General features: G+C 44.7%; 43 protein-coding genes and 1 pseudogene (1 of these 44 cut by a window edge). 38 read left to right on the forward strand and 6 right to left on the reverse strand.

Going from position 1 to position 43,205, the window contains the following annotated elements:
* On the forward strand, positions 1-1,516 hold the 3' portion of the coding sequence (locus tag AR334_RS09165; RefSeq protein WP_066308531.1) for an ABC transporter ATP-binding protein. The gene continues 122 nt to the left of window position 1, outside the view; the window shows 1,516 of its 1,638 coding nt (coding positions 123-1,638); its start codon lies beyond the left edge, outside the window; the stop codon is at positions 1,514-1,516.
* Complete coding sequence (locus AR334_RS09170; protein ID WP_066308533.1) at positions 1,495-2,187, forward strand: ECF transporter S component; 693 nt, start codon at positions 1,495-1,497, stop codon at positions 2,185-2,187. Before AR334_RS09165 ends, AR334_RS09170 begins: the two co-directional genes overlap by 22 nt.
* A gap of 18 nt (positions 2,188-2,205) precedes the next feature.
* On the opposite strand, the gene AR334_RS09175 is transcribed toward AR334_RS09170, so the two are convergent.
* Positions 2,206-4,308 (reverse strand): transglycosylase domain-containing protein, encoded by a 2,103-nt coding sequence (locus tag AR334_RS09175; RefSeq protein ID WP_066308538.1) that lies wholly within the window; start codon positions 4,306-4,308, stop codon positions 2,206-2,208.
* Between the two features lie 208 nt (positions 4,309-4,516).
* Between AR334_RS09175 and AR334_RS09180 the strand changes: the two genes are divergently transcribed.
* The 3 genes from AR334_RS09180 to AR334_RS09190 all read left to right on the forward strand — a co-directional run bounded on the left by AR334_RS09180 (position 4,517) and on the right by AR334_RS09190 (position 6,422).
* Entirely contained in the window at positions 4,517-4,783 is a 267-nt protein-coding gene (locus AR334_RS09180; RefSeq protein WP_066308541.1) for a phage holin, read from the forward strand.
* Positions 4,784-4,902: 119 nt separating this feature from the next.
* Positions 4,903-6,120, forward strand: a complete 1,218-nt coding sequence (locus tag AR334_RS09185; protein WP_066308544.1) for an MFS transporter — start codon at positions 4,903-4,905, stop codon at positions 6,118-6,120.
* A gap of 119 nt (positions 6,121-6,239) precedes the next feature.
* Positions 6,240-6,422: a hypothetical protein gene (locus tag AR334_RS09190; RefSeq protein WP_066308546.1), complete on the forward strand. Its 183-nt coding sequence runs from the start codon at positions 6,240-6,242 to the stop codon at positions 6,420-6,422.
* Positions 6,423-6,438: 16 nt separating this feature from the next.
* On the opposite strand, the gene AR334_RS09195 is transcribed toward AR334_RS09190, so the two are convergent.
* Positions 6,439-6,681 carry a hypothetical protein gene (locus AR334_RS09195; RefSeq protein WP_172799189.1) on the reverse strand — a complete coding sequence of 81 codons (243 nt, stop codon included), beginning with the start codon at positions 6,679-6,681 and terminating at the stop codon, positions 6,439-6,441.
* A gap of 158 nt (positions 6,682-6,839) precedes the next feature.
* On the opposite strand from AR334_RS09195, the gene AR334_RS09200 reads away from it, so the two are divergent.
* From AR334_RS09200 to AR334_RS09210, 3 genes are read left to right on the forward strand one after another with little or no spacing between them, the layout of a single operon-like run.
* Positions 6,840-8,432 (forward strand): spore germination protein, encoded by a 1,593-nt coding sequence (locus tag AR334_RS09200; RefSeq protein WP_253701237.1) that lies wholly within the window; start codon positions 6,840-6,842, stop codon positions 8,430-8,432.
* A complete protein-coding gene (locus tag AR334_RS09205; RefSeq protein WP_066308558.1) occupies positions 8,429-9,640 on the forward strand; it encodes a Ger(x)C family spore germination protein in 1,212 nt (403 codons plus the stop codon). Before AR334_RS09200 ends, AR334_RS09205 begins: the two co-directional genes overlap by 4 nt.
* 16 nt (positions 9,641-9,656) lie before the next feature.
* Positions 9,657-10,802 (forward strand): GerAB/ArcD/ProY family transporter, encoded by a 1,146-nt coding sequence (locus tag AR334_RS09210; protein WP_066308561.1) that lies wholly within the window; start codon positions 9,657-9,659, stop codon positions 10,800-10,802.
* Between the two features lie 25 nt (positions 10,803-10,827).
* On the opposite strand, the gene AR334_RS09215 is transcribed toward AR334_RS09210, so the two are convergent.
* The 3 genes from AR334_RS09215 to AR334_RS28815 form a co-directional block, all read right to left on the reverse strand.
* Entirely contained in the window at positions 10,828-12,135 is a 1,308-nt protein-coding gene (locus tag AR334_RS09215) for an ATP-binding protein (RefSeq protein WP_066309363.1), read from the reverse strand.
* A 101-nt stretch (positions 12,136-12,236) separates the two neighbouring features.
* The gene (locus AR334_RS09220; RefSeq protein WP_172799190.1) at positions 12,237-12,740 is read right to left on the reverse strand and encodes a GNAT family N-acetyltransferase; all 504 of its coding nucleotides are present in this window, start codon (positions 12,738-12,740) and stop codon (positions 12,237-12,239) included.
* Between the two features lie 179 nt (positions 12,741-12,919).
* A complete protein-coding gene (locus tag AR334_RS28815) occupies positions 12,920-13,072 on the reverse strand; it encodes a YpzG family protein (RefSeq protein ID WP_082692864.1) in 153 nt (50 codons plus the stop codon).
* 250 nt (positions 13,073-13,322) lie between these two features.
* Here AR334_RS28815 and AR334_RS09225 point away from each other — a divergent pair, with 250 nt between their 5' ends.
* The 21 genes from AR334_RS09225 (at position 13,323) to AR334_RS09325 (ending at position 33,570) form a co-directional block, all read left to right on the forward strand.
* Positions 13,323-14,501: an acyl-CoA dehydrogenase family protein gene (locus AR334_RS09225; protein ID WP_066308564.1), complete on the forward strand. Its 1,179-nt coding sequence runs from the start codon at positions 13,323-13,325 to the stop codon at positions 14,499-14,501.
* A gap of 64 nt (positions 14,502-14,565) precedes the next feature.
* Entirely contained in the window at positions 14,566-15,330 is a 765-nt protein-coding gene (locus AR334_RS09230) for a beta-ketoacyl-ACP reductase (protein WP_066308567.1), read from the forward strand.
* 20 nt (positions 15,331-15,350) lie between these two features.
* The gene (locus AR334_RS09235) at positions 15,351-15,800 is read left to right on the forward strand and encodes a MaoC family dehydratase N-terminal domain-containing protein (RefSeq protein ID WP_066308575.1); all 450 of its coding nucleotides are present in this window, start codon (positions 15,351-15,353) and stop codon (positions 15,798-15,800) included.
* Complete coding sequence (locus tag AR334_RS09240; RefSeq protein WP_066308580.1) at positions 15,797-16,198, forward strand: MaoC/PaaZ C-terminal domain-containing protein; 402 nt, start codon at positions 15,797-15,799, stop codon at positions 16,196-16,198. The genes AR334_RS09235 and AR334_RS09240 overlap by 4 nt, the downstream gene beginning before the upstream one ends.
* A gap of 103 nt (positions 16,199-16,301) precedes the next feature.
* Positions 16,302-17,069: a class II aldolase/adducin family protein gene (locus tag AR334_RS09245; protein WP_066308583.1), complete on the forward strand. Its 768-nt coding sequence runs from the start codon at positions 16,302-16,304 to the stop codon at positions 17,067-17,069.
* Between the two features lie 67 nt (positions 17,070-17,136).
* The gene (locus AR334_RS09250; protein WP_066308590.1) at positions 17,137-18,042 is read left to right on the forward strand and encodes a ketopantoate reductase family protein; all 906 of its coding nucleotides are present in this window, start codon (positions 17,137-17,139) and stop codon (positions 18,040-18,042) included.
* Between the two features lie 10 nt (positions 18,043-18,052).
* Positions 18,053-19,660, forward strand: coding sequence for a long-chain fatty acid--CoA ligase (locus tag AR334_RS09255; protein ID WP_156431228.1), 1,608 nt, complete (start codon positions 18,053-18,055; stop codon positions 19,658-19,660).
* A 15-nt stretch (positions 19,661-19,675) separates the two neighbouring features.
* Entirely contained in the window at positions 19,676-20,824 is a 1,149-nt protein-coding gene (locus AR334_RS09260) for an acyl-CoA dehydrogenase family protein (RefSeq protein WP_066308596.1), read from the forward strand.
* Positions 20,825-20,839: 15 nt separating this feature from the next.
* Complete coding sequence (locus tag AR334_RS09265) at positions 20,840-22,030, forward strand: thiolase family protein (protein ID WP_066308602.1); 1,191 nt, start codon at positions 20,840-20,842, stop codon at positions 22,028-22,030.
* 14 nt (positions 22,031-22,044) lie between these two features.
* Complete coding sequence (locus tag AR334_RS09270) at positions 22,045-22,446, forward strand: PaaI family thioesterase (protein WP_066308606.1); 402 nt, start codon at positions 22,045-22,047, stop codon at positions 22,444-22,446.
* Entirely contained in the window at positions 22,440-22,838 is a 399-nt protein-coding gene (locus tag AR334_RS09275) for a PaaI family thioesterase (RefSeq protein WP_066308608.1), read from the forward strand. Before AR334_RS09270 ends, AR334_RS09275 begins: the two co-directional genes overlap by 7 nt.
* 268 nt (positions 22,839-23,106) lie before the next feature.
* Positions 23,107-24,312 (forward strand): acyl-CoA dehydrogenase, encoded by a 1,206-nt coding sequence (locus AR334_RS09280; protein WP_066308611.1) that lies wholly within the window; start codon positions 23,107-23,109, stop codon positions 24,310-24,312.
* A gap of 23 nt (positions 24,313-24,335) precedes the next feature.
* Positions 24,336-25,109, forward strand: coding sequence for an SDR family oxidoreductase (locus tag AR334_RS09285; RefSeq protein WP_066308614.1), 774 nt, complete (start codon positions 24,336-24,338; stop codon positions 25,107-25,109).
* A gap of 20 nt (positions 25,110-25,129) precedes the next feature.
* Positions 25,130-26,308 carry a thiolase family protein gene (locus AR334_RS09290; protein ID WP_066308617.1) on the forward strand — a complete coding sequence of 393 codons (1,179 nt, stop codon included), beginning with the start codon at positions 25,130-25,132 and terminating at the stop codon, positions 26,306-26,308.
* A 174-nt stretch (positions 26,309-26,482) separates the two neighbouring features.
* The gene (locus AR334_RS09295; RefSeq protein WP_066309370.1) at positions 26,483-27,082 is read left to right on the forward strand and encodes a TetR/AcrR family transcriptional regulator; all 600 of its coding nucleotides are present in this window, start codon (positions 26,483-26,485) and stop codon (positions 27,080-27,082) included.
* Between the two features lie 27 nt (positions 27,083-27,109).
* Positions 27,110-28,777 (forward strand): long-chain fatty acid--CoA ligase, encoded by a 1,668-nt coding sequence (locus AR334_RS09300; RefSeq protein WP_066308620.1) that lies wholly within the window; start codon positions 27,110-27,112, stop codon positions 28,775-28,777.
* Between the two features lie 92 nt (positions 28,778-28,869).
* Positions 28,870-29,736, forward strand: coding sequence for a branched-chain amino acid ABC transporter permease (locus AR334_RS09305; RefSeq protein ID WP_066308623.1), 867 nt, complete (start codon positions 28,870-28,872; stop codon positions 29,734-29,736).
* Positions 29,736-30,779, forward strand: coding sequence for a branched-chain amino acid ABC transporter permease (locus AR334_RS09310; protein WP_066308626.1), 1,044 nt, complete (start codon positions 29,736-29,738; stop codon positions 30,777-30,779). The genes AR334_RS09305 and AR334_RS09310 overlap by 1 nt, the downstream gene beginning before the upstream one ends.
* Before the next feature lie 5 nt (positions 30,780-30,784).
* A complete protein-coding gene (locus AR334_RS09315) occupies positions 30,785-31,549 on the forward strand; it encodes an ABC transporter ATP-binding protein (protein WP_066309372.1) in 765 nt (254 codons plus the stop codon).
* The gene (locus AR334_RS09320; RefSeq protein WP_066308629.1) at positions 31,542-32,249 is read left to right on the forward strand and encodes an ABC transporter ATP-binding protein; all 708 of its coding nucleotides are present in this window, start codon (positions 31,542-31,544) and stop codon (positions 32,247-32,249) included. The genes AR334_RS09315 and AR334_RS09320 overlap by 8 nt, the downstream gene beginning before the upstream one ends.
* A 100-nt stretch (positions 32,250-32,349) precedes the next feature.
* The gene (locus AR334_RS09325; protein ID WP_066308635.1) at positions 32,350-33,570 is read left to right on the forward strand and encodes an ABC transporter substrate-binding protein; all 1,221 of its coding nucleotides are present in this window, start codon (positions 32,350-32,352) and stop codon (positions 33,568-33,570) included.
* A 94-nt stretch (positions 33,571-33,664) separates the two neighbouring features.
* On the opposite strand, the gene AR334_RS09330 is transcribed toward AR334_RS09325, so the two are convergent.
* Positions 33,665-34,264, reverse strand: a complete 600-nt coding sequence (locus AR334_RS09330; protein ID WP_066308637.1) for a TetR/AcrR family transcriptional regulator — start codon at positions 34,262-34,264, stop codon at positions 33,665-33,667.
* Between the two features lie 187 nt (positions 34,265-34,451).
* Here AR334_RS09330 and AR334_RS09335 point away from each other — a divergent pair, with 187 nt between their 5' ends.
* The 9 genes and pseudogenes from AR334_RS09335 to AR334_RS30125 form a co-directional block, all read left to right on the forward strand.
* On the forward strand, positions 34,452-35,393 hold the full coding sequence (locus AR334_RS09335) for an MBL fold metallo-hydrolase (RefSeq protein ID WP_066308640.1): 942 nt from the start codon (positions 34,452-34,454) through the stop codon (positions 35,391-35,393).
* On the forward strand, positions 35,365-36,219 hold the full coding sequence (locus AR334_RS09340; protein WP_216638017.1) for a crotonase/enoyl-CoA hydratase family protein: 855 nt from the start codon (positions 35,365-35,367) through the stop codon (positions 36,217-36,219). Before AR334_RS09335 ends, AR334_RS09340 begins: the two co-directional genes overlap by 29 nt.
* Positions 36,220-36,246: 27 nt before the next feature.
* Positions 36,247-37,392 carry an acyl-CoA dehydrogenase family protein gene (locus tag AR334_RS09345; protein ID WP_066308643.1) on the forward strand — a complete coding sequence of 382 codons (1,146 nt, stop codon included), beginning with the start codon at positions 36,247-36,249 and terminating at the stop codon, positions 37,390-37,392.
* A gap of 84 nt (positions 37,393-37,476) precedes the next feature.
* Positions 37,477-39,006 carry a class I adenylate-forming enzyme family protein gene (locus tag AR334_RS09350; RefSeq protein ID WP_066308646.1) on the forward strand — a complete coding sequence of 510 codons (1,530 nt, stop codon included), beginning with the start codon at positions 37,477-37,479 and terminating at the stop codon, positions 39,004-39,006.
* A 206-nt stretch (positions 39,007-39,212) separates the two neighbouring features.
* A complete protein-coding gene (locus tag AR334_RS09355) occupies positions 39,213-40,361 on the forward strand; it encodes a CaiB/BaiF CoA-transferase family protein (RefSeq protein WP_066308650.1) in 1,149 nt (382 codons plus the stop codon).
* 41 nt (positions 40,362-40,402) lie between these two features.
* Positions 40,403-41,554, forward strand: a complete 1,152-nt coding sequence (locus AR334_RS09360) for a thiolase family protein (RefSeq protein ID WP_066308653.1) — start codon at positions 40,403-40,405, stop codon at positions 41,552-41,554.
* 21 nt (positions 41,555-41,575) lie between these two features.
* The gene (locus tag AR334_RS09365; protein WP_066308655.1) at positions 41,576-42,346 is read left to right on the forward strand and encodes a 3-hydroxyacyl-CoA dehydrogenase; all 771 of its coding nucleotides are present in this window, start codon (positions 41,576-41,578) and stop codon (positions 42,344-42,346) included.
* A gap of 80 nt (positions 42,347-42,426) precedes the next feature.
* Complete coding sequence (locus AR334_RS09370) at positions 42,427-42,828, forward strand: thioesterase family protein (RefSeq protein ID WP_066308657.1); 402 nt, start codon at positions 42,427-42,429, stop codon at positions 42,826-42,828.
* A 175-nt stretch (positions 42,829-43,003) separates the two neighbouring features.
* Positions 43,004-43,205, forward strand: a pseudogene (locus AR334_RS30125) (RNA-guided endonuclease TnpB family protein); the annotation flags it as partial.

Consider the following 43,205-nt stretch of genomic DNA (forward strand, 5'->3'; position numbering starts at 1 on the left):
TTCTGGAAAAAGCACCTTGTTAAAACTATTAAAAAATGAAATCCGCCCGCATGGGACATTAACAGGAAACATAGTGATAAACGGGAATTCAATTAAGGATTCTTCCGGTTTATCGCAGGAAATCGGCTTTGTTTTTCAAGACCCCGAGAATCAAATTGTCGCAGATGATGTGCTGCATGAATTGGTATTTGGACTTGAAAATATTGGGCTATCCACAAACGAAATGAGAAACCGGGTGGCCGAAATGGTACATTTCTTCGGGGCTGAAGAGCTGCTTCGGCGCAAATCCCATGAGCTTTCAGGCGGAAAAAAACAGCAGATTAATCTTGCATCTGCCCTGTTAATGCAGCCCAACATCTTGCTGCTTGACGAGCCAACCTCCCAACTCGACCCGGTAAGCACCCGCGAGTTATTGGATATGCTTAAGCGCTTGAATGAGGAATTTGGAATGACAATTGTTTTGGCGGAGCATCGGCTGGAAGAAGTGCTCACATTAGCGGATACCATTATCATGATGGAAAAAGGGGAAGTCCAAATCGCAGGCTCACCAAGGCAGGTGCTGCCCCGGATTTGGAATACCGAGAATCGGGCATATGTCCCCAGTATTCCGGCCTTATTTATGTATTCAAAGGGACAAGGTTTGCTCCCCATGACTGTAAAAGAGGGACGAAATTGGGTTGAGGACACCAAGCAGCCATTTTTCCCAGAAGACAAGGCAGAAACGGATCCGCCAGCTAAAAAGGTCATGGAGGCAAAGGACCTTGCGTTCCGTTATGAAAAAAAACGTGAATTGGTATTGGATGAGCTGGATTTTGCCTTGAATGAAGGAGAATTTTATGCGCTGTTGGGTGGAAACGGCTCCGGGAAATCAACCTTTTTAAAAGCGATGGCCGGGCTGATTAAAACTGAACAGGGGAAAATATGGCTCGATACCAAACCGCTGAAATCATACAAAAACGATGAGCTGCCCAAACGGATAGGATACCTGCCGCAAAATCCCAAGCTGTTCTTCCTCCAAGATACAGTGGAAAAGGAAATCCGCATTGCCATGACACGATGGGAATTGACAGACTGGCAGGAAATAGAGGCCCTATTGGACGAACTAGGAATTTTCCATTTAAAAGGAAGTCACCCATATGACTTAAGCGGGGGAGAACTGCAGAAGGCAGCTCTGGCCTGCCTGCTGCTGCGCAAGCCCAAAGTGCTGATGCTGGATGAGCCGACAAAAGGGCTGGATCCGATTTCGAAAAAAAACCTCGCGAATATTCTTCATTCTTTGAAGTCAAAAGGGGTATCGATTCTCATGTCAACCCATGATGTGGAGTTTGCAGCTCAATATGCGACGAAATGCGGAATGATGTTCCAGGGGAAAATTTCTTCTGAAGACAAACCAGAGAAGTTTTTTAATGGGAATTTTTTCTACACGACGATGATGCAGCGAATTTTCCGGGGGCAGGATATCATGCCGCTTACTCTTGAGGAGGCAGCTCGTTCATGCGATTCAACCGTATCCTGACTCCGGCTATCTTTCTGTTACTTGCTGCAGGCTTGTTGACCGTAAGTTATTGGTTTGAAGATTCATATCTATGGCTGAGCTTCGGCCTTGTTTTTCTTACCATTATCTATTTCTTGGTTCGGTTTGAAGGCAGAAAAGTTGAACCGAAGGAACTGGTATTATTGGCCGTACTTGCTGCGATCGCTGCTGTTGGGCGAATTCCTTTTGCAAGCATTCCCAGTGTGCAGCCGACAACGTTTGTCATCATGATGGCCGGGCTAGTTTTTGGAGCGGAAAGCGGATTTATGATTGGTGCCGTGGCAGCACTAGCCTCAAACATGATCATGGGCCAAGGCCCTTGGACACCTTGGCAAATGGCCGCATGGGGATTGGTAGGCCTGACGGCGGGATTCATGAAAGATTCCAGGTTAATGAACACAAAGGCGGGCAGGTTAATATTCGGAATTGTATGGGGTTTCCTATTCGGCTGGATTATGAATATTTGGGGGTTCCTTGGGTTTGTCCAGTCGGGAGGTCCGATTGATTTTAGGGCATTTCTCGTATACATTGCAGGCAGCGCCTTATTTGACACGATGCATGCCGTCTCCAATGTCGTCTTCTTGTTATTGTTCGGTGATATTTGGATAAAAATTTTAACAAGGTTTAAACGGAAATATGGATTATTGGAATGAGGCTGTCGCATGACAGCCTCATTCTTTCAGGTTCCGCAGCCTTTCGATAACCGAATCCACTGACTCACCAATGTTATAGATGACTTTATTTAGCTTCTCCTTCCACTCAGGTGCACGTTCTTTGATGGTTGCCCCAATCTTCTTAGCATTTTCGTTCAGTTCTTTGCCTATTTCCTTCGCCTGGTCCTGGATTCCCCTCCCAGGGTTGGCTTCGCCCGCAAGCCGGGCATTCACAGATACGACAGCAAAGGATGCTTCTGGCATATATTGCACGGATGTCCGCATGATTTCTTTAAAAATCGGCACGACATTCGAGGAGCTTGAGCTTGGCAGATAGTGCTCGCGATCGGTTTGGTCATAGCCCAGCCAGATGGCTCCGACAAGATTAGGAGTGTAACCGACCATCCATTGATCTTTCGTGCCGTTAACATCATTAAAGGGAAGCTGGGTGGATCCCGTTTTTCCTGCAAGCTGAACCCCAGGAATACGTGCTTTTTGCCCCGTACCTGTTTCTACTACGTTTAGTAACATGGAAGTAATTTCGTCCGCAACCTTCTCCGACGTTACTTTCGTCGTTTTCGCTTCATGCTCGGCAATGATATTTCCAGTCGGACCGACAATTTTAGTAATCAAATGACTGTCCTGCCGTTTGCCGCCATTTGGAAAGGCGGAAAACGCATTGGCCATTTGCAGCGGTGAGACCCCTTTGCTCATGCCCCCTAATGCTATGGCAAGGTGTTCATCCCCTTTTTCCAAAGGAATCCCAAAGCGTTTTAACGAATCCAGTCCCTTGTTCAAGCCAATCTGATCCAACAGCCAAACGGCCGGAACATTTAATGAATCCTCCAAGGCCTTATACATTGGTACTCGACCTTGGAAGGTTTTTGAGAAATTTTCCGGTTTATAGTTTCCAAATGAAACAGGTTCATCGACAAGTTCTGAATCATAAGTGTACCCTTCCTCAAGTGCGGGGGTATAGACGGCTAACGGCTTAATCGTTGAACCAGGCTGAACTCTCAGTTGTGTCGCCCGGTTAAAGCCCCGGAATACCTGCTCACCGCGGCCGCCAATAAGGGCTCGGACACCGCCTGAAGCAGGGTCCAATAATACTGAGCCGCTTTGAACAATCTTTTCGCCTTTGCCCCTTGGGAATAATGATTTATTGGCATAAACCTTCTCAAGTCCTGTTTGGAGGTTCTGGTCAAGTTCGGTATAAATTCGATAACCCCTTGTTAATATTTCCTCCTGAGTTAGCCCGTACCTGGAGATGGCTTCATTCAGTACGGCATCGACATAATAAGGGTAGTTTCGCTCCACGAAGGAACCGCCACCATCATACAGCCGGATTTTTTCTTTTTTTGCCTGTGCGTATTCCTCCTTGGAAATCATCCCGAGTTCCTTCATTTTCCCGAGGACGACATTCCTGCGCTCGATCGCTTTATCATAATGTCGGTAAGGATTGTAATAATTCGGCGACTGCAACAGACCAGCCAGCATCGCAGCCTCACTAATGGAAACATCCTTAATATCTTTATTAAAATATTTTTTTGAGGCGTTCCCGATGCCCCAGGCACTGTTCCCAAAGAAAACCTGATTCAGATACATTTGTAGAATTTCATCTTTTTTATACACTTTTTCAATTTTAACAGCTAGAAATAATTCTTCCGCTTTCCGCTTATAGGTTTGTTCGGGTGATAATAAAGCGTTTTTGGTGAGCTGCTGAGTCAATGTACTTCCGCCGCCTGTAATCCGGCCAGCAAATAAATTGCTGAAGAAGGCACGGGCAATCCCTTTGATATCAAAGCCATTATGCTCATAAAACCGCTCATCTTCAATAGCGACGACAGCATTAGGTACATGTTTTGGCAGCTCTTCAATTTTGACACCCTTTGTTCGATTGGTGGCAACATTCGTGGCCACTTTTTCAGTATGATCATATATGATGGTAGGCTGACTTAAGCCTTCTTTCAATGACTGGACATTTGCCCTAGAGGCAAGCCAGCCAAAATATGAAATCGTTGATAACACAACGACCAATCCGATTAATAACAAAATTTGTGTAAGATGTCTTCTTTTCCAGAAACGGACGATTATTTCCCAAAATGGGCGCAGCTTGTCCATAGTGATCTCCTAACCTTTAAAGGATTTTCGTTTTTTATATTATAAAGATACTTATCAAAAAAGACCAACAAAAGCCTTTATGTGACCATTTACGGATTATTGGGAAAAGTAAAATTTGAGAACCCATGATAATCGTGGACAACCCTTTCCCTTACAAGCATATATTAATAGAAAGGTAGATTAGCATTTTAGGAAGGGGATGGGACGATTGATCAACTGGAAGGTTCGCTTTCGTAACCGTAACTGGGTGATTGCCTTTATATCGCAGATGTTTATCGTTGCGCAAATTGTGTTGGGCGGGTTAAATTCAATGGGAATTACCGATTTCCAAATTTCCAAAGCGTTAGAGGATTGGGTCATTACCCTGGCTAATGCAGTCTTTGTCCTATTGTCAATGCTAGGAATTGTACAGGATCCGACGACCAAAGGATATGGCGATAGCGAACGGGCATTACAATACAAAGATCCGAATTAATCCGATGAAGCCAGTTCAATAGGAACTGGCTTTTTACATATACAGGATAAAAAACTTTACTTTTTCTGGATAAAATAGTTAACTAGAAAAATAGTCTTTCTATTTACAAGGAGTTACATATGAACAAAGTTAGCAGCTATTTTAAGCAATTTCATCCGATTGTATTAGTATTATTAATCGGAACCGTGCTATCAAGAGGCTCAGCCTACATGACGATACCGTTTCTGTCCATTTATTTATCAAGACATATGGAAATATCCCCCGTTATTATCGGGATAACGGTGGGGATGAGTCCGTTAATGGCCACGGTCGGAGGCTTTATTGGAGGTCATCTGTCTGACCGAATCGGCCGAAAGCCAGTTATGTTAACCGCTCTTTTTGCCTTGGGATTTGTTTACTTTGGCTTTATGATTGCTGGCAGCCAAGGTTGGTTTATTCTGCTAAACGCATTAAATGGGCTTTGCGGTTCATTCTTTGAACCAACCGCACAAGCATTAATGGCTGACTTGACTGAAAAAAAGCTTCGCATGAAAGTATATTCTCTTAGATATACTGCTATGAATATCGGGGCCTCTGTTGGTCCGCTAATCGGAGCTTTTTTGGCCAATTCATCGCCCGATCTTTCTTTCGCCATTACAGCAACAACCTATTTGCTTTATGCTATCGTGCTATCATTATTAATGAAGAAACTAGGCATTGCTAAACTTGAACTGGCGAACAAAACTGTATCTTTTGTAGATGCATTTAAAATTATCAAGACAGATAAGGCTTTAAGATTTTTAATAATAGGGATTATATTAATCAATATCGGATATGTGCAAATAGATTCGAACTTGCCGCAATTCTTGGAAAAATCATTGGAGAATGGCGTCGTAATTTTCTCGGTGCTACTTACGATTAATGCAGTAATGGTCGTATTTCTGCAGATGCCAATCAGCCATTTTGCCGAGAGATTCAGCCTCATGCAAGGAATGGCTTTTGGAGCCATTTTTATTGCTTCCGGTTTACTTGGCTTTAGCTTTGCAAGCGGATGGGTTACCGCTGTTATCGCCATGGCGATTTTAACCATTGGTGAAATCTTAATTTTTCCTGCTAATAATATGATGATGGATCAGTTGGCACCTGAACATTTACGGGGAACATATTTTGGTGCAGGTCAATTTCGCAAGATTGGCAACTTCCTTGGGCCTATTTTTGGGGGCTTCCTGTTAACTCATCTACAGGGGCAATGGATGTTTTGGATCATTTCGCTTGTCACCCTTGGCAGCATGATATTTTTTACCGCAGGCAATAAAATTTATTTGAATAATCAAACAAAAAATGCCGAAGCTATCTAATTATTTTAGAAATTCGGAGAAGTTTGATAAAATAAAATTATAGAGTTGCAAAAGGTCGGAATTCCACACCAATTTTTAGAATAGGATGAAATATCCTTTTGGAAAAGAGGTTTTGTACAATGTGGTACTGGATTGCGGCATTTTTTGTGATATTAGTTGTATGTGAGGAAGTAATCTATTATATATGGAATCGTTATCTATACGGTAAAAAGGTACGAGAGGAACGAAATTTGCGCGAGAGGATTATGCGCTGGTTTAGAACTTGGAAATCAAGGAAAAAAGAAGAAGATATACGGTTGTAAAAACAAGACTCGCCTTCTAAGACGGCGAGTTTTCATTTGTTTTTTTTCTTATTTTTTGAACATATTTAATGCCAGACTTTAACACAAAATAACTACCAAACACTCCCAAAATGACATAGTTTGTTACCTCTGTTACTTTAAATGGTTTTAGTTCTTTCGACATAATATCAGACAAAGGAAAATGTAGGACTAAATCCATCAAAATAATGAGTGATAATGTGGCTAAAGTCAATAGGAAATAAACCAGAACCGTTTTCATCGCTTCCACCCTCTACTCGACTTTTCATTATTGTTTCATTCCCCTCCTCTATTATGCAGTCCCCGGTTAATCGACATATCCTGTTCTATGGATAAATCAAGTGTTTTTGGATAACATAACCATAATTAAAGCAAGTGTATAAACGGGGCTGAATTTGTGTGGTGAAAAAACTATCCAACTTATTTAATAAAAAACAAAAATCAAATCAAAATGATAATCTTCGCCAAAAGCTGGATCCGTCCGAACCAAAGGAATTGGTGATTTGTCGGGATTATCGGGATAATATCAGCAGAATCAAAGAAGAAATGGGAAATAGTTCTGATTTGATCATTAGGGAACTGAAAATCGGTCCATATCCCGGGGCCCTTGTCTTTATTGATGGACTGGTTGATGGGAAGGGGATTAGTGATTTTCTGATTGAAACCATCATGAGTTCGGATGTGACTTGTGAAAAACCGGATTTTGATTTGTTTCAGTTTATGTTAGACAAAACCATAGCCCTTGGTTCTGTAAAAACCATCAAAAATTGGCAGGACCTTTATGATTCATTATTATCCGGGTGTTCACTGATATTTTTAAATGGATATAACAAAGCGATTAGCTGTGAGACAAGGGGCGGGGACAAACGCGCTATTTCAGAGCCGACACAGCAATTATCCATTCGCGGTCCGAAGGATTCCTTTACAGAGACGCTAAGGACTAATACCGCTTTAATCCGGCGGCGGATCAAAAGTCCTAACTTACAGGTTGAACCGATGAAGATTGGTACGGTAACTGGGACCGATATGGCTATTCTTTATATTAAAGGAATCGCGAACGATAAAATTGTTAATGAGGTTAGGGAACGATTAAATCGGATTGAGATCGATTCCATTATGGATTCAGGCTATTTGGAACAATTAATTGAAGATCAAACGTGGACATCGTTTCCGACCACCTTTCATTCTGAAAGGCCGGATGTCATTTCTTCTCAGATTCTAGAGGGAAGGGTGGCAATTATTGTGGACGGGAGTCCGTTTGTTTTGAGTGTCCCGGCGATATTTGTTCAATTTTTTCAGGCTCCTGATGATTATTATTCCCGGTTTGATCTTTCTACAAGTATTCGGTTATTGAGGATTTTGGCTTTTTTTATTGCACTGATTGGACCATCCCTATACATTGCGGCCACTACCTTTCACCAGGAGATGATCCCGACTACCCTGGCTATTGCGATTGCTGCGCAAAGGGAAAATGTTCCTTTTCCCGCATTTGTCGAGGCGTTAATGATGGAAATTGTGTTTGAAATATTGCGAGAAGCCGGTCTTCGTCTCCCGAGAGCTGTTGGACAAGCTGTTTCGATTGTAGGTGCCTTGGTCATTGGACAGGCAGCTGTTGAGGCGAGCATTGTTTCCCCTGTCATGGTCATTGTCGTCTCGATTACAGCTATTGCAAATTTTTCAACTCCGGTATTTGCCATGGCCATATCGGCCCGACTGCTTCGCTTTGCCCTGATGATTTTGGCAGCCTTTATCGGCTTTTTCGGAATCATGATTGGGTTAATGATTCTAACGATCCATTTGTGTTCATTGCGCTCATTTGGTATTCCGTACATGATGCCATTAGCTCCATTCAGCTGGGATGGGCAGCAGGATGTATTTATTCGCTATCCTGTATGGGCAATGAAGAAACGGCCGAAGTTTATGAGTAAAGACAACCGAGTAAGAACCGGGACGAACCAGAAGCCTGACCCGCCAAAGGGGGATTCATCATGAAGAATCGGATTGCAACGGCATTGCTCATTTTAACTTTTGCTCCAATGCTTTCAGGCTGCTGGAATCAGAAGGAACTGACAGAATTGGCCTTTGTGATGGCGATTGGAATTGATAAAGGCAAAAATGGTGACAAATATGATGTTACGTTTCAAGTCGTTGTCCCATCAAATGTTGGTTCTGCACAAAGTTCCGGAGGGGGGAAGGGTCCTCCTGTTGTCGTCTATAAAAGTTCGGGAGATACCTTGACCGAAGCCAGCAGAAAGGCTAAAAAAATGATACCCCGGGTCCTTTACTTTGCCCATACCAATATCCTGATCATTAGCGAAGAGCTTGCCAAAGAAGGAATTTTGGATATTATGGATGCCTTGGATCGGGATCCCGAACTACGGACAACTACTAACATGGTTATTGCGAAGAATGCCAGAGCGGAGGAAATGAATTCAATCCTTACCAATCTGGATAAGATTCCGGTCCTTAAATTTACAAAAACACTGGAAGCAACCCAGCAACGATTGGGTGAAAATTATAAAATTAACATCGATGACGTCCTTTCGGGCATCGTAAGCCCAGGGAAAGAACCTGTCATCAGCGGATTTGTGATTGAAGGGGACCCCAATAAAGGCACAACTCAGGAAAATATTAATAAAACCAAACCTCCAACCGTGGTGACCGCAGATGGCCTGGCGGTAATGAAAAATGGAAAATTGGCAGGCTGGCTGAGCAATGAAAAAGCCCGTGGCGCGCTTTGGATGATGAATAAAATGAAAGGTACCTATGTCGATTTTAGCTTGAAGGGAAAGAAAGATGCTGTAAGTGTAGTACCATATTTGGCAGATACATCAATTTCAGTATCACTGAAGAATAGCAAGCCTGTTGCAACGGTTAACGTAAAAACCATCTTTAAGCTTAGTGAGATTAATACCGATTTTGATATTACCAACCCACTTAACACAGAAATGCTCGAGAAAGCAGCCGCCAAACAAATCAAGCAGAGCATTGAATCGTCGATCCGGGAAACTCAGAAACTAAAGGCTGATATTTTCGGGATCGGCGAAAGAGTGCATCGTAACAACCCTGCCTATTGGAAAAAAATAAAAAAGAATTGGGACAGCCATTTTGCGGAAATGGAATTCGAAATAAAGGTGAATACATATTTCCGGGAGGCCGGAGTACGAAATAATCCATTCTTTATTAATTTAGATAAATAACAAGAGGGGGTTGGTTATGGAAAAAGCAAAAATCAGCGCTAAACAATTGTTTGTCGTCGTCGTCTTGTTTGAAATGGGCAGTGCCATCCTTGTCGGGTTGGCCAGCACTGCAAAGCAAGATGCATGGATAACCATTTTACTTGGGATGATCGGAGGGATCACGTTATTTATTGTCTATCACCGTTTATTTTTGTTTTACCCTGACCTCCCGCTGACAAGTTATGTCCAAAAGATCGTTGGCAAATGGATGGGACGAATACTGGCACTATTGTATATAGTATATTTTATTTATATTGCGGGCCGTGTTCTAAGGGATTTTGGCGAGTTATTAACCGCTACCATCTATACCAACACACCGTTGATTTTCTTAATAACCGTCCTAATGATAACGATTCTCTATGCGATCAATAAGGGATTTGAAGTGATTGCTAGAGTAGGGGAATTATTTTTTGTAGTGGTATATTTGATGGCCATTGCCGGATTTTTTCTAATTATATTTTCTGGTCTAATCCATCTGGAGAATATAAAACCAATGGTGGAAAATGGCTGGCTGCCCATTTTGAAAACGACAATGCGGGAAACACTCACTTTTCCATTCGGTGAGATGATTGTTTTCACCATGCTGCTGCCTTATTTAAACAAACCGGAGAAAGCAAGGGTGATGTGCATATTAGGCATGGTGTTGAGTGGCATTAATATTACGATTGCCTCTATTATAAATGTAGCCACTCTTGGTGTCGATTTATTTGTCCGCGCTCCTTACCCATTGCTTGCCACGGTTGGCAAGATACAGCTGGCCCAATTTATTGAACGTCTTGATGTATTGTTTATGCTTTATTTAATGATTGCCGGTTTTATCAAAGTCGCCATCTTTTATTATGCAGCTGTTATTGGGACAGCAGATTTGTTTAATTTTAAGGACTACCGTAAATTAACCCTTCCCATCGGGACCATTGTGTTATTTGCGGCTATGGTCATGGCCCAAAATTATATGGAGCATATCAAAGAAGGGCTTGATGTGGTGCCAATTTTTTTGCATTGGCCGTTACAGATTATTATCCCTGTTCTTTTGCTGGTGATTGCCTATTTAAGAAAGAAGATAAGTCAAAAGCAGTCGTCCCTGCCAGATGTATCGCAAACGGCTGACGGGGCAGATGCATAAAAAAACTGCCTAAAGATGTTATACTCTAGGCAGTTTTGTGATCGTTGTCTATTGGAATTTCTTGTGTCAGCGGCAGGCTGATGGAAACGGATGTCCCTTGATTTTTTTGACTGTTAAACTTGATCGTTCCCTTATGGGATTGAACAATTTTAAAGCTGACCGTCAATCCCAAACCAGTGCCTTTTTCCTTGGAGGAATAAAACGGTTCTCCGATTTTTTTTAGCCTTTCATCGGAAATGCCGCAGCCGTTATCTTTAATCAAAATAGAGGCTTGATCGTCTTCACTCCTGTCTAGAAAAATGGAAACTTGGCCGCCATTAATAGATGCTTCGATTGCATTTTTAATGATATTGATAAATAATTGCTTCAGTTGGTTCGGTTCACATTCAATAGGAAAATTTTCGTCAGGAAAATGTGATTCTATTCGTACATTATACAAGCTTGCTTCTGTAGATAATAAGGAAATAACATCATGTAATATTTTTTTTAGTTCAATGGTTGTAAATTTCACCAGCTGCGGTTTTGCTAGCAATAACAGCTCCCCAACAATGAAATTGATGCGATTTAGCTCATCATGCATAATTTGATAGTACAGTTGGTGCTTGGGGTCTTCAACCTGCATCAGCTGCACAAAACCCTTTAAAGAGGTGAGCGGATTTCGAATTTCATGAGCGACACTGGCTGCCAGTTCCCCGACAACCGACAGTTTTTCCGTCCTGCGCAGCCGTTCTTCCCGTTCCTCCAGTTGTTGTACCATGTCCCTTTTTTCCGTGATATCCCGTCCGATGATGACGAGTCCCTGCCTTGATCCATCCGGATTAAACAGCGGGACCTTTATGGTATCGAAAATTTTTGTTGACCCATCGTGAACAGGCAGAACCTCTTCAACTCGGGTAATTTTTTTATTTCTCCATGCCTCTTCATCGGTTACTTCACAGTTTATTAAGGCTTCAGCATAAAAATTTGTATACTGTGCCAATTCTGAATCCTTTTTCCCTCGATAATCGATATGTTCAAGCTGAAACAATTTTAACCCAAATTCATTTGCTTCAATCCATCTGCCTTCTCCATCTTTGAAGTTGACAAAATCAACCATTGAATTGATTAAGGTCGAAAGTCGCTCTTGATCCTGTTTTGATTCATTTAATTCCTTGCTCTTGTTCATAAAGAAATAAAGAAATCCACCAGTAACAACAACATAAAATACTTCTTTCATCCTCTCCAGCTGCCAAACGAGGCCGGATGGGACAAAGTGATTAATCACATAATTAGTGGAGTAAATCCAAATTAAGCTAGTAATGAAGTATAGAATAATCAGCCTTTTTTTTCTCATTCCGGACTCCTTTTCTTCAAGGAAGATCATTCGATTTAGATAGTTTCCTTCTATAATATATTACTAGACAATAGTTTATTAAGGAATAATATTTTTTGGAATTAGTATATTCTTTTTCCAAGGATCACGAGATCCCTTTCGATATGATCCAATTTGGCCACACGTGGAAGGTGAGCCCATTTTTCAAAGCCAAACTTTGAAAAAAGGGCGATGCTTGGTTCGTTATGAGCAAAAATAAATCCGAGCAATGTTTTGATTTTCAAATTTGGGCAGGCATCAATGGCTTTTTGGATCAGATATTTTCCCAGTTTTTTGCCGCGGTAGCCAGGATGAATGTAAATGCTGATTTCAGCGGTTGCATTATAGGCAGGACGCCCATAAAACGATTGAAAACTGAGCCATGCACAGATTTTCCCTTGGTCCTCGACTACCCATAAGGGCCGAAAACCAGGAGTATGGTCATGGAACCAGCTCAGTCTGCTCTCTACGCTGACCGGTTCCGTATCGGCAGTAACCATTCTCCCGGAAATGGTTGTATTGTATATTTCAACGATTGCCGGCAAATCATTTTGGCCTGCGTCTCTCACTATATATTCTTCAAACATAATGTTTTCACTCCCAAGGGATAATAAATTTATAGTAAACCTTGAATTGAACTAAATCAATATAAGCTTTAGTAATAAGGGAAAAACCTTTTCCCGGTATAAAAAGTCCCCGAGAAAAGGTTTTTCGGTGTGAAAGCAGGGAACCTGCCTCCGGTTTACGTTTCCTTCCGCCAATCACCCTACCAGCGGTGGGCCTTGGAATTGCTCCTTAAGATGATATAGGTTTGAGTGCCCCGAGTTTGGCCGTTTAACTGTGATTTCAGGTGTTTCGGCCTTGTCCAAGTATGGAGGAACTTTCCAGATTGTGGGTCAATTCCATCTCTGTAGCTCATCAAATCACCTCATCCTAGGATTTTGAAACGGATATTCATTTAGGAATATCACAATTATCATTTGTCATGTGGCTGAAAAATAGTCAAAATGGAAAAATTAAATTTTTTATCAAATTTAACTTGTATTTTCTGAAATTTCCAAATAGAATAAAATTACATACCAACCGGTAGGTATGTTTCGAAAAAGACTAACATATTATTAATAGCAGCAAAATACTAGATTACCAGAAAATATGAGGGAGTGAATGAAATGCATTTGCGTCTAACGGATGAACAAAAAATGGTGCAGCAGACAATTAGAAAGTTTGTTGAAAAAGAGCTAATGCCGCTCGAAAATGACGTGTTAAGAAATGAGCGGGAAGGAAAGCCAAGCCTGCCTCCCGGAAAATTAAAAGAACTCCAGTTAAAGGCAAAGGAAGCCGGTTTCTGGGGGATTAATACACCTGAAGAGTATGGCGGCGCAAATCTTGGACAGATGATGATGGCGCTTGTTTACATGGAAATCTCAAAAACGTTTGTTCCGTTCACCTTCGGCGGTTCGGCAGACAATATCCTTTATTATGGCAATGAAGAGCAAAAGAAAAAATACCTCATCCCAACCATCAATGGTGAAAAGAAGTCATGTTTTGCGATGACTGAACCTGGTGCAGGATCCGATACGCAAAATATTAAGATGACTGCCGTAAGGGATGGAAATGATTGGGTATTAAACGGCGAGAAAACCTTCATTACTGGCGGGAATGAAGCCGACTTCGTTATGGCGATTGCCATTACTGACAAAGAAATGCATCAAAAAACAAGAGGCCGCGAAGGGGTAACCTGCTTTATTGTTGACCGTGACATGGGCTGGAAATCAGAGTATATACATACGATGGGAGAATGGGGTCCAGCCGGCTTGGTATTTGATAATGTACGCGTCCCAGAAGAAAACATTCTTGGCGAATTGCACAAGGGTTACAATCTCGGACTTGAGTGGATCGGTTTTGCACGATGGGTTGTCGGTGCAAGAGCAGTCGGAACCGCAGAACGCCTGCTGCAAATGGCGATTGATTACGCCAAAGAGCGAGTGACGTTCGGAAAACCTATTGCTGAGCGCCAGGCGATTCAATGGATGATTGCCGATAGTGCTGTGGACATTGAAGCAGCTAGATGGCTTGTGCTAAACGCTGCTTGGACGCTAGACCAAGGCGAAGATAATCGTCACTTGGCTTCAATGGCTAAATTGTACGGGGCAAATATGGGGAACCGTGTTGTTGACAAGGTGATGCAAATTCATGGCGGTATGGGGTATACACGTGAATTGCCGATTGAGCGCTGGTACCGTGAAGCAAGGCTTTGGAGAATTTACGATGGTACAGATGAAATTCAAAGAATGATCATTTCTCGTAACCTGATCAAAGGTCATGTGAAAATAGGTCAAAATATTTAAAGGATATTTTGAAAGCGTTATCTAATATAACTACTTGATAATAGTTTTGAGGAGGAATACAGGTATGGCAGGAAGATTTGAAGGAAGAGTGGCGTTTGTTACGGGGGGGAGCCGCGGAATCGGCAAAGGTATCGTAGAGCTTTTTGCGGAAGAAGGAGCAAAGGTTGCACTGATTGACTTAAATGAAGAGGCATTAAGTGAAACAGCAAGTGAATTAAAAGAAAAAGGCTATGAAGTGTATGCAAAGGTAGCCAATGTAGTAGACCCTGAGCAAGTAGAGGCGGCCGTTAAAGAGGCGCATGATGCCTTTGGTCGGATTGACATTCTAGTCAATAATGCCGGAGTGATCCGTGATAATCTATTGTTCAAAATGACAGATGCCGATTGGCAGACAGTCATGGATGTGCATTTAAAAGGTTCCTTTAATGCAGCCCGGGCCGCTCAAAAATATATGGTAGAGCAAAAGTATGGCCGGATCATCAATATTTCTTCAACCTCTGCACTTGGCAATCGTGGCCAAGCCAACTATGCAGCCGCAAAAGCAGGCTTACAGGGCTTTACAAAAACGCTAGCAATTGAATTGGGTCGTTATGGCATCACCGCAAACTCAGTTGCCCCAGGATTTATCGAAACGGATATGACCAAGGCCACCGCAGAGCGAATCGGGGTTTCTTTTGAACAAATGATTCAGGCAAGTGTCGCGGCTATTCCTGTCGGCAGAAGCGGTAAGCCAGCCGATATCGCTAACGCTGTCGCATTCTTTGCCGATGAAAAGTCTTCGTTTGTGAATGGTCAAGTTATTTATGTTGCCGGCGGACCTAAGTGTTAATAATTAGGAGGTGAATCAAATTGTTCAAAGATCAAATTGGCAAGCAATCAGACAAAGTAAAAAACGTGGTAGAACGCGGTGCGGTCAAGAAATTTGCCGAAGCCATCGGTGACCTTCATCCGATTTATTTTGACGAAGATACTGGGCGGCTTTCCCGCTATGGAAAGAATATCGCCCCGCCAACATTCCCAAGGGTGTTCGATTACGGGGTAATCGAAGGCTTGCATCTGCCGAACAAGGGTTTGATTCATGGGGAGCAGTCCTTCCACTATGTTCGCCCGCTATATGTTGGCGAGGAGGTTTATTGCTATTCCCAAGTGAAGAATTATTTTGAGAAAAAAGGGAATTTTGGAGAAATGGGCTTTTTGGTCGTTGAAAATGTCGGTGTTGATGTTGATGGAAACACCATCTTCACTTCCAGTTCAACAGTCGTGATTTCTGAAGCAGTAAGGAAGGTGTTAACAAAATGAGTTCTCTTGCAGTATTACAGACAGGCGAAACGGTTCAGGAAATTCAGTTAGCGCCAGTTTCCAGACTGGACCTAATCAAATATGCTGGTGCGTCGGGCGACTTTAATCCAATTCATACCATTGATGAGGAAGCAGCCAAGGCCGGCCTGCCAGGAATCATTGCCCATGGCATGTGGACAATGGGCAATCTTGCCAAGTTGTTCACCGAGTATTATGAGGAAGGCTTCGTTAAAGATTATACAATCCGTTTTAGAGGGATGGTCTTTTTAAATGATGTCGTTACCCTTAAAGCAACATTGATCGAAAAACAAGGAAATGACCTCCGCTTTGATGTCCGTGCCGTGAACCAAAATGAGAAAGATGTTTTAAAAGGCGAGGTAGTATACCAACTTTACTAACATGACAGACAGCTGAATTCGCAAGGCAAAACCCGGCACGATAGAAGGACCTCCCTCTTAATGCTGGGTTTCTTACTATAACCTGAATCTAGGGGATGATGGTATGACGGTCAAAATGAAATTGAGTTATAAGCCGCCTGTTTTTGCCTCTGTTGAAGAGGAACGGCTGCATTTGAAACAAAAGCTCGCTGCTGCTTTCCGCCTTTTTTCAAAATTTGGCTTTGATGAAGGTGTTGCTGGACATATCACGGCCCGCGACCCGGAACATAAGGACCATTTCTGGGTAAATCCCTTTGGCATGCATTTTAGCTTAATCAAAGCCTCGGATTTAATTTTATGTAACCATGACGGGGTAGTCGTGGAAGGGAATTATCCTGTCAACCGGGCAGCATTTGCGATTCACTCGCAAGTCCATCAGGCCCGTCCGGATATTATTGCCGCTGCCCATGCACATTCGGTTTATGGAAAATCATGGTCGTCACTTGGCCGCCTGCTCGATCCGATCACCCAGGATGCCTGTGCATTTTATCAGGACCATTCTCTTTACGATGACTTTAACGGCGTGGTCAAGGATATTGAGGAAGGCCGGCGCATCGGCGAGGCCTTAGCAGACAATAAAGCTTGCATTCTAAGGAACCATGGATTGTTGACCGTCGGCAAATCTGTCGATGAGGCGGCTTGGTGGTTCATTACAATGGAGCGCTCCTGCCAGGCCCAATTGGTGGCGGAAGGGGTGGGTAAGCCGGTCATCATCGGTGACGAAGATGCCAAGGCTACTTATGACACAGTCGGAACCTCCGACGCCGGCTGGTTCCAATTCCAGCCATTGTGGAACCGAATCGTTAAGGAACAGCCAGATCTATTAGATTAAAATATTGGTCCGAAAGGCTGTAAGTAAGTCTTTCGGACCAACTACATATTACCTGGAGGAACGCAACATGAAAATAGGTGTAGCCGGAACTGGCGCGGTCGGCGGATATTACGGCGGCTTTTTAAAGAGAGCCGGCAATGAAGTGATTTTTTTTGCAAGGGAAACCAATTTGCGCCGTATGCAGGAAAAAGGATTAACAATCGAGGCAAGCGAGGATTCCTTCACCGTAACCGAACAATTCACAGACCGATATCAGGATTTTTCAGACGTTGATCTGCTGCTATTTGCCGTCAAGGCAACCGCAACTGCAGAAGTCGCAGCCAACTTGCATCCATTTTTAAAGAAAACGTGCTTGGTAATGACTCTGCAAAATGGCGTTGATAATGAAGAGATTCTTGCTGAAGTGTTTGGAAAAGACCGCGTTTTATCAGCGGCCGCTTATATTTCTGCCCACATCACGGCCGCTGGTGACGTTAAGCAAATCGGCTATTCGCCAAAGCTTGTGATTGGATCTCTCGACAGCAGAATGACCACCAAAGCTGCGGAGATTGCCGCATTGTTCAATGCTGCTGAAGTAGAAGCCTTTCCAACCCGCGATATCTTAAAAATAAAATGGAAAAAGCTTCTCTGGAATGTCACGTTTAATCCATTAACAGCCTTGATGGAAGTGAAGGTTGGCGCAATCTACGAGGATGAAGGATTGAAAAGGACAGCAGTGAAAATTTGCCAGGAAGCGTTGGCAGTCGCCAAAATAGCCGGAATTGAGCTTGAGGATGATTACGATGAAACCATCATGGCTCAAGGGCAAATGGCAAAGGATCATCAAACCTCGATGCTGCAGGATAGGCTGAAAGGCAAACCGCTTGAACTGGAATCCATATGCGGGTACGTCGTGAAAAAGGGCAAAGCGTTAAAGGTTGAAACACCTGTCCTTGAAACCGTCTATCGTCTATTAAACTATCAAACAAGGTAATGGAGAGGTGATGAGTTTGCAAATACCACAAGACCGCCCTTGGCTCGGGCATTATCCATCGTCAATCAATCTTGACTTCGAAATTCCAGAAAAAAACTTATATTCCCTTTTGGATAGTGCCGCAAAAAAATATCCTGAACACACTGCGATTATATTTGAAAATGAAAAAATCAGCTACTTACAACTGAGAAATATGGTCGACAGGCTTGCGGGAGCATGGAAGCAGCTTGGTGCGGCAAAAGGAGAGCGCCTTGGCTTAATGGTATCCAATCACCCGCTATATGTCGTCTCCTATTACGCTTCCTTGAAGCTTGGCCTGATGATTGTACAAATCAACCCGCACTATACCGTGAGAGAGCTGCTGGAAATTTTTAATGATGCTACGGTGACCTATTTGGTCACAGAGCCTGAATGTCTTGAAAAAGTGTCCCAAGTCCAAGACTACTCTTTTAAAGAAATATTTATAACGGCTAATGGAGCCGGATATCCAGGTTTGCCGGAATTAATCGAAAGAAGCGTTCCTTTGGCTCAAAACTGCCCGATTGAGGCGCGGAGGGATATTGCAGTCATTCAATATACCGGCGGCACAACCGGGAAAAAGAAAGGCGCAATGCTGACCCACTATAATTTAATCGCCAATGTCATACAAAGCAAGGCGCTTTACGGAGAACGCATGCTAACAGGTGCGGAGACCATTCTAACTGCCACCCCGCTTTATCATGTTTATGGGATGACAAGCGGCATGAATCTCAGTATTTACATTGGGGCTGCGAATCTGTTGGTCAACAAGTTTGAGGTGGAAAAGGTCCTGAAGCAGATTGAAACATATCGGCCGACCCTCTTTCCGGGTGTCCCAAAAATGTATCACGCTTTCGCCCATTATCCGGACATTGAAAGCTACGATTTGACTTGCTTTAAAATGTGCACAAGCGGCTCGGCCCCCCTGCCGATCGAGATTATGAAGAAGTTCGAGCGTTTAACCGGTGTCACTGTCGGAGAAGGCTACGGTCTGTCAGAAACCTCGCCCACGACCCACCGCAACCCGCCTGATGGCGTGTCAAAAATTGGCAGCATCGGGATTCCGCTCCGCCAAACCGATTGCCGAATTGTCGATGACAATGGCGAAGATGTACCGGAACGAGCGGTTGGGGAATTGTTACTTAAAGGTCCGCAGGTGATGCTTGGCTATTGGAATAAGCCGGAAGAAACGCAGAATGCCCTTCGTGATGGCTGGTTTTATACCGGTGATCTCGCAACGATGGATGAAGAAGGGTATTTCTATATTGTCGGCCGGAAAAAGGAAATGATTCTTGTCGGCGGATTTAATGTCTACCCCCAAGAGGTGGAGGGTGTTTTATATGAACATCCCGCTGTACTGGAAGCGGCAGTTGTCGGCATCCCCGATAAGGAAATTGGAGAAACAGTCACTGCTTATATCGTACCCAAACCGGGCATCGCTATTGATTTTGACGATTTGCGGGAGCACTGCTATCGGCATTTGACCCGATACAAAGTACCAAAGCAATTTGAGGTGCGCGATACGCTGCCAAGAAATTCAGTCGGAAAACTATTGAAGCGGATATTGGTAGAAGAAGCAACGAATAAGACAAAGGCATAATGGAGGAATCCAGTAATGAACTTCGAATTAGATGAAGACATTCTTTTTTTAAAAAAGAATGTAAGAGAATTTATCCAAACAGAAGTCGAAGCTGTGGCGATGCAAATTGAAGAAGATAACCAAATCCCAGAACGCGTTATTAATCTGTCGAAGGAAATGGGCCTGTTCGGGTTAAGCATTCCTGAAGAATATGGCGGGCTTGGGATTGGCATGGTCGGAAAATGTGCGCTTTATGAGGAAATCGGCCAAACCCATAATGGCTATACGACGCTGATCGGCGCCCACACTGGAATCGGTAGCGTTGGAATTGTTGAAATGGGGAATGAACAACAAAAAAGAAAGTACCTGCCAGAGATGGCGAGCGGAGAGAAAATCGGCGCGTTTGCGTTGACCGAGCCTGAAGCGGGATCCAATGCCGCCAATTTAAAAACCACGGCGGTCAGAAAAGGCGACAAGTATATCCTGAACGGTCTGAAGCACTACATTACCAATGCCACCGAGGCAAGTGTGTTTACCGTCATGGCGGTCACTGACCCTGAAAAAGGGGCCAAGGGGATCACTTCGTTCATTGTCGAAAAGGATTTCCCTGGCTTCAAGGTAGGGGCGATTGAGAAGAAGATGGGCCTGCGCGGTTCGCATTCGGCAGAATTGATTTTTGAAGATTGCGAGGTTCCGGTGGAAAATGTCCTCGGGTCAGAAGGCCAGGGCTATGTCAATGCGTTAAAAATTCTGGCCAATGGCCGGGCAGGCTTGGCGTCTCGCAATCTCGGATCCTGCCAAAAGCTGCTTGATATGTCAACAAAGTATGCGATGGAACGAATCCAGTTTGGCAAGCCGATTATCAAAAACCAGGCAGTCAGCCATATGCTGGCGGAAATGGCCGTGGAAATTGAAGCGCTGCGTTCATTTACTTATCGGGTTGCTTGGATGGTTGACCAAGGCATGAAGGTCATCAAGGAAGCGGCGATGCTGAAGCTTTACGGCTCTGAGGTTTATAACCGCGTTGCTGATAAAGCGGTCCAGGTCCACGGCGGAATTGGCTATATTGCCGATTATCCGATTGAACGTTTCTATCGTGATGCCAGGATTACGAGAATTTATGAGGGTACCTCGGAGATTCAAAAGAACATCATTGCAGCCCAACTAGAAAAAGAATATAGCTAAAAAAGGAGGGGTTATATGGAAACCGATATTGTGATTTTAAGTGCAGTCCGGACGCCCGTCGGGAGATATGGAGGCGCCTTAAAGAGTCTTAATTCAGGCCAATTGGGCGCAATCGCTATTAAAGAGGCGATTAACCGAGCTGGAATTACCCCTGAACAAGTAGATGAAGTGGTATTGGGAGAAGTAAGGCAATCAACTGAATCCTCTAATGTCGCCAGGGTAGCGGCTTTAAGGGCAGGGGTCCCGGAAAGTATACCGGCGTTTACAATCAATCGCTTGTGTGCATCGGGAATGCAGGCGATAGCATCTGCAGCCCAGCAAATCGCTTTTGGTCAAGCGGAGATCGTCGTCGCAGGCGGAACAGAAAGCATGAGCAATGCCCCTATTTATTTGAGAAACTCCCGTTTTGGCGGCGACAATCCCAAATTGGTCGATTCCAATACCGAGGCTGGACAGCAGCCGCAGGAGATTTACGGCAGCGGGCTTGGCATGGGCATCACCGCTGAAAATGTCGCTGAACGGTTTGCCATTTCCCGTGAAGACCAGGATGCGTTTGCATTGGAAAGCCAGCGTCGTGCTGCAACCGCAATCAGTGAAGGGCGCTTTGAGGATGAAATTGTGCCGGTCGAGATCAAAGGAAAAAAAGGTTCCATTGTCTTTGCCGAGGATGAACATCCAAGACCCGAAACGACAAGGGAGGCATTGGCCAGACTTAGACCCGTTTTTAAGGAGAACGGAACGGTCACTGCCGGGAATGCCTGCGGCCGAAATGACGGCGCCAGCGCTTGTGTTTTGACGTCAGGACAGCATGCTGAAAAATTAGGCTTGAAGCCGCTGGCAAGAATCGTCGATTGGGCCAGTGTCGGCGTTTCGCCAGAGATAATGGGTATTGGACCAGTTCCGGCGGTGAAAAAACTGCTCCAACGCACTGGGCTGACGATAGCTGATATAGGGCTAATCGAGCTCAATGAGGCATTTGCATCACAAGCGCTGGCAGTCATTCGTGAATTGAAGCTTGATCCGAACCGCGTCAATGTAAACGGCGGGGCGATTGCGTTGGGGCATCCGCTTGGTGCTACTGGGGCAAAAATTATGACGACATTGGTTTACGAAATGATTCGTCGTGGTGAAAAGCGGGGGATTGCTACTCTTTGTGTAGGCGGCGGTCAGGGCATGGCTATTATGGTTGAATCAATAGATAACTAGAAAGGAATTTGCTTGTGAGAACGCCGGAAACGAAATCGACTTTTTTTGAGTACATGGGATTTAACAGCACCATCACCGATAAATTTGAATTGGCATTGCCGTTGCAGGAGCACTTGCTCCAGGAGGATGGCACGATTCATCCGGGCGTATTTTCCACGATGCTCGATATTACGATGGGGGCGACCGTCTCGCTCGCAACAAACTCGTTTGCGGCGACCATTAATTTGAATTGTTCATTTTTGGACCTTCTGCCAAAAGAAGCCTATCATGCTGAAACGAACATTTTAAAAGAAGAAGGAAAATATGTCACGGCAGAAGGGATGATTTACGATCAAAACCGCGGTTTGGTTGCCAAAGGAATCGGCACCTTTAAGACAACGCCTAGAAAAGACATAAAGGAGGGAGGGGATTGTTAAAATTGCAATCAGAGTTTCAGCAAAGACTTGAAAATAACCCCTTTTTCAAACATATTGGGTTTGAATTTATCAAAGAGGAAGGCAGCGAAATTGTGCTGAAGCTTCCGTTAAAGCAAGACTTGTTAAATACAAATAAAACGCTTCATGGCGGTGTCCATGCCTCTATACTTGACGCCGTCCAGACCGTGGTTTTACGCAACCTGTACAAGTGCAGCGTTTCTGCATTGAACTTGGATGTACACTATTTCGCCCCATCCGTGTCCGGCAACCTGTTTGCCAGGGCAAAGGTGCTTCAACAGGGATATAAGTTGGCAACGGTGGAAGCGAAAATAACAGATGAACAGCAGCAGCTCATTGCCAAGGGAACGGGAGTTTATAAAATTGCTAGATAAATAGTATTGGCCACAACAAATCTGTGCCGTGGCAGAAAATGTATAAATTTTTTCGAAATAATAGTACACTGCTATAGCTTTGGCAGGGATTATTAGCTAAGAGTAAATGGATAAGTTTGAAGTCTCGTCAATATTAATATGTTTCTACTATATTTAATGAAAAAAATGACGAAAAATGGATGTTGAATATTCGAAAAATTTCTAATATTATAGGGTTATCCACATACTAACTAGTTAGTATGTTAAACCCGAAGAGGAGTGGAATAGGATGAATTTTAGTTATACCGATAAGGTAGTGGAATTACAAAAAAAGCTGACTGACTTTATGGAAGAGTATGTATATCCAAATGAACAAGTATATCATGACCAAATTGATAAAAATGATCCGTTTTCATCGGTTCCGCCGATTATGGAAGAATTAAAGGAAAAAGCCAAACAGGCAGGGTTGTGGAATTTATTCTTGCCTGAAAGCGAGTATGGTGCAGGTTTGACGAACCTGGAATACGCGCCGCTCTGCGAAATCATGGGCCGGTCCTCGATTGCTCCGGAAGTATTTAACTGTGCAGCACCGGATACCGGGAATATGGAGGTCCTTGTTCGCTATGGTAAGGAAGAGCATAAGGAAAAATGGCTGAAGCCGCTCCTTAATGGTGAGATTCGTTCCTGCTTCTCGATGACTGAACCGGATGTTGCTTCCTCGGATGCTACCAATATTCAAGCAAGCATTATCCGCGATGGCGATGAGTATGTCATCAATGGAACTAAATGGTGGTCATCAGGCGCTGGAGACCCGCGCTGTAAAATTGCGATTGTCATGGGGAAAAACGACCCGGATGCTCCGACATATGAACAGCAATCGATGATTCTTGTTCCGCTGGATGCCCCTGGGGTAACGATTAAGAGAATATTGCCGGTATTTGGCTATGATCACGCTCCACACGGCCATGCCGAGATTGAATATAAGGATGTCCGGGTTCCGGCTTCCAACATGCTTTGGGACGAAGGCAAGGGCTTTGCGATTGCTCAGGGACGTCTAGGACCAGGCCGCATTCACCACTGCATGAGAACAATCGGTGCTGCAGAGCGGGCGCTTGAGCTGCTATGCAAGCGGGTTCAGGAACGGTCGGCATTCGGTAAAAAATTGGCGGAGCAAGGCGTCATCCAGGAATGGATTGCCGAAGCAAGAATTGACATTGAACAGGCGCGTTTGTTGACCTTGAAGGCCGCCTACATGATGGATACCGTTGGCAATAAGGAAGCAAAAGGCGAAATTGCCATGATTAAAGTGGTTGCCCCTAATATGGCGTTAAAAATCATCGATCGGGCCATTCAAGCGTTTGGAGCCGCAGGTGTCAGTGATGACACACCGCTTGCCGCAAGCTGGGCCAATATCCGCACGCTCCGTTTGGCCGATGGTCCGGATGAAGTCCACAAGCGGGCGATTGCCAGATACGAATTGAAAAAATACCGTTAATGACCGTTTAGGAGGATTAGAGGATGCATATTAAACAACTGTTTGATTTGACTGGGAAGGTTGCGATTGTAACCGGCGGCGGCCGCGGTTTGGGCCAACAAATTGCCGAAGGATTTGCTGAGTCAGGCGCCCATGTCGTAGTTTGTTCACGTAAATTGGAGGCTTGCCAAGAAGTAAGTGAAGAATTGAAAAAACTAGGCGTCGAAAGCCTTGCCTTAAAATGTGATGTGGCCAATCCGGAAGATGTCCGGAATGTGGTAGAGAAGACGATGGAGAAGTTTGGGCGGATTGATATTCTAGTCAACAACAGCGGAGCCTCCTGGGGAGCTCCTGCTGAAGAAATGCCACTAGAAGCCTGGCAAAAGGTGATGAACGTTAACGTTACGGGGACGTTTTTAATGTCACAGGCGGTTGGCCGTGTGATGATTGAGCAAAAGGCCGGCAAGATTATCAACATTGCCTCTGTTGCCGGGTTGAAAGGGTCGAATCCAAAGTACATGAATGCGATTGGCTACAACGCCAGCAAGGGTGCCGTGGTCACCTTCACAAAGGATTTGGCGGTGAAATGGGGCCAGCATGGTATTTATGTTAACGCAATTGCACCAGGATTTTTCCCGACAAAAATGTCAAAGGGCTTGCTTGACCAGGGCGGCCAGGCCATTTTGGAAGGAACGCCACTGGGCAAGTTCGGTTCGGATACCGACATCAAAGGTGTTGCCGTATTCTTGGCTTCACCTGCATCGGATTTTGTGACTGGGGATATTGTCGTCGTTGATGGCGGCGCGCATGCGATGTAATTTTTAAATTTCAAGGAGGAATGAAATTGAGTAATAGAGATGCAGTGATCGTTTCTGCAGTCAGAACGGCAATAGGCAGGCAGGGGGGCGCACTGGCAAGTGTTCCGGCCCATGTCTTTGGCGCAGAAGTGATCAAAGAAGCGGTAAAAAGGGCGCAGATTGCACCTGAAATGATAGATGACGTTATTTTTGGAAATGTATTATCAGGCGGAGGCAATATTGCCAGATTAACAGCACTACAGACCGGATTATCATTGGATATACCGGGAGTTACGGTTGACCGGCAATGCGGTTCCGGGATTAATGCAGTAAATCTGGCGGCTCAGGCGATTCGCGCCGGAGATGGGGATATCTTTGTTGCTGGCGGAGTGGAAAGCATGAGCCGGGCTCCATATTTGATGGAGCGCCCGGAAAAGGCTTATAGTGCATCACCGCCAAGCTTTAAAAAGTCGCAGCTGTCGCCAAAGGAAATCGGCGACCCGCCAATGGGCATCACCGCTGAAAACCTGGTAAAAAAATACGATATTTCGAGAGAAGAGCAGGACGAATTTGCCTTGAGAAGCCAGCAGCGTATGGCAGCTGCCATGGAGGAAGGCCGCTATGATGAGCAAATCGTGCCAATTGCCATTCCGGTCAGAAAGGGAGAGCCGATTGTTTTCAAGACAGATGAGCACCCAAGACCGCAAACAACATTGGAAGCATTGGCCAAGCTGCCGCCGGCTTTCTTGCAAGGCGGTACGGTAACTGCGGGAAGCAGCTCAGGATTAAATGATGCTGCATCGGCCCTTGTCATTATGTCTAGAGAAAAAGCAGAGGAATTGAATCTGACGCCGCTTGCGGTAGTCCGTCATTATGCTGTGGCTGGTGTAGATCCTAATATTATGGGAATCGGACCAGTTCCAGCAGTACGAAAAGTAATGGAGAAATCGGGGCTGTCATTAAAGGACATGGACATAATTGAGATTAACGAAGCCTTCGCCGCCCAGGTAATCGCCTGCAACCGCGAGCTTGAGATGGACATGGACAAAGTAAACGTCAATGGCGGAGCCATCGCTCACGGACACCCGCTCGGAGCAACCGGCGCCATCTTGATGACCAAAGCCTGCTACGAACTAAAACGCAGCGGCGGAAGATACGCACTTATCACTGCCTGCATCGGTGGCGGCCAAGGAATCGCAACAATCATCGAACGCGAATAACCAAGAAAATCATCGTGGTGCCTGCGGCGCAAGAGCAAGATTTCCACTATTTAATAGGTAGGAAGGTGAGTATTGGTGTCAGGCACCAATAGCTGACTACGCCTCGTTTAAATAGTGGAAAAACAGGAAATGGTGTCAGGCACCGCGATGGTTTGGGCTGAAAGGAATCGTCCTATGAAGCAGAAATTAATGGATGCGGGTATCCTGCTTTTTGATCAGAATGGGTTTAAGTCAACTTCGATTCAGGATATTGTCCAGATGATGGGTGTGACGAAGGGGACTTTTTATTATTACTTCAACAGCAAGGAGGAGTTGTTGAAGGAAATTCATTTGCAGTATATAGAGGGGCTGATCAAGCGGCAGGAGGAAATCTTATCAAATCCTGATTATGATTTTGTCAGAAAGCTGTATGAAATTATTTATATGCTTATTCACAAAATTAGAAATGATCTTTCTAGTGCCCGAATTTTCACAAGGGAAATGCGACACATAAGTGAAAAAAACGTGATTGAAATTAAGAAAAAACGCAGGCAGTTTCGCCTGAATCTACAAACATTTATTGAAAAGGCAATTGAACACGGAGACATAAAACAAGGCCTGCGCCCCGATATTTTAACGATGGGAATTCTGGGCATCACCAATTGGAGTTACTACTGGTTTAATCCAAATGGCGAAGTGTCAGAAGATAAAGTGGCAGGGATCTTCCTTGATTTAATGTTAAACGGGATATCCCGAAATGACAGCGTTTACAAACGCGCTAAAGCAGATGCCTAGCAATCTAATAAAAAGGAGAGATCCTGCTTGTTAACTCTTCATTTTGAACATTGGCCCAAAATCTCAAAATCTTTAAAAGTACCGGCAACCTCTCTTTATGATCACCTGAGGGTATCAGCAAGCCGTTATCCTGACCAAACAGCGATTTTCTATTACGGAAACGCATTGACCTACCAGCAATTGGATGAGGAAGTAAATGCTCTGGCTGGCTACCTTGAGCATAAGCTGAGTGTCAAAGCAGGGGACAAAGTGCTGTTGTTTATGCAAAACTCGCCGCAATTTGTGATTGGCTTCCATGCTATATTACGGGCGAATGCCGTGGTCGTTCCTATCAATCCGATGCTGGTTGCGAGTGAACTGGAATTCTACATCCGCGATTGCGGAATCAAGACAGCCATCGCCGGCCAGGAATTATACGAGCGGATTGGGCCATTATTGGGGGAAACCTCGCTTGAAAACCTGTTGTTGGCCGCCTATTCCGACTATAAAGGGGAAGGCTTTGATGCCATGCTGCCACAGGAGGTGAAAATGCCGCGCCTCGTGATCAATGAATCGAATCATTATTACTGGCGTGAGGCGATTGAGGCTAAGTTACAGCCGTCTGAGCACATTGCTAAAGCGGATGACCTCGCCGTCATGCCGTATACTTCCGGTACAACCGGCCTGCCAAAAGGCTGCATGCACACAAACCAGACCGTAAATGCCAACATCGTCGGGGCTTATCATTGGTCTTCATCAACGCCAAATTCCACCCATCTGACGACACTTCCGCTTTTCCACGTGACGGGAATGGTGCACAGCATGCTCATGCCGATTTACAGCGGCAGCCCAATGGTGATCTTAACGAGGTGGAACCGGGATGCAGCGGTCGAGTTGATTAAAAATCTGGACTGTACCCATTGGGTGACGATTGCCACAATGGTTGTCGATTTCCTTGCCAATCCAAATCTGAAAGCGGAGGACATTGCCTCCCTTACCTCGATTTCGGGAGGCGGTGCCGCGCTGCCGGAAGCGGTTGGCGAAAAATTGTTTAACCTGACCGGGTTGAGATTTGTTGAAGGCTATGGACTATCGGAAACGATTTCGCAAACTCATTTCAATCCGCCAAACCGTCCAAAAATGCAATGTCTTGGCGTTCCTGCCTTTGATGTGGATGCGAGAGTGATAGACCCGGCAACAGGGAAAGAGCTTGGCGTTGGCGAAATTGGCGAAATTATTGTCAATGGTCCGCAGGTCATGGTTGGATATTATAACCGTGATGACGAGAACCGCAGTGCTTTCCTTGAATTGGATGGAAAGAAATTTTTCCGGACTGGCGATATTGGCCGTTATGACGAAGAAGGCTATTTCTTTATAGTCGATCGCGTTAAACGGATGATTAATGCTTCCGGTTTCAAGGTTTGGCCGACAGAAGTCGAATCTTATCTATATAAACATCCAGCGATTCAACAGGCTTGTGTGGTCGGCGTCCCTGACCCAAGACGGGGTGAAACAGTTAAAGCGTTTGTCATCTTAAACGATGATTATGAGGACAAAGTCACAGCCGAGGAGATTATCGAATGGTCGAAACACCACATGGCCGCTTACAAATACCCGAGATTAATAGAATTTAGAAAATCATTCCCAATGACCTCAAGCGGCAAGATTCTATGGCGCACCCTCCAGGAAGAGGAGAAGCAGAAGGTTGAAAAATAATGTCCGATAGATGAATAGAATCGGGGGAGCGGTCCTGGAACAAAATAGGACGGCTCCCACAATTAAAAGACACATTTTAAAGGGGGAGAGCTATGGAGATTCTCATTCAGCAATTGTTTAATGGTCTTACCATTGGAAGCGTGTATGCCCTTGTTGCTTTGGGATTAACGCTAGTTTATGGAATCCTGCACATTCCAAACTTTGCACACGGCGCTTTATATATGATGGGTGGGTACATAACCTTGACGATGATGACAAGATTCGGCCTTCATTACTGGCTGGCCATTTTTGTATCGATTATCGTTGTCGGTCTTCTCGGAGTGTTAATGGAAAGGTTCGTTTTCCACCCGCTTCGCGAGGCGCCGCCAATCCATGATAAAATTGCCGCCATCGGGATTCTCTTGTTTCTCGAAGCTTTCGCCCAATTTTACTGGGGGGCTGAATACCAAAGCATGCCGACTCCATATGGGCAAATAGTGGAAGTTTTTGGCCTTACCTTAACGATGCAGCGGATTTTGATTGTTGTTGCAGCAGTAGTCGTCATGATCATTTTGTACCTGTTCCTGAAAAAGACCTTTACTGGAGCTACCATTATTGCGATGTCGCAAAACCGTGAAGGAGCCAATCTTGTCGGGATTAACACCAACAAGGTTGCCATGCTGACATTTATGATTTCCGGCGGGCTTGCGGCGATTGCTTCCTCACTGTCTGCGCCTATTAATCTTGTATTCCCTGGGATGGGGCACCTTGTTATATTGAAAGCATTCGTCATCATCATCCTTGGCGGAATGGGCAGTATACCTGGTGCGATTGTTGGCGGATATATTGTGGGCTTTAGCGAAAGTTTGGGAGCTACTTATATCTCAAATGACTATAAAGATATTATTGCCTTCCTTTTCCTTGTCCTGATCTTAACCGTTAAGCCTACCGGCCTGTTTTCGAAGGGGGGCAGCCATTAATGACTAACGTGTTGAAACAACGAAATGTAGTTATTATTCTCATTCTGTTCGCGCTTGCCTTTCCGTTGATGACGTCAAACACATACATGATTCACGTCATGACCCTTTCGTTTATCTGGATGATTGGCGTTTACGGCCTTAATTTACTTGCAGGATATACGGGCTACCTTTCATTGGCGCATGCCGGATTCTTTGCGATAGGAGCCTACTCACTGGGCTTATTAACAGTAAAAGCGCAAATGAATTTTTGGCTCGCACTTGTACTGGCATTGGTAATTACATGTAGTATCGGCCTAGTGGTGGGCGCGATTGCCCTAAGGACAAAAGAGCATTTCTTTGCCATCTACACACTGTGCCTAGGGTATATTATCTATCTCGTGATTGACAAATGGGACAGTTTAACAGAAGGAGTTCGCGGCCTTATTGGGATTCCTGCTCCGGCTCCCATTGGACCCATCACTTTTGAGACGGAAAAAGCACACTATTACTTTGTTTTGTTTTTCCTGCTTTTGGTCGTTTTAATCATGTATCGAATTGTCCATTCCTTATCGGGCAGAACATACATCGCCATCCGTAATAGTGAGGATTTGGCCCAAACAATTGGAATTTCAACAAAAACAAATAAATTAACGGTATTTGTATTATCGACCTTTTTTGCAGGCCTTTCCGGCGCTTTATATGCATCATTTGTTCGTTTTATTGGGCCGGACATTGGATCGACGACTATAGTTTTTGATTTACTGACCTATTTACTTGTTGGCGGTATTGGCACACTTAGCGGCCCAATCGTTGGCACACTTTTAATCGTGTGGCTATCTCAGTTGCTGCAGGATTTCCAGCAGTACCGTATGCTGATTTTCGGACCTGCGTTAACACTCCTGATCATTTTTGCCCCGCGCGGAATTGTCGGAGCTGTGGCAACCTGGAATATGAACCGGAAACTGAAAAAATATCCAAACTATCAAGCAAGGTCTGGCCGCAGCAGGAATGATTCTCTTGTCAAAAGCGAAATTGTTCCCGAAAAACAGGTAAAGGAGGGCTAGGAATGATTTTTTTAGAGACAAAACAGCTCACGAAAAGGTTTGGCGGTCTTGTTGCCGTTAACAATGTGGATTTTGCCATTGAACAAGGAAAAATCAATGCCATCATTGGCCCGAACGGTGCCGGCAAATCGACCTTTTTCAACCTGATCAGCGGTTTTCATCCACCGACCTCGGGTCAGGTAATTTTCAAGGGGCAGGATATCACCAAACTGCCCTCCAATAAAATTGCCGAGCTGGGCGTAGCCCGGACGTTTCAAACGACCAATCTGTTTGAGCAATCAACTGTTTTGGACAATGTTATTGTCGGACACCGGCTAAGAACAAAATCAACCCTGGTTGATGCCATTCTTAGAACGCCTAGACTAAAACGGGAAGAAGCCCAGTGCCGCGAAAAAGCGATGGAAGTATTGGAGTTCGTCGACCTGCAGCATATCGCCCATAAGCCGGTTGCTGGGTTGACTCAGGAGGAGAAAAAACGGACCGCATTTGCCCTCGCCCTAGCGACTGACCCGGAAATCGTGTTTTTGGATGAACCGGCGGCAGGGGTGAATCCAGACGAAACGGAAGGCCTTGCAGAATTGATGAAAAAAATGGTCAATAAAGGTATTACCGTGTGCCTGATTGAACACAAAATGCAAATGATCATGAGAATTGCCGATAAAATCATGGTTTTAAACTATGGTGAAAAAATTGCCGAAGGGAAACCGGAGGAAATCCAGAACAACGAAACGGTGATAAAAGCTTATTTGGGAGGTAGCGCCAGTGCTTAAACTAACCGATGTCTCTGTCAAATATGGAAGCTTTACCGCCGTTCATGACATTAATATTGAAGTGAACGCAGGGGAAATCGTTGTCCTGTTGGGCTCCAATGGTGCTGGAAAAAGTACCACGTTCCGGACAATTAGCGGACTGAACAGGCCGGCAACGGGTGAAGTGGTATTTGAAGGGAACAAACTGAATCGCCGCCCGGCGGACCAAATCGTCCAAATGGGAATCGGTCAATGCCCGGAAGGAAGAAAGCTGTTTCCAGCTATGTCTGTTGAAGAGAACCTAAGAATGGGTGCATTTGTTCATCGCCGCCATCGCGATCAAATTAAACATTCATTGGAGCACGTCTATGAATTGTTTCCAATCCTGAAGGAAAAACGCCATGATGCGGCAGGTTCCTTGAGCGGTGGGCAACAGCAGATGGTTGCCATCGGCAGGGCATTAATGTCCAAACCAAAATTGATGTTGCTCGATGAGCCTTCGGTCGGACTAGCCCCATTGGTTGTGGAACAAATGTTTGAGACCATCCAGAAAATTAACAAAGAAGGCACGACGATTTTGCTTGCCGAACAAAATGCAAACGCCGCCTTAAAGATCGCTGATAAGGGCTATGTGTTTGAAAATGGCACCATCGTCCTGGAGGGGACATCGGCAGAGCTGTTTGCCAATGATGAGGTCAGAAAAGCGTATATCGGAGCTTAGCGGGCAAAGCAAAGTTACCTTAAAGGGGGTGGTGAAGAGAAGATCAATTCATCACTGGCGGTGTCTGAAGATTTTTTCAATAATAAGAGGGGGAAAACCAATGAAACGAATGAAATCTTTATTAATGCTAGGTTTTATTTTCGTCATGATTTTCAGTCTGGCCGCATGTAACAGCACATCCGAAAAGCCGGCCAATACCAAGCCATCTGCTGGCGGAGGCGGCGGCGAAACCAAAACAGAAGAAGCAGGAACCGTCAATATTGGTTATACTGGACCATTAAGCGGACCTGCAGCCTTTTACGGTGAGCGCACTTTAAACGGCGTTAAGATGGCCGTTGACGAAATCAACAGCGCTGGCGGTGTTGAAGTTGCTGGAAAAAAATACAAGTTTAACGTTGTATCACTTGATGACAAATACTTACCGAACGAAGCAGGGGCCAATGCCAAGAGACTGCTTCAGGAGAACAAAACACCAATTATTTTCACTCCACATAGTGGCGGCGTCTTTGCTCTTCAGGTTTTCAACAAGCAACAGGATAAATTTATTATCGGGGCTTACACAAGTGAGCCAAAGGTATCCGATGTCGGCAATGAATTGACGGTTCGAATCCCGCCTCGTTACGATGGATACTTAAAGCCGTTTACCGAATATTCTATGGAGAAATTCGGCAAGAAAATCGCGTTTCTTCCAACTGCTTCCCAGTACGGAAAAGACTGGGCCGGACATCTAAAACCGTTCTGGGAAAAAGCGGGCGGCAAGGTGGTCTTTGAATCGTCCATCGACTTTTCAAAGGAAACAGATTTCTTTACGCTTGTGACCAATGCACTTAAAGAAAAGCCGGATGTATTATTTATTGGCGGCCCGTCTGAACCGACTGCAAAAGTGGCAAAACAGGCGCGCGAGCTTGGCTTTAAAGGCGGATTTATCGTAATGGACCAGGCAAAGTTCGATGAAATGAAAGCCGTAACCGGTTCCTATGATCTTCTCAATGGCGCGATCGGCGTAATGCCATTGCAACACTCTGACAGCACGGCTGTTCCTGATTTCCTTAAAAAATATCAGGAAAAATATAAAGAGATTCCAGGTTCTGAAGCCGGCCTGAACTACATCGGCATGTATATGTTTGCCGAGGCAATGAAAGCGGCTGGTTCCGTCGACGATGTGGATAAAATTATCGGCGCTATGCAAAAGGGTGTGGATAACATCCCCGACAATGTAAGAATCTATGATTTTACCAAATTTACAGGAGGCGGCTTCGATGGCGACTTGGAAGTGGCTGCAATCGAAGATGGTAAGATCGTACCAATCAAGATAAAATAATAACGGCAATTTATAATTGGTTCCCCTTGGATGTATGTGTTCAAGGGGAACTTTTTCTGCAAAAAAATACCCTCTAAAAGGAGGGCGCGGCAACTCATACATTATTCTTAACAACCATCTTAAGAAGATTTGCAGCATAGGCATTGGCAATTTCCTCGCCTGTTTGCGGGCCGTCGTGGTTGTACCAATGCTGGATAGAATTTAATGCTCCGAGAATGATCATCCTGACCATTTTTATATCCTGAATGTCAAAAACCTGTTTTTCGACTCCTTCTTTAAGAATTTGGTCAAAAAAGTGAGCATACTTTTTTTGGGCATCGAGCACTTCTTTCAATTGATCCTCGGTAAACTTTTGCGAGGGTTTATCCATAATCATGAACATCGATTTTTCTTCAATTGACAGCAGGATGTGAGCTTTTATAGCACTCTCAAGCTTGTCTTCGGGATTCAAGTTGCTGCCTGCCACTTCTTCAATTTTTTCCAGACTCAATTCCATGATCATTTGATGACAATGATAAAGAATATCATCTTTATTTTTGAAATAGTAATACATAGAACCCTTTGTCATTAATAGCTGGGCGGCTATTTCTTCCATCGTTGTGCCATGATACCCTTTTTCCGCAAGAACAGCTGCGGCAGAACGAAGGATTTCTCTCTTTTTTCTGGCAATTTTTTGTTCCCTGAATGAAGCCATCTTTATCCTCTCCAATGGAAGCTATTTATGAATAGTATACTAAAACCCGGATAAATAGTATAGAAGTTGGGGATGAAAATTAAACATAAATTTAAAAAATAAACTGATTGTGGAATTATCTAAAAATTGGTATTATTTCATTAGGTGAAATCACTATCAAAATGCTGTTTGGAAGGAGATATACCATTTGCTTACTGAAATAGGAGTTACTCAAGTGACCATTCCACTGCCATTTCGCTTAAACCATGTCAATTGCTTTATTGCCGAAGGAGAAAAGGGATGGACGATTATCGATGCCGGGTTGAATACGGATGTATCCAGAGAGGTTTGGCAGCCGATTATTGATCAACATGATGTTAAAAATATAATTATTACTCATTATCACCCGGACCATTTTGGCTATGCCGGAACCCTTCAGCAATTAACCAATGCAGAGGTTTGGATGACAAAAACAGATGCTGATGCCGGATTAACTGTTTGGGAGCCAGAGTCAGCGATGCTGGCCAATGAGAATTATGATACATGCGGTCTTCCTGGAAAAACCCTTTCGAAAGAGCTAACAACCGATGAAAAAAGCTTTAATGCAAAGGTAACACCCTACCCTGAAGTAAATCATTTCCTGGAAGAGGGAATGAAAATGCAATTTGGAAAATTGCAATATGAGGTTATATTTACCCCGGGACATTCTGATGGGTTGATCACCTTATTCAACAGCGATCATAGTATCCTTTTCTCTACCGACCATATTCTGCCAAAAATATCACCGAACATCTCTTACTGGTTTCGCGGCGATCCGAATCCACTGGACTCATTTTTCCAATCTCTTGAAAAAGTCAAACGGCTAAACGCTGATTACGTGATTCCTTCCCATGGCCGCCCGTTTCGAAACGCAAACAATAGAATTGAAGAATTATGCCGCCACCATCACGAACGATTAGACAAAACGTATGAAGCAATCAAACACCCTGCCACCATCTACGAAGTCAACAGCCATCTCTTTCATAATTTAAACATCCACGAAACCCGGTTTGCGATTGGCGAAACCATTGCCCATCTAGAATATCTCTTACACAACAACCAATGCAAAAAAGTCCTTATTAATGGAATCTGGTATTACGAAGCAATTTAATGATTTTGTGGAAATGGAAAGGGGACGAAGAAGCCTAATGGATTATCAAGCGATTATAGTTGAAAAAATCGGCCGCATTGCTGTGATCACGTTTAATCGGCCAGAAGCATTGAATGCGGTTAGTAGTCGGCTTTGGCTGGAAACGGGAACGGCATTGAAAGAATTCAATGAAGACCCGGACCTTTGGGTGGCGATCATCACAGGGGCAGGGGACCGCGCTTTTTCAGCGGGTGCCGATTTAAAGGAAATCGGCTCGGGTGGATTTTCCACTACCGAAGAAATGCAGAAATGGGGATTCGCCGGAATTGTCAGACATCATATTTCCAAGCCGGTAATTGCGGCGGTGAACGGCTTTGCCCTCGGCGGCGGCACGGAAATTGCCTTGGCCTGTGATTTAATTGTCGCTTCCGAAAGGGCCTCCTTCGGACTGCCAGAAGTGAAGCGGGGCTTGATTGCCGGGGCTGGAGGTTTATTGCGCCTTCCTAGGCAAATTCCGCTAAAAGTGGCCATGCATACCATTCTTACAGGTAAGCCGATTACAGCGGAAGAAGCTAAACAGTGGGGACTAGTAAATGAAGTAGTTCCCCATGAACAGGTTCTGAATGCCGCCATCGCGCTTGCCGAAGAAATCATTGATAATGCGCCACTTGCTGTAAAAGCAAGTAAAGAAATTGTCTACCGGGGCTTGGATACAACTGTTAGCTTTCCGCCGGAAGCGTGGTCCATTAATCAGGAATATGCCGGCAAGGTGTTTGCAAGCCAGGATGCCAAAGAGGGACCGCGGGCATTTGCCGAAAAACGGAAACCGAATTGGACGGGGAAATAATTTTGATTTTGAGAAGGGGGCTTTTTCATGAGTAAACCATATTTATCCGAAGAGCACGCAATTTTTAGACGGGCGTTCAGAAAATTTTTGGAAAAGGAGGCATATCCATTTTTTGAAGAATGGGAGGAAGCGAAGCAAGTTCCTAAATCGTTTTGGAAAAAGGCCGGTGAGCAGGGCTTCCTTTGCCCATGGGTTGATGAGAGATATGGTGGTTACAGCGCAGATTTCGGCTATTCGGTGGTGATTACGGAAGAGCTGGATAAAGTGGGTGCAGGAGTGGGCGGTATCGGGCTTCATAATGATATCGTCATGCCATATATCGGTGAATTTTCCTCCGAAGAACAAAAGCAGCGGTGGCTGCCGAAAGCCGTCAGCGGGGAGATGATTTCCGCCATCGCCATGACTGAGCCGGGGACAGGTTCCGACTTGGCCGCAGTCAAAACAACGGCTGTAAAAGACGGTGACAATTATATTATCAATGGTGAAAAAACGTTTATCACCAATGGCTATTCGGCCAATTTTGTTATAGTGGTTTGCGTGACAGATCCAAACGCGACACCAAGGCACAAAGGAATCAGCCTCATTGTCGTCGAAGAGGGGACGCCTGGATTTAAGAAAGGGAAAAAGCTTCGCAAAATGGGGCAGCATTCCAATGATACCTCGGAACTAATATTTGAGGATGCGGTGGTACCGCGGGAAAATCTGATTGGGGAAGAAGGCAAAGGGTTTTATTACCTGATGCAAAAGCTGCAGCAGGAGCGCTTGATGCTCGCCATCGGCAGCATTACAGCCTCTAAGCATATGCTTGATATTACAGTCGATTATGTCAAACAGCGCACAGCTTTTGGCAAGCCAATCAGCAAATTCCAGAATACCCAATTCAAGATTGCCGAAATGGCGACGAAAATCAAGATTGGCGAAACATTCGTTGATAAACTGATTGTTGACCATATGGAGAAGAAAAATGTCGTCAATGAGGTTTCGATGGCTAAGTGGTGGCTCACGGATTTGGCCAAAGATGTGGCCGCAGAATGCATGCAGCTTCATGGCGGCTACGGCTATATGGAAGAATACGAGATTGCCAGAAGATACCGCGATGTTGCCGTCGGTTCGATTTATGCTGGCACCAATGAGATTATGAAGACGATCATTGCCAAAAATATGGGGTTGTAGGGTAATTTGCTAGAGTGTGGTAAAATTTTTCCGGCTTCGGTCGAGTATTCCAATTCTATTAAAAGGGTATGGGAGGAATTATAAATGAACCTTTTTGAAGCTCTTGAACGGAATACAAAATACAATCCTGATAAGAAAGCGATTATCTTTGGTGAAAGCGTATACACCTATAGGCAATATAATGAACAGGTAAATCGAATAGCCAATGCGCTCGTCAGTTATGGAGTCAAAAGGGGCGACAAAATTGCCTTGATGATGAAGAACTCAGACGTATTCTGTTTTGTTTATTATGGTATTTTGAAGGCAGGCGGGGTGGCTGTTCCTGTTAATTTTCGCTTAACAGCCAAGGAAGCCAGCTATATTTTGGACGATTCCGATTCGATGATTGTATTTGCCGATGAAGATTTGACAGATGTTATTCAAAAGGCGTCGGACGGGAACGATAAAATTAGGCTGCAAGTCATTGCGGGTTCATCTAAAAAAGAAAATCAATTGTTGCTATCAGAGTTTCAAAGCTCCTCCGTGCAAAACCCTTTAATACAAGTGTTGGAATCTGATGATGCTGAAATATTATATACCTCCGGAACCACAGGGCTGCCGAAGGGAGTGGTCCTCGATCACCACCGCGTACTCCATGTTGCCTTAGGAACCATCATCATGTTTAAAATGGGACCGGAAGATCAACTGCTTCATCTTGCTCCGTTATTTCACTGTGCCCAGTTGAATTTGTTCCTTGTGCCTGGGACGATGCTTGGCTGCACCCAAATTGTCCGTCAGGAATTTCATCCTGTCCAAACATTAAAGGATATTGATCAACATAAAATTAGCTTATTCTTTGGCGTTCCAACGATGTTTAACTTCCTGCTCCAGGTACCGAACCGGGAACAATATGATTTATCAAGCGTGAAGCGATGTGGTTACGGTGCAGCACCAATGCCGACAGCGTTATTGAGACAAGCGATGGAGATGTTCGGAACCGATCAATTCTTTAATATGTGCGGCCAAACCGAAGGTGGTCCCGGTGGAGTATACCTTCTTCCGGAGGAACACAAAACAAAGTTTGGTGCCTCGGGAAGGGCATCTTTTGGAACAGATGCTAGAGTCGTAGATGACAACGGTGAAGATGTAAAGCCGGGCGAAGTCGGGGAGTTTATTATCAGGTGTGAATCTGTCATGAAAGGATACTATAAAAAGCCGGAAGAAACGGCAAAAATCCTGAAGAATGGCTGGCTCTATACAGGGGACCTCGCTAGTATAGACGAGGATGGCTTTCTCACATTGGTAGACAGGAAAAAAGACATGATTATCTCCGGCGGGGAGAACGTTTATTCCACAGAAGTTGAACACGTGCTGTACAAACATCCTGATATTTTGGAAGCAGCGGTGATTGGCGTACCCCATGAGGTCTGGGGTGAAACGGTCGCCGCCGTTATTGTACCGAAACCGGGCAAAAGGATTGATGAAGAAGAGCTGAAGCAATACTGCCGCCAGGAACTCGCCGGCTATAAAATTCCGAGAATCTACTACCAAATGGACCAACTCCCACGCAACGCTTCCGGGAAAATCCTGAAATACCAACTAAGAGAAACCTACAAAAGCGCCGCAGTAAAATAGAATGCCAACTTAGTCAGCATTTTCCAAGGTGTCCGCCCCAGACGGACAAAACCTGAAATTTGTCTTTTTGTGGTGTCAGGCACCTTGTTGAATTTGTGTTTAAAAAATAAATATATTGTAGAATATTATGAAAATTGGTATTATTGGAAATAGATGGACTCCTTTTTGGTAGGCATTTTCTTTTGAGAGGGGTGGGGGAGTTGAGTATGCCTTTGGAGGGGATTCGTGTCCTGGATTTGACGCGGCTTTTGCCGGGGCCGTATTGTTCGTTGATGCTGGCTGATTTTGGGGCAGATGTGATTAAGATAGAAGATCCTAAGCTTGGGGATTATGGGCGCTGGTGGGAGCCGAAGGTTGGCGGCTTGAGCGCAATGTTTCATTCGTTAAATCGGAATAAGCGGAGTATGAGTCTTGATTTAAAACAAGACCAGAATAAAGAAATCTTTATCGAATTGGTGAAGACATCCGATGTTTTGATCGAATCGTTTCGTCCTGGTGTCATGGACCGGTTGGGTCTGGGGTATGAGGAACTGAAAAAACATAATCCCAAATTGATTTATTGTGCGATTACGAGCTACGGCCAAACAGGGCCCTATAAGGATATTCCCGGCCACGATATTAACTTTTTAAGTTATTCCGGATTACTAGAATTACAGGGAGAACAAAATCGAAAGCCTGTCAGTTCATCCGTTCAAATCGGGGATTTAGGCGGCGGTGCTTTGATGGGTGTTGTTGGTATTCTAGTATCAATCATCGAGGCTCAAAAGTCAGGGAAAGGCCAGTTTATAGACATTTCCATGCTTGACGGATCCGTTTCCTGGATGCAGACGATGCTGCCATCGTACTTGGCAAGCGGGCAGCAGCCTGGGCGCGGGGAACTGGTCTTAAATGGCGGCATGGCCTGTTATGAGACATATGAGACAAAGGATCATCGATATATTTCGGTAGGGGCACTTGAAATGAAGTTTTGGAAAAATTTCTGCCAAGTAATTGGTAAGGAAGAGTTAATTAAGCAATTAAACGCGCCACCTGAACAACAAGCCGGAATGAAAAAAGAGATCCAAGCTATCATCGAAACAAAAACGCTAACGGAATGGGTAGGGCTCTTCGACGGAGTCGATGCCTGCGTTGCTCCTGTTCTGACGATGGAGGAAATGGTAAACGACCCGCAGATTCAGCACCGGGGCATGATTGAAGAGGTAGACCACCCAGAATGTGGCCAGATGAGGCAAGTCGCCAATCCTATTAAACTTTCGAGGACAATGGTGAAAACTGTTCGGTTCGCACCGGGTCTCGGTGAACATAATGAAGAGATTTTACAAGAATTAGGACTACTTAATTCAACCAAAGAATAATGATGTTAAGTCCTAGGATAAAAATTTAGGAGGTTACAAGAATGAGAGAAGTTGTAATTGTTGAAGCAGTCCGTACTCCTGTAGGGAAAAGGAAGGGAGTCCTTGGTTCAGTCCGCCCTGATGAACTGGCCGCTAAGGTTCTGAAAGAAGTGGTAAACCGCGCCGGAATCTCTCCGGATCTTGTGGAAGATGTCATTTTGGGATGTGTCAGCCAAGTTGAAGAACAAGGGTTGAATATTGCCCGCAATGCCGCCTTAATGGCCGATTTTCCAATTCACGTACCCGGTACGACGATTGACCGCCAGTGCGGGTCAAGCCAGCAGGCAATCCATTTTGCCTCACAGGCCATCTTGAGCGGTGATATGGATGTTGTCATTGCCGGCGGCGTGGAAAGCATGACAAGAATCCCTATGGGCGCAACCCGCCGGGAATCTGACTGGAGCGAAGAATTAACCTCCAAATATGAAATGATCCATCAGGGCTTATCCGCCGAGCGGATTGCTGAAAAATGGGGATATTCCCGCAATCAGCTCGACGAATTCTCGCTTGAGAGCCAGCGCAGAGCCATTAAGGCACAGGAAGAAGGCCGGTTCGACTGCGAAATCATGCCGCTTGAGGTAAAACTAGCGGATGGGTCGACCATTACGGTGACTCAGGATGAAGGACCAAGAAAGGATACCTCACTGGAAAAATTGGCCTCCCTGAAGCCTGCTTTTACCCATGACGGAGTCATTCACGCCGGAAACTCCAGCCAAATGAGCGATGGTGCGGCCGCGCTTCTATTAATGTCACGGGAAAAAGCGGAGGAACTAGGCTTGAAACCGCGCTTCAGGATTGTTGCCCGTTCAGTTGTCGGCTCCGACCCGACATTAATGTTAACCGGTCCGTCAATCGCGTCGAAAAAGGTCCTGGAAAAAGCGGGACTTACGATTGAAGACATGGATACTTACGAAGTAAATGAGGCATTTGCGCCCGTCCCAATGCTTTGGTTGGATGAAATGGAGGCCAATCCTGAAAAGCTGAATCCAAACGGCGGGGCGATTGCATTGGGCCATCCACTCGGCGCATCCGGTGCCCGTTTGATGATTACGATGCTGCATGAATTGGAAAGAAGCGGCGGCCGTTATGGTCTACAGGCAATCTGTGAAGGCGGCGGCATGGCCAATGCCACAATTATTGAAAGAATCAGCTAAAACAGGAGAGGAGTTTTATCCATGAAGCTTAATGACAGTGTAGCGGTTGTGACAGGTGGCGCCTCTGGTCTTGGCGAAGCCACCGTTGAAACGATTGTCGAGAATGAAGGATATGTCGCCATCTTCGATCTGCAGGAGGACAAAGGGGCAGCGCTAGTTGAAAAATTTGGATCCGACCGCGTTCTATTTATAAAAACGAACGTAACAAGTGAAGAAGATGTAGTTAATGCCATAAATCAAACGATTGAAAAGTTCGGTGCCATTCATGTATTGGTGAACTGCGCAGGAATTGGCGTGGCTGAAAAAACAGTTGGCAAAGAAAAGCCTCACGGTCTTGGCAGCTTCACACGAGTTATTCAAATCAATCTAATCGGTACTTTTAACGTGATTCGCTTGGCTGCGGAAAAAATGGCGCAAAACGCTTCGAATGAAGAAGGCGAGAGGGGTGTCATTATCAATACTGCTTCTGTTGCTGCATTTGATGGCCAAATGGGCCAAGCCGCGTACAGTGCTTCAAAAGGCGGAATTGTCGGCATGACGCTGCCGATTGCCCGCGATCTTTCCCGTCATGGGATCAGGGTGATGACGATTGCCCCTGGACTCATTGACACGCCATTATTTGCCGGTGCACCCGAGAAAGTCCGCCAGGCATTGGGAGCGATGGTTCCATTTCCGCCGCGTTTGGGCCGCCCATCTGAATATGCTCATTTGGCTAAAAGCATTGTTGAAAACCCATTGCTAAACGGCGAAACCATCCGACTTGACGGCGCGATCCGGATGCAGCCAAAATAAATAGCAAAATAAACCTCCAGCGCAAAAAACTGGAGGTTTATTTTAAAAAGAGATTCCATCTTAAAAGGCAGGAGAGTCAAATGCAGACTGTGACAAAAATTATTGTTTCACCCGAAGACATCGACCAGCTGGGCCATGTGAATTACCTGAAATATATCCTTTTTTTAGAAAAAGGTGTCGGTAATTGGTACAAACAGGCTGGGGTGAGTTTTCGCGAGTTAAGGGCAAAAGATCTCGGTACGGTTGTGCTAAAAATGGATGTTTCTTATCTTAAGGAAGCAAGATTGGGGGATACCCTGTTTGTAAAAACAACTTTGACCAACGTAGGGACCAAAAGCTTTTCGGTAAAACAAGAAATCTACAACCAAGACGACATCCTGATTACCGAAGCCTCAAAAACCTTTGTAATGTTTAATACCGCGACCAGAAAAGGGGTCCCAGTGGTCGAAGAGATTGCCCGCCATTTTAAATGTGCCCAATAATGAGATTAATTACAGTGGCAGCGTCCAATGCAGGCCGCTGTTTTTATGAAAAATGCGAAACTAACACCCGTTACTTCAGTGACGTGATACAGTTTCGCTTTCTTTGTAAAAAAATAGGTATCATTAGACACGAGAACGTATGTTTGGTAGAATATAATTAAGGAGGTGACAAAAATTGGAGAAGGAGTACAGGACCTATCAAATAATCATCAAAAAAGGGCACAAGCTCTTCCCTTATTTTGCTAATCTATGTTCAAATGGAAAAAATCTATACAATACTACCAATTTCTATATTCGCCAAGTATACACGGCTTTAAAACAAGAAAAAGAATGGCAACCACTTCAACAAGAAGTAATGGCAACCATTTCTAATAACA

The organism is Bacillus sp. FJAT-29814, assembly GCF_001510715.1.
GTDB lineage: Bacteria > Bacillota > Bacilli > Bacillales > Cytobacillaceae > Neobacillus.

Bases quoted from the DNA above. Each gene is read 5' to 3' on its own strand.
- AR334_RS09170 (WP_066308533.1), top strand. From the start codon at position 1,495: ATGCGATTCAACCGTATCCTGACTCCGGCTATCTTTCTGTTACTTGCT.
- AR334_RS09175 (WP_066308538.1), bottom strand. From the start codon at position 4,308: ATGGACAAGCTGCGCCCATTTTGGGAAATAATCGTCCGTTTCTGGAAA.
- AR334_RS09185 (WP_066308544.1), top strand. From the start codon at position 4,903: ATGAACAAAGTTAGCAGCTATTTTAAGCAATTTCATCCGATTGTATTA.
- AR334_RS09190 (WP_066308546.1), top strand. From the start codon at position 6,240: ATGTGGTACTGGATTGCGGCATTTTTTGTGATATTAGTTGTATGTGAG.
- AR334_RS09195 (WP_172799189.1), bottom strand. From the start codon at position 6,681: ATGAAAACGGTTCTGGTTTATTTCCTATTGACTTTAGCCACATTATCA.
- AR334_RS09205 (WP_066308558.1), top strand. From the start codon at position 8,429: ATGAAGAATCGGATTGCAACGGCATTGCTCATTTTAACTTTTGCTCCA.
- AR334_RS09210 (WP_066308561.1), top strand. From the start codon at position 9,657: ATGGAAAAAGCAAAAATCAGCGCTAAACAATTGTTTGTCGTCGTCGTC.
- AR334_RS09215 (WP_066309363.1), bottom strand. From the start codon at position 12,135: ATGAGAAAAAAAAGGCTGATTATTCTATACTTCATTACTAGCTTAATT.
- AR334_RS09220 (WP_172799190.1), bottom strand. From the start codon at position 12,740: ATGTTTGAAGAATATATAGTGAGAGACGCAGGCCAAAATGATTTGCCG.
- AR334_RS28815 (WP_082692864.1), bottom strand. From the start codon at position 13,072: ATGAGCTACAGAGATGGAATTGACCCACAATCTGGAAAGTTCCTCCAT.
- AR334_RS09225 (WP_066308564.1), top strand. From the start codon at position 13,323: ATGCATTTGCGTCTAACGGATGAACAAAAAATGGTGCAGCAGACAATT.
- AR334_RS09230 (WP_066308567.1), top strand. From the start codon at position 14,566: ATGGCAGGAAGATTTGAAGGAAGAGTGGCGTTTGTTACGGGGGGGAGC.
- AR334_RS09240 (WP_066308580.1), top strand. From the start codon at position 15,797: ATGAGTTCTCTTGCAGTATTACAGACAGGCGAAACGGTTCAGGAAATT.
- AR334_RS09245 (WP_066308583.1), top strand. From the start codon at position 16,302: ATGACGGTCAAAATGAAATTGAGTTATAAGCCGCCTGTTTTTGCCTCT.
- AR334_RS09250 (WP_066308590.1), top strand. From the start codon at position 17,137: ATGAAAATAGGTGTAGCCGGAACTGGCGCGGTCGGCGGATATTACGGC.
- AR334_RS09255 (WP_156431228.1), top strand. From the start codon at position 18,053: ATGAGTTTGCAAATACCACAAGACCGCCCTTGGCTCGGGCATTATCCA.
- AR334_RS09260 (WP_066308596.1), top strand. From the start codon at position 19,676: ATGAACTTCGAATTAGATGAAGACATTCTTTTTTTAAAAAAGAATGTA.
- AR334_RS09265 (WP_066308602.1), top strand. From the start codon at position 20,840: ATGGAAACCGATATTGTGATTTTAAGTGCAGTCCGGACGCCCGTCGGG.
- AR334_RS09280 (WP_066308611.1), top strand. From the start codon at position 23,107: ATGAATTTTAGTTATACCGATAAGGTAGTGGAATTACAAAAAAAGCTG.
- AR334_RS09285 (WP_066308614.1), top strand. From the start codon at position 24,336: ATGCATATTAAACAACTGTTTGATTTGACTGGGAAGGTTGCGATTGTA.
- AR334_RS09290 (WP_066308617.1), top strand. From the start codon at position 25,130: ATGAAATTGAGTAATAGAGATGCAGTGATCGTTTCTGCAGTCAGAACG.
- AR334_RS09295 (WP_066309370.1), top strand. From the start codon at position 26,483: ATGAAGCAGAAATTAATGGATGCGGGTATCCTGCTTTTTGATCAGAAT.
- AR334_RS09305 (WP_066308623.1), top strand. From the start codon at position 28,870: ATGGAGATTCTCATTCAGCAATTGTTTAATGGTCTTACCATTGGAAGC.
- AR334_RS09310 (WP_066308626.1), top strand. From the start codon at position 29,736: ATGACTAACGTGTTGAAACAACGAAATGTAGTTATTATTCTCATTCTG.
- AR334_RS09325 (WP_066308635.1), top strand. From the start codon at position 32,350: ATGAAACGAATGAAATCTTTATTAATGCTAGGTTTTATTTTCGTCATG.
- AR334_RS09330 (WP_066308637.1), bottom strand. From the start codon at position 34,264: ATGGCTTCATTCAGGGAACAAAAAATTGCCAGAAAAAAGAGAGAAATC.
- AR334_RS09340 (WP_216638017.1), top strand. From the start codon at position 35,365: ATGGAATCTGGTATTACGAAGCAATTTAATGATTTTGTGGAAATGGAA.
- AR334_RS09345 (WP_066308643.1), top strand. From the start codon at position 36,247: ATGAGTAAACCATATTTATCCGAAGAGCACGCAATTTTTAGACGGGCG.
- AR334_RS09350 (WP_066308646.1), top strand. From the start codon at position 37,477: ATGAACCTTTTTGAAGCTCTTGAACGGAATACAAAATACAATCCTGAT.
- AR334_RS09355 (WP_066308650.1), top strand. From the start codon at position 39,213: ATGCCTTTGGAGGGGATTCGTGTCCTGGATTTGACGCGGCTTTTGCCG.
- AR334_RS09360 (WP_066308653.1), top strand. From the start codon at position 40,403: ATGAGAGAAGTTGTAATTGTTGAAGCAGTCCGTACTCCTGTAGGGAAA.
- AR334_RS09365 (WP_066308655.1), top strand. From the start codon at position 41,576: ATGAAGCTTAATGACAGTGTAGCGGTTGTGACAGGTGGCGCCTCTGGT.
- AR334_RS09370 (WP_066308657.1), top strand. From the start codon at position 42,427: ATGCAGACTGTGACAAAAATTATTGTTTCACCCGAAGACATCGACCAG.